Source organism: Rhodococcus sp. NPDC056506, from assembly GCF_042794945.1.
Classification (GTDB): Bacteria; Actinomycetota; Actinomycetes; order Mycobacteriales; family Mycobacteriaceae; genus Rhodococcus_F.
Genome location: NZ_JBHTSW010000028.1, coordinates 1 through 57,671, shown reverse-complemented (window position 1 = coordinate 57,671; position 57,671 = coordinate 1). Strand labels below are relative to the sequence as shown.

The 57,671-nt window shown below is 63.1% G+C and carries 54 protein-coding genes, 2 tRNA genes, 2 rRNA genes and 1 riboswitch (1 of these 59 running past the window's edge); of the genes, 18 read left to right on the top strand and 40 right to left on the bottom strand.

Annotation, left to right across the window (positions count from 1 at the left end):
* Positions 1 to 125, bottom strand: partial view of a hypothetical protein gene (locus tag ACFQ6H_RS20725; RefSeq protein ID WP_378648282.1) — the start only. The gene continues 298 nt to the left of window position 1, outside the view; only the first 125 of its 423 coding nucleotides appear in the window; its start codon is at positions 123 to 125; its stop codon lies off the left edge, out of view.
* Between the two features lie 183 nt (positions 126 to 308).
* On the opposite strand from ACFQ6H_RS20725, the gene ACFQ6H_RS20720 reads away from it, so the two are divergent.
* The 3 genes from ACFQ6H_RS20720 to ACFQ6H_RS20710 all read left to right on the top strand — a co-directional run bounded on the left by ACFQ6H_RS20720 (position 309) and on the right by ACFQ6H_RS20710 (position 2,728).
* Positions 309 to 1,334, top strand: coding sequence for a YncE family protein (locus ACFQ6H_RS20720; RefSeq protein ID WP_378629986.1), 1,026 nt, complete (start codon positions 309 to 311; stop codon positions 1,332 to 1,334).
* Complete coding sequence (locus ACFQ6H_RS20715) at positions 1,334 to 1,582, top strand: DUF5703 family protein (protein ID WP_007733391.1); 249 nt, start codon at positions 1,334 to 1,336, stop codon at positions 1,580 to 1,582. The genes ACFQ6H_RS20720 and ACFQ6H_RS20715 overlap by 1 nt, the downstream gene beginning before the upstream one ends.
* Before the next feature lie 75 nt (positions 1,583 to 1,657).
* A complete protein-coding gene (locus tag ACFQ6H_RS20710; protein ID WP_378648280.1) occupies positions 1,658 to 2,728 on the top strand; it encodes a quinone-dependent dihydroorotate dehydrogenase in 1,071 nt (356 codons plus the stop codon).
* Between the two features lie 58 nt (positions 2,729 to 2,786).
* Here the strand turns inward: ACFQ6H_RS20710 and ACFQ6H_RS20705 are convergent, their stop codons facing one another.
* Together ACFQ6H_RS20705 and ACFQ6H_RS20700 are read right to left on the bottom strand one after the other, a co-directional pair.
* Entirely contained in the window at positions 2,787 to 3,323 is a 537-nt protein-coding gene (locus ACFQ6H_RS20705) for a YbhB/YbcL family Raf kinase inhibitor-like protein (RefSeq protein WP_378648278.1), read from the bottom strand.
* A 65-nt stretch (positions 3,324 to 3,388) separates the two neighbouring features.
* Positions 3,389 to 4,741: a M20/M25/M40 family metallo-hydrolase gene (locus ACFQ6H_RS20700; RefSeq protein ID WP_378648276.1), complete on the bottom strand. Its 1,353-nt coding sequence runs from the start codon at positions 4,739 to 4,741 to the stop codon at positions 3,389 to 3,391.
* A gap of 118 nt (positions 4,742 to 4,859) precedes the next feature.
* Between ACFQ6H_RS20700 and ACFQ6H_RS20695 the strand changes: the two genes are divergently transcribed.
* The 7 genes from ACFQ6H_RS20695 to ACFQ6H_RS20665 all read left to right on the top strand — a co-directional run bounded on the left by ACFQ6H_RS20695 (position 4,860) and on the right by ACFQ6H_RS20665 (position 13,796).
* Positions 4,860 to 4,945, top strand: a tRNA-Leu gene (locus ACFQ6H_RS20695).
* Positions 4,946 to 5,053: 108 nt separating this feature from the next.
* Entirely contained in the window at positions 5,054 to 6,595 is a 1,542-nt protein-coding gene (locus tag ACFQ6H_RS20690; RefSeq protein WP_074447104.1) for an SDR family NAD(P)-dependent oxidoreductase, read from the top strand.
* A 133-nt stretch (positions 6,596 to 6,728) separates the two neighbouring features.
* Positions 6,729 to 7,160, top strand: a complete 432-nt coding sequence (locus tag ACFQ6H_RS20685) for a universal stress protein (RefSeq protein ID WP_378532889.1) — start codon at positions 6,729 to 6,731, stop codon at positions 7,158 to 7,160.
* Between the two features lie 44 nt (positions 7,161 to 7,204).
* Positions 7,205 to 8,455 carry a saccharopine dehydrogenase family protein gene (locus tag ACFQ6H_RS20680; protein WP_378648274.1) on the top strand — a complete coding sequence of 417 codons (1,251 nt, stop codon included), beginning with the start codon at positions 7,205 to 7,207 and terminating at the stop codon, positions 8,453 to 8,455.
* Between the two features lie 152 nt (positions 8,456 to 8,607).
* Positions 8,608 to 10,791: a malate synthase G gene (locus ACFQ6H_RS20675; RefSeq protein WP_378648272.1), complete on the top strand. Its 2,184-nt coding sequence runs from the start codon at positions 8,608 to 8,610 to the stop codon at positions 10,789 to 10,791.
* A gap of 159 nt (positions 10,792 to 10,950) precedes the next feature.
* Positions 10,951 to 12,645, top strand: a complete 1,695-nt coding sequence (locus ACFQ6H_RS20670) for a hypothetical protein (protein ID WP_378648270.1) — start codon at positions 10,951 to 10,953, stop codon at positions 12,643 to 12,645.
* On the top strand, positions 12,645 to 13,796 hold the full coding sequence (locus tag ACFQ6H_RS20665) for a metallophosphoesterase (protein ID WP_378648268.1): 1,152 nt from the start codon (positions 12,645 to 12,647) through the stop codon (positions 13,794 to 13,796). Before ACFQ6H_RS20670 ends, ACFQ6H_RS20665 begins: the two co-directional genes overlap by 1 nt.
* Before the next feature lie 19 nt (positions 13,797 to 13,815).
* On the opposite strand, the gene gcvP is transcribed toward ACFQ6H_RS20665, so the two are convergent.
* The 11 genes from gcvP to ACFQ6H_RS20610 all read right to left on the bottom strand — a co-directional run bounded on the left by gcvP (position 13,816) and on the right by ACFQ6H_RS20610 (position 23,771).
* Positions 13,816 to 16,674 (bottom strand): aminomethyl-transferring glycine dehydrogenase, encoded by a 2,859-nt coding sequence (gcvP, locus tag ACFQ6H_RS20660; protein ID WP_378648266.1) that lies wholly within the window; start codon positions 16,672 to 16,674, stop codon positions 13,816 to 13,818.
* A 53-nt stretch (positions 16,675 to 16,727) separates the two neighbouring features.
* Positions 16,728 to 16,857, bottom strand: a riboswitch (glycine riboswitch).
* A gap of 231 nt (positions 16,858 to 17,088) precedes the next feature.
* On the bottom strand, positions 17,089 to 17,673 hold the full coding sequence (locus tag ACFQ6H_RS20655; RefSeq protein ID WP_378631307.1) for a MerR family transcriptional regulator: 585 nt from the start codon (positions 17,671 to 17,673) through the stop codon (positions 17,089 to 17,091).
* A 305-nt stretch (positions 17,674 to 17,978) separates the two neighbouring features.
* On the bottom strand, positions 17,979 to 18,452 hold the full coding sequence (locus tag ACFQ6H_RS20650; protein ID WP_003946194.1) for a bifunctional nuclease family protein: 474 nt from the start codon (positions 18,450 to 18,452) through the stop codon (positions 17,979 to 17,981).
* A 93-nt stretch (positions 18,453 to 18,545) separates the two neighbouring features.
* A complete protein-coding gene (locus ACFQ6H_RS20645) occupies positions 18,546 to 19,283 on the bottom strand; it encodes a MerR family transcriptional regulator (RefSeq protein ID WP_378648264.1) in 738 nt (245 codons plus the stop codon).
* Positions 19,283 to 19,777 carry a glycogen accumulation regulator GarA gene (garA, locus tag ACFQ6H_RS20640; RefSeq protein WP_003946166.1) on the bottom strand — a complete coding sequence of 165 codons (495 nt, stop codon included), beginning with the start codon at positions 19,775 to 19,777 and terminating at the stop codon, positions 19,283 to 19,285. Before garA ends, ACFQ6H_RS20645 begins: the two co-directional genes overlap by 1 nt.
* Before the next feature lie 211 nt (positions 19,778 to 19,988).
* Entirely contained in the window at positions 19,989 to 20,393 is a 405-nt protein-coding gene (gene gcvH, locus ACFQ6H_RS20635; RefSeq protein WP_317552772.1) for a glycine cleavage system protein GcvH, read from the bottom strand.
* A 44-nt stretch (positions 20,394 to 20,437) separates the two neighbouring features.
* Positions 20,438 to 21,217, bottom strand: coding sequence for a DUF881 domain-containing protein (locus tag ACFQ6H_RS20630; protein WP_378648262.1), 780 nt, complete (start codon positions 21,215 to 21,217; stop codon positions 20,438 to 20,440).
* Between the two features lie 3 nt (positions 21,218 to 21,220).
* Positions 21,221 to 21,571 carry a small basic family protein gene (locus ACFQ6H_RS20625; protein WP_003946178.1) on the bottom strand — a complete coding sequence of 117 codons (351 nt, stop codon included), beginning with the start codon at positions 21,569 to 21,571 and terminating at the stop codon, positions 21,221 to 21,223.
* 13 nt (positions 21,572 to 21,584) lie between these two features.
* Positions 21,585 to 22,451: a DUF881 domain-containing protein gene (locus ACFQ6H_RS20620; RefSeq protein WP_378648260.1), complete on the bottom strand. Its 867-nt coding sequence runs from the start codon at positions 22,449 to 22,451 to the stop codon at positions 21,585 to 21,587.
* Positions 22,448 to 23,047: a CDP-alcohol phosphatidyltransferase family protein gene (locus ACFQ6H_RS20615; RefSeq protein ID WP_378446087.1), complete on the bottom strand. Its 600-nt coding sequence runs from the start codon at positions 23,045 to 23,047 to the stop codon at positions 22,448 to 22,450. The genes ACFQ6H_RS20620 and ACFQ6H_RS20615 overlap by 4 nt, the downstream gene beginning before the upstream one ends.
* A gap of 109 nt (positions 23,048 to 23,156) precedes the next feature.
* Entirely contained in the window at positions 23,157 to 23,771 is a 615-nt protein-coding gene (locus ACFQ6H_RS20610; RefSeq protein ID WP_378648258.1) for an NUDIX hydrolase, read from the bottom strand.
* Between the two features lie 139 nt (positions 23,772 to 23,910).
* Here ACFQ6H_RS20610 and ACFQ6H_RS20605 point away from each other — a divergent pair, with 139 nt between their 5' ends.
* Positions 23,911 to 26,046: a bifunctional lysylphosphatidylglycerol flippase/synthetase MprF gene (locus tag ACFQ6H_RS20605; protein ID WP_378648256.1), complete on the top strand. Its 2,136-nt coding sequence runs from the start codon at positions 23,911 to 23,913 to the stop codon at positions 26,044 to 26,046.
* A gap of 4 nt (positions 26,047 to 26,050) precedes the next feature.
* Positions 26,051 to 28,318 carry a DUF2254 family protein gene (locus ACFQ6H_RS20600; protein WP_378648254.1) on the top strand — a complete coding sequence of 756 codons (2,268 nt, stop codon included), beginning with the start codon at positions 26,051 to 26,053 and terminating at the stop codon, positions 28,316 to 28,318.
* On the opposite strand, the gene ACFQ6H_RS20595 is transcribed toward ACFQ6H_RS20600, so the two are convergent.
* From ACFQ6H_RS20595 to ACFQ6H_RS20575, 5 genes are all read right to left on the bottom strand, one after another.
* Positions 28,280 to 29,569 (bottom strand): alpha/beta hydrolase, encoded by a 1,290-nt coding sequence (locus ACFQ6H_RS20595; protein ID WP_378648252.1) that lies wholly within the window; start codon positions 29,567 to 29,569, stop codon positions 28,280 to 28,282. The genes ACFQ6H_RS20600 and ACFQ6H_RS20595 overlap by 39 nt on opposite strands.
* A 65-nt stretch (positions 29,570 to 29,634) precedes the next feature.
* Positions 29,635 to 32,118, bottom strand: a complete 2,484-nt coding sequence (pepN, locus tag ACFQ6H_RS20590) for an aminopeptidase N (RefSeq protein ID WP_378648250.1) — start codon at positions 32,116 to 32,118, stop codon at positions 29,635 to 29,637.
* A 48-nt stretch (positions 32,119 to 32,166) separates the two neighbouring features.
* The gene (gene thiD, locus ACFQ6H_RS20585) at positions 32,167 to 32,967 is read right to left on the bottom strand and encodes a bifunctional hydroxymethylpyrimidine kinase/phosphomethylpyrimidine kinase (RefSeq protein WP_317829079.1); all 801 of its coding nucleotides are present in this window, start codon (positions 32,965 to 32,967) and stop codon (positions 32,167 to 32,169) included.
* A 93-nt stretch (positions 32,968 to 33,060) separates the two neighbouring features.
* Positions 33,061 to 33,654 (bottom strand): class F sortase, encoded by a 594-nt coding sequence (locus ACFQ6H_RS20580; protein ID WP_378648248.1) that lies wholly within the window; start codon positions 33,652 to 33,654, stop codon positions 33,061 to 33,063.
* Between the two features lie 17 nt (positions 33,655 to 33,671).
* Positions 33,672 to 34,415 (bottom strand): hypothetical protein, encoded by a 744-nt coding sequence (locus ACFQ6H_RS20575; protein ID WP_378648246.1) that lies wholly within the window; start codon positions 34,413 to 34,415, stop codon positions 33,672 to 33,674.
* Positions 34,416 to 34,757: 342 nt separating this feature from the next.
* On the opposite strand from ACFQ6H_RS20575, the gene ACFQ6H_RS20570 reads away from it, so the two are divergent.
* From ACFQ6H_RS20570 to ACFQ6H_RS20555, 4 genes are all read left to right on the top strand, one after another.
* A complete protein-coding gene (locus ACFQ6H_RS20570) occupies positions 34,758 to 35,201 on the top strand; it encodes a hypothetical protein (RefSeq protein ID WP_165639298.1) in 444 nt (147 codons plus the stop codon).
* Positions 35,202 to 35,222: 21 nt separating this feature from the next.
* Positions 35,223 to 36,044, top strand: a complete 822-nt coding sequence (locus ACFQ6H_RS20565) for a class II glutamine amidotransferase (protein ID WP_378648244.1) — start codon at positions 35,223 to 35,225, stop codon at positions 36,042 to 36,044.
* A gap of 63 nt (positions 36,045 to 36,107) precedes the next feature.
* Positions 36,108 to 36,788 carry a hypothetical protein gene (locus ACFQ6H_RS20560; protein WP_378648242.1) on the top strand — a complete coding sequence of 227 codons (681 nt, stop codon included), beginning with the start codon at positions 36,108 to 36,110 and terminating at the stop codon, positions 36,786 to 36,788.
* Between the two features lie 35 nt (positions 36,789 to 36,823).
* Complete coding sequence (locus ACFQ6H_RS20555) at positions 36,824 to 37,165, top strand: hypothetical protein (protein ID WP_378648241.1); 342 nt, start codon at positions 36,824 to 36,826, stop codon at positions 37,163 to 37,165.
* On the opposite strand, the gene ACFQ6H_RS20550 is transcribed toward ACFQ6H_RS20555, so the two are convergent.
* Positions 37,166 to 37,621: a hypothetical protein gene (locus ACFQ6H_RS20550; RefSeq protein ID WP_063316363.1), complete on the bottom strand. Its 456-nt coding sequence runs from the start codon at positions 37,619 to 37,621 to the stop codon at positions 37,166 to 37,168.
* A gap of 338 nt (positions 37,622 to 37,959) precedes the next feature.
* Here ACFQ6H_RS20550 and ACFQ6H_RS20545 point away from each other — a divergent pair, with 338 nt between their 5' ends.
* Both ACFQ6H_RS20545 and ACFQ6H_RS20540 read left to right on the top strand, forming a co-directional pair.
* Entirely contained in the window at positions 37,960 to 38,385 is a 426-nt protein-coding gene (locus ACFQ6H_RS20545) for a hypothetical protein (protein ID WP_378648239.1), read from the top strand.
* 15 nt (positions 38,386 to 38,400) lie between these two features.
* Positions 38,401 to 38,766, top strand: coding sequence for a hypothetical protein (locus ACFQ6H_RS20540; protein ID WP_378648237.1), 366 nt, complete (start codon positions 38,401 to 38,403; stop codon positions 38,764 to 38,766).
* A gap of 61 nt (positions 38,767 to 38,827) precedes the next feature.
* Here ACFQ6H_RS20540 and ACFQ6H_RS20535 read toward each other — a convergent pair.
* From ACFQ6H_RS20535 to ACFQ6H_RS20440, 20 genes are all read right to left on the bottom strand, one after another.
* Positions 38,828 to 38,901: transfer RNA gene (locus ACFQ6H_RS20535), tRNA-Pro, on the bottom strand.
* A gap of 102 nt (positions 38,902 to 39,003) precedes the next feature.
* Positions 39,004 to 40,431, bottom strand: a complete 1,428-nt coding sequence (der, locus tag ACFQ6H_RS20530; RefSeq protein WP_007731884.1) for a ribosome biogenesis GTPase Der — start codon at positions 40,429 to 40,431, stop codon at positions 39,004 to 39,006.
* Positions 40,428 to 41,108: a (d)CMP kinase gene (cmk, locus tag ACFQ6H_RS20525; protein ID WP_322003065.1), complete on the bottom strand. Its 681-nt coding sequence runs from the start codon at positions 41,106 to 41,108 to the stop codon at positions 40,428 to 40,430. Before cmk ends, der begins: the two co-directional genes overlap by 4 nt.
* Positions 41,109 to 41,119: 11 nt before the next feature.
* The gene (locus tag ACFQ6H_RS20520; protein WP_378648235.1) at positions 41,120 to 42,541 is read right to left on the bottom strand and encodes a pseudouridine synthase; all 1,422 of its coding nucleotides are present in this window, start codon (positions 42,539 to 42,541) and stop codon (positions 41,120 to 41,122) included.
* 75 nt (positions 42,542 to 42,616) lie between these two features.
* Positions 42,617 to 43,345, bottom strand: a complete 729-nt coding sequence (gene scpB / locus ACFQ6H_RS20515) for an SMC-Scp complex subunit ScpB (RefSeq protein WP_378648233.1) — start codon at positions 43,343 to 43,345, stop codon at positions 42,617 to 42,619.
* A complete protein-coding gene (locus ACFQ6H_RS20510) occupies positions 43,342 to 44,163 on the bottom strand; it encodes a ScpA family protein (RefSeq protein ID WP_080910961.1) in 822 nt (273 codons plus the stop codon). Before ACFQ6H_RS20510 ends, scpB begins: the two co-directional genes overlap by 4 nt.
* Positions 44,164 to 44,213: 50 nt before the next feature.
* Positions 44,214 to 45,227 (bottom strand): ParA family protein, encoded by a 1,014-nt coding sequence (locus ACFQ6H_RS20505; protein WP_003946138.1) that lies wholly within the window; start codon positions 45,225 to 45,227, stop codon positions 44,214 to 44,216.
* A 143-nt stretch (positions 45,228 to 45,370) separates the two neighbouring features.
* Positions 45,371 to 46,294: a site-specific tyrosine recombinase XerD gene (xerD, locus tag ACFQ6H_RS20500; RefSeq protein ID WP_378648230.1), complete on the bottom strand. Its 924-nt coding sequence runs from the start codon at positions 46,292 to 46,294 to the stop codon at positions 45,371 to 45,373.
* 1 nt (position 46,295) lies between these two features.
* Entirely contained in the window at positions 46,296 to 46,928 is a 633-nt protein-coding gene (locus ACFQ6H_RS20495; RefSeq protein ID WP_378648228.1) for an NUDIX domain-containing protein, read from the bottom strand.
* Positions 46,929 to 46,934: 6 nt separating this feature from the next.
* Positions 46,935 to 48,695, bottom strand: coding sequence for a CTP synthase (locus tag ACFQ6H_RS20490; RefSeq protein ID WP_003946139.1), 1,761 nt, complete (start codon positions 48,693 to 48,695; stop codon positions 46,935 to 46,937).
* Positions 48,696 to 48,851: 156 nt separating this feature from the next.
* A complete protein-coding gene (locus tag ACFQ6H_RS20485; RefSeq protein ID WP_378648226.1) occupies positions 48,852 to 49,805 on the bottom strand; it encodes a copper transporter in 954 nt (317 codons plus the stop codon).
* Entirely contained in the window at positions 49,802 to 50,986 is a 1,185-nt protein-coding gene (gene steA, locus ACFQ6H_RS20480; RefSeq protein ID WP_378446107.1) for a putative cytokinetic ring protein SteA, read from the bottom strand. Before steA ends, ACFQ6H_RS20485 begins: the two co-directional genes overlap by 4 nt.
* 86 nt (positions 50,987 to 51,072) lie before the next feature.
* On the bottom strand, positions 51,073 to 52,851 hold the full coding sequence (recN, locus tag ACFQ6H_RS20475) for a DNA repair protein RecN (RefSeq protein ID WP_378648224.1): 1,779 nt from the start codon (positions 52,849 to 52,851) through the stop codon (positions 51,073 to 51,075).
* A 2-nt stretch (positions 52,852 to 52,853) separates the two neighbouring features.
* Positions 52,854 to 53,801, bottom strand: a complete 948-nt coding sequence (locus tag ACFQ6H_RS20470; RefSeq protein WP_378446109.1) for an NAD kinase — start codon at positions 53,799 to 53,801, stop codon at positions 52,854 to 52,856.
* A complete protein-coding gene (locus ACFQ6H_RS20465) occupies positions 53,798 to 54,637 on the bottom strand; it encodes a TlyA family RNA methyltransferase (RefSeq protein WP_054782208.1) in 840 nt (279 codons plus the stop codon). The genes ACFQ6H_RS20470 and ACFQ6H_RS20465 overlap by 4 nt, the downstream gene beginning before the upstream one ends.
* A 1-nt stretch (position 54,638) precedes the next feature.
* Complete coding sequence (locus tag ACFQ6H_RS20460; RefSeq protein WP_378532829.1) at positions 54,639 to 54,881, bottom strand: hypothetical protein; 243 nt, start codon at positions 54,879 to 54,881, stop codon at positions 54,639 to 54,641.
* Between the two features lie 76 nt (positions 54,882 to 54,957).
* On the bottom strand, positions 54,958 to 55,941 hold the full coding sequence (locus ACFQ6H_RS20455; RefSeq protein ID WP_378648221.1) for an HAD-IIA family hydrolase: 984 nt from the start codon (positions 55,939 to 55,941) through the stop codon (positions 54,958 to 54,960).
* Positions 55,938 to 56,879, bottom strand: a complete 942-nt coding sequence (locus tag ACFQ6H_RS20450; RefSeq protein WP_317552734.1) for a hypothetical protein — start codon at positions 56,877 to 56,879, stop codon at positions 55,938 to 55,940. The genes ACFQ6H_RS20455 and ACFQ6H_RS20450 overlap by 4 nt, the downstream gene beginning before the upstream one ends.
* A gap of 61 nt (positions 56,880 to 56,940) precedes the next feature.
* Positions 56,941 to 57,057, bottom strand: a 5S ribosomal RNA gene (gene rrf / locus ACFQ6H_RS20445).
* A 152-nt stretch (positions 57,058 to 57,209) separates the two neighbouring features.
* Positions 57,210 to 57,671 (bottom strand): 23S ribosomal RNA (locus ACFQ6H_RS20440); the annotation flags it as partial.

Genomic DNA, 57,671 nt, shown 5'->3' with positions numbered 1-57,671 from the left:
GTTCGACCGTCGGACCTGCCGAAACCGTGTGCGTGAGCGCCGACGGTGAGGTCCTCGATCTCGAAGCCCGGCCGCACCGGTTCGGGCGACTGCGCGCCGGAATCGGTGGGTTCTGTGGGAATCACAATGATCTCCTCGGTGATTGCAGCGTTAACCGCAATCGCTGTTCGTACGGTATCGCGTCAAGGGTGTGAGCGGAATGGTCGGTAGATCCTCGACGCGATGAACGGCGCCCGACTGCGATCAGGGATGATCGATGACAGTCGCACTGCGTGAAGAACAGATGACAAGAAAAAGAGGAACTACACATGGCTCGCCTAGGGATCCGCACCACTGCAGCAGCAATGGGAGCGGCGGTTCTGCTGGTCACAGGATGTTCTTCCGGAGATGGCGGTGACGACCTCATCACGATCGATCCCGCAACGGCCGCGGTCTCGCCGGCCACCACCAGCACCCCGGACGGCGTGGTTCACCCGTATTCAGGTCTGATCGATTCCATCACATTCGACCCGATCACGCGCAGCGCTGTCCTGGTCGCCGACAACCCACGCTCGGTGCTGGTCGTTCCTGCGGACGGCCTGTCCGGCGCCGACCCGGCCTCGACAGGTCGTCCGATCACCCTGAATTCGGACGTACGCGACGTCTCGATCGCCGCTGACGGCAACGCACTGCTGTCAATGGATCGCCAGGTAGTGAAGCTGAAACTGACTTCGGGCGAACAGACTTCCATCCCGGTCGACGGCCAGGCGAACTCCGCGGTCGAACTCACCGACGGCCGCATCGCGATCGGTACGGACAATGGTTCAGTTCACATCGTCGACCCTAAGACCGATCAGTCACAGAAGGTTTCGGGATTCGCATCCGTGGACGAACTCGCGGTGACCGGCGACAACCTGAGCGCCCTCGATCACCGTCAGACCTCGCTGACGGCGATCAACCTCGAAGACGGCAAACTCGGCGTTGCACTCCGTGCCGGTGAGGGTGCGACCCACCTGGCCACCGATCGCTTCGGACGCATCCTTGTCACCGACACCACCGGCAACGAACTGCTCGTCTTCACTGCCGATCCGCTCCTGATGCACCAGCGCTACCCCGTCGGCGAGTCGCCGTACGCCGTTGCCTACGACGAGACCGCGGATCGAGTGTGGGTCACGCTGACCGCAACCAACGAGGTAGTCGGCTTCGACCTGTCGTCCGGCATCCCCGTGGAGACCGGACGGTTCAAGACGGTGCGACAGCCGAATTCGTTGGCCGTAGACTCTTCCAACGGCAATCTGATCGTCGGATCGGCAACCGGTGACGGGCTGCAGGTCATCCCGTCACGGGAGAACTGATGGAAAAGCGTGCGCGCGGGATCCCCGCGCAGTGGGAAACGTCGGACGACAAGTTCGACTACGTGCCACTCCGGCTACCGCCGAACGTTTCGCGGGTCACGGCGTCGATGCGCCTGGCGATCTCCGCCGAGTTCGGCGGGTGGGAGCTCTCCCGTGTTCGTCTCTATCCCGACGGCAGCCGACGTGTGCTTCTCAAGCGCAAGAAGACGCCGCTGCACGTGACCGATCCGGACGGCATTCAGCACTGATCGTCCAACAGACGACCAGGGCCCGCCGCTGTCGAAGCCGCTGACAACATCACACCACCGAAGAGCTGGAGAATCGTGTACCAACTGCTGCTGAGCCTGATGTTCCGGGTACCACCGGAACGCATCCACCACATTGCCTTCACCGCGATGAAACTGGTGACACGGTTCGCTCCCCTTCGCTGGCTGGTCGCAAAAGTTCTTGTCGTCGACGACCCGGTATTGCGCAGTCAGGCTTTCGGTCTGACGTTCCCCGCACCTCTCGGTCTGGCGGCCGGATTCGACAAGGACGCCACCGGAGTCGACGCCTGGGGCCCGTTGGGATTCGGTTTCGCCGAGGTCGGAACGGTGACGGCCCAGGCTCAGCCCGGTAACCCCGCGCCGCGTCTGTTCCGTCTTCCGGCCGATCACGCTCTGATCAACCGGATGGGCTTCAACAACCACGGCGCTGGTCACGCGGCGAATTTCCTGCGGCAGCGCCGCGTCACGGTGCCGATCGGCGCCAACATCGGCAAGACCAAGATCGTCGAAGCCGCCGACGCCGCTGCCGACTACACCGCCAGCGCGCAGCTTCTCGGACCGCTGGCCGACTTCATGGTCGTGAATGTCAGCTCGCCGAACACACCCGGACTCCGTGATCTACAGGCCGTCGAATCACTGCGCCCGATCCTGCAGGCCGTGCTCGATACCGTCAGCGTGCCGGTACTGGTGAAGATCGCTCCCGATCTCTCCGACGACGACGTCGACGCCGTCGCCGATCTGGCCGTCGAACTCGGACTTGCCGGAATCGTCGCGACCAACACCACGATCCGACGCGACGGTTTGAAGACCCCGGACGCCGCGGTAGCTGCACTCGGCGCGGGCGGGCTGTCCGGCGCACCGGTTGCCGAGCGCTCGCTCGAGGTACTTCGGCGCCTGTACGCCCGAGTGGGCGACAAGATGACCATCATCTCGGTCGGCGGTATCGAGACAGCCGACCAGGCGTGGGAACGCATCCTCGCCGGCGCGACGCTGGTGCAGGGATACACCGGCTTCATCTACGGCGGACCGTTCTGGGCTCGCAGCATCCACAAAGGCATCGCCAAGCGCGTGCGCGCGGCGGGCTTCTCGTCGATCGCCCAGGCTGTGGGAGCCGAGAACCCTCGCTAGAAACTGCTGTGCGCCTTTATTAACCGCCCGCGGTTAATAAAGGCGCACAGCAAAGTGACTATTCGACCTCGAACGTCCCGGTCAGGGTTGCACGCGCAATCGCGTGATGGAACACGTTGAAACCGAGGAACGCCGGCGACGAGTCAGGGGTGACTCCGTCGAGCGTCTCCACGTCGAGGGCATGCACCGCGACGATGTAGCGATGCGGACCATGTCCGGGAGGCGGGCCTGCACCGATGAAACCGAACCCGCCGCCGTCGTGGCGGAGCGTGACGGTTCCGGCGGGCAGGACACCGCTGTCGGCCGCGCCGGCACCGGCCGGAAGTTCGGTGACGGAAGCCGGAATGTTCGCCACGGCCCAATGCCAGAATCCCGACGCCGTCGGTGCGTCCGGGTCGAACACCGTCACGACGAAACTCTTCGTCTCGGCCGGAAAGCCGGACCACGAGAGCTGCGGTGAGATGTCTTCGCCACCGGGAACACCGAAGGCACCACTGGCCTGAGCAAGCTTCAGCGGCTGGCCGGCAGTGATGTCGTCACTGGTCAGCTCGAAACTCGGCAACTTCGGCAATGGTTCGTACGGATCGTGCGCCATGCGAATCCTTTCTGTGACAAGAGAGCTCGATGTGAGTCGAACTCACGGATCTATCCACGTGCTCGTCAGGAATTGAGCAGGAAATGTTCCAGAACACGTGTCCCGAACAGTAGTGCGTCCACCGGAACTCGCTCGTCGACGCCGTGGAACAGCGCGCTGAAATCCAGCTCGGGCGGCAACTGCAACGGTGCGAAACCGAAGCAGCGAATGCCGAGTTTCGCGAATGCCTTCGCGTCGGTTCCACCGGAGAGCATGTACGGAACTGTGCGAGCCTCCGGATCGTGGGCGAGAATCGCCTCGTTCATGGCGTCGACAAGGTGGCCGTCGAACGTCGTCTCGTACGAGTCCAGCTTGGTGATCCACTCGCGGGTCACGTCGGGACCGATCAGTTGGTCCACCGTTCGCTCGAATTCGGCCTGGCGCCCCGGCAGCACGCGGCAGTCGAAGACCGCCTCGGCCGTCTGCGGAATGACGTTCGCCTTGTATCCGGCCTTGAGCATCGTCGGGTTCGCGGTGTCACGGAACGTCGCGCCGATGATGTTGGCGATCGTGCCCAGCTTCGCGAGGGTCCCGTCGATGTCGGGTGATCCCGGATCGAAATCCAATCCGGTCTCTTCCCCGACGGCGGTCAGGAACTCCGCGACCGAATCGGAGATCACGATCGGGAACTGGTGGGCAGCTAGCCTCGCGACCGCGCCGGCGAGTGTGGCGACCGCGTTGTCGTCGTGGAGGAAGGAGCCGTGTCCGGCGCGTCCCTTGGCGGTCAGACGCATCCACCCGAGACCTTTTTCCGCAGTCTCCACCAGGTAGAGGCGGCGGTCGGTTCCGTCAGGTCGCGGAACCGTCAGCGAGAAGCCGCCGACCTCACCCACGGCCTCGGTCACTCCCTCGAACAGATCCGGGCGATGCTCGACCAGCCACTGGCATCCGTACTTTCCGCCCGCTTCCTCGTCCGCCACGAAGGCGAACACCAGATCACGCGGCGGTACGACGCCTTCCGCCTTGAACTGTCTGGCGAGGGCCAGGATCATCCCGACCATGTCCTTCATGTCCACGGCGCCGCGCCCCCAGACGTAACCGTCCTGGACGGTGCCGGCAAAGGGGTGCACGCTCCAGTCGGCGGGCTCGGCCGGGACGACGTCGAGGTGACCGTGAAGCATCAGCGCGCCGCGACCCGACTCGGCTCCCTTCAAGCGAGCAAAGACATTCCCGCGGCCAGGTGCACCGGACTCGACGTATTCCGTCTCGTAACCGACTTCTTGAAGCTGCGCGGCAACCCACTCCGCGCACGCACGCTCGCCTTTGGTGGTTTCGAGCTCTCCCGTGTTCGAGGTGTCGAAGCGGATGAGGGAACTGACCAGTTCGACTACTTCGGCTTCGGCTCTGCTCGGATTCGGATTATTCGGGGTTGTGGTCATTCCACTTTCCTACCATCGAATCAAACGACGCGGGCGACCGGAATGCCCCGCAACCTGGCGATTTGGGGCAGCTGAGCTAATCGGATACTCTTTCCCAGCACCGAGAAATCGGGGCCGAGTCCGAGTGGCGGAATGGCAGACGCGCTAGCTTGAGGTGCTAGTGTCCTATTAACGGACGTGGGGGTTCAAGTCCCCCCTCGGACACTCTGTGTTGAGACAGACAGGAAAAGCTCCGGTTCATCGAACCGGAGCTTTTCTCGTAATTGGCGAAGTTCCCGAACGAGGGAACAGTCCGCGCGAGCGGCGATCGAGATGGAACAGAAGTTCGAAGTGGATACAGACACCAAGAAGTCGGATGCACTGCAGGCAGATTCGCTGGAAACAGCCGATTCAGAATCTGCTCGAGCCGAACTCACCGGACTCGACCCCGCAGAACTCGAAATCTGCTTGAAGGTCCTTTCCGAAGCCGCCGAACTCGACGACGAGCATCCCGACTCGATCACCATGCAGCGCGCTGTCGGCCATCTGTTCAAGCGACTCAAGAAGAAGCGCCGCCTCGCTTCGCGCGCAGCCGTCAACGAAGCCGACCGCCAAGTGGTCGCCGCGACGGCCACCGGTTCACCCGATCGCATCGACGACGAAACCGCCGGCATTCCGATCAAGTCGAACACCGCAGGCGCTTCCGCCGGCACGCTCATCAAGGCGCGGCCGTGCTACATCTGCAAGCAGCGCTACACCGCAGTCGACGCCTTCTACCACCAACTGTGCCCCGATTGCGCTGCCACCAGCCGCAGCAAACGTGACGCCAGCACTGATCTGACCGGCCGACGCGCACTACTCACCGGCGGCCGGGCGAAGATCGGCATGTACATCGCGTTGCGCCTGTTGCGTGACGGTGCGCATCTGACCATCACGACGCGATTCCCCAACGACGCGATCCGCCGCTTCAAGGCGATGGAAGACAGCAACGACTGGATTCATCGTCTGCGCATCGTCGGCATCGACCTCCGCGACCCCGCCCAAGTTGTTGCACTCGCGGATTCTGTTGCCGCACAGGGCCCGCTCGACATCCTCATCAACAACGCCGCACAAACAGTTCGACGCTCCCCCGGTGCTTACGGCGCTTTGGTGGACGCCGAGTCCGGCGCACTGCCTGCCGGTGAACTGCCCGATGTCCTCACCTTCGGCAAGACGAGCGACGCTCACCCCGCTGCTCTGGCTGGATCGCTGTCGGACGTCGCGAGCATCACCTCCGGAAATCTCTCGGCCGACGCGGTCAGTTCGCTCGCTCTCGTCGCCAAGTCGGCTTCGCCCGATCGCATCGAGCAGGGCATCGCCATCGATGCCGGCGGACTACTGCCCGACCTCGCGCACACCAACAGCTGGGTTCAGACCGTCGAAGAGGTCGATCCGATCGAGCTTCTCGAAGTCCAACTCTGCAACTCGGTGGCGCCCTTCATCCTCGTTTCGCGCCTGCGCCCGTCGATGGCCGCTGCCGCTGCACGACGCAAGTACGTCGTGAACGTTTCCGCCATGGAAGGCCAGTTCAGCCGCGCGTACAAGGGCCCAGGCCACCCGCACACCAACATGGCCAAGGCAGCACTGAACATGCTGACCCGCACCAGCTCCAAGGAAATGCTCGACGACGGCATCCTCATGACCGCCGTCGACACCGGCTGGATCACCGACGAACGCCCGCACTTCACCAAGATGCGTCTGGCCGACGAAGGTTTCCACGCACCACTCGACCTCGTCGACGGTGCAGCCCGCGTCTACGACCCCATCGTTCAGGGCGAGCTGGGCGTCGACCTGCACGGCTGCTTCCTCAAGGACTACAAACCCTCGCCGTGGTGATGGGCGGCACCTAGGCGCCCCGATGTGGCGATCTCGTCACCCCCAAACTCCCGTGTCAAGTAGCTCAATTCAGGTAGAGCACAGCATTGCAGGCGATAATGGAGCCGACACTGCTCACCGACTCGGAGGAACCATGACGATCGCCGTCGTACACAAGGACAGCCCGGAAGGCCGCGCCGCAATAGTGGCCGCTGCACGGGAATCCGTGGGTCGAAGCGAAGAACTGCTGGTTCTGCACGTCCTGGACGACGTCAACATCGGAGACACCGTCAGCATCGGAAACACCGAGGATGATCGGGCCGCTCTTCGCGGCGAGATTCAGGCGGCGCTCGACGCCGGTGGATTCTCGGAGACGAAGTGGGATCTGCGCACCACCGAGCACGACGGCGATCCGGTGACCGCGCTCGTCAACCTGGTGCACGGCGCGGGTGTCGATCTCCTGATCGTCGGAACGCGCCGGATGTCCCCCATCGGCAAGTTCCTGCTCGAACGCCCACTGCAGCGCCTGTTGCTCGAAGTCGAGGCTCCGATCCTCGTCGTCAAGGAACCCCTCCCCGCCGAGTGACCGCGGTCACATCACTTTCCGGTACTCGTTTGTAGGCTGGCTCCATGACTGGAACCTCGCCCGCCCGAGAACTCGACATCATCGTCTACGGAGCGAGCGGCTTCGTCGGAAAGCTACTCGCCGACTACCTGGTCAAACACGCGCCCGAAGGCACGAAGATCGGCCTCGGCGGCCGCTCACTCGAGAAGTTGGCAGCCACCCGCGCGGATCTGGGTACCGCCGCTGCCGACCTCCCCCTGATCATCGCCGACGCCGACGACGCCACAGCACTGAAGGCACTCGCCCAGCGAACCCGGGTCGTCGCCACCACGGTCGGTCCGTACGCCAAGTACGGGCACGCTCTTGTTCACGAATGCGCTGCCGCCGGAACTCATTACGTCGACCTCACCGGCGAGGTGCTGTTCCACCGCGAGAGCATCGACGCCAACCACGTCCTGGCCGTGTCGACCGGTGCCAAGATCGTCCATTCCTGCGGATTCGATTCCATCCCTTCCGATCTCGGAGTTCACGTCCTGCACGAGAAGGTCGTCGCCGACGGCGCCGGCGAACTCACCGACACCACCCTGGTGGTCACTGCGCTGCGCGGAGGCGTGAGCGGTGGCACGATCGATTCGCTTCGCAACCAGATCGACGTGTCGAAAGACGATGCGCGCCTGCGGAAACTCGCCGCCTCGCCGTACTCGCTGAGCCCCGATCGTGATCGGGAGCCCGAACTCGGACGCCAGAGCGACGTGAGCGTGGTCGATGGCACGAAGATCGATCCTTCACTGAAGGGGTGGAAGGCACCGTTCGTGATGGCGTCGTACAACACACGAGTCGTCCGTCGCAGCAATGCGCTCCGAGAGTGGGCGTACGGCAAGAAGTTCAAGTACAGCGAGGTAATGAGCGTCGGCTCTTCCGTCGTGTCTCCGGTGATTGCGGGCGGAGTGGCGGTCGGTCTCGGTGCGCTGGTCGCCGGACTCGCCCTTCCGCCGACGCGCTTCCTTCTGGACAAGGTATTGCCTGCTCCCGGAGAGGGCCCGAGCGAGAGCACCCAGAAGAAGGGTCATTTCACGCTCGACGTGTTCACCACGACCACGACCGGCGCTCGATACACATCACGAGTGAAGGCGAAGGGCGACCCGGGATACAGCGCGACGGCGGTGATGCTCGGCGAATCTGCGTTGTCGTTGGCGAAGGACCACAAGGACCTCCCACAGGCCACCGGCGTCCTGACCCCCGCGACAGCGCTCGGCGACGTCCTGGTCGAGCGTCTGCGCAAAGCCGGTTTCGAGATTTCCGCGCGCAAACTCTAGACAGAACGAATTTCACTTGATCGTTTCAGCTCTTCGCGCCCGATTATCGCAGCTCAGGGCGCGGACAGCGGTGGGAATACTCCCAGGTAACATTGATGTTGGTTCATGGCATCCATATGTGGTGCTCCGCTTTCGGAAAAGTGAGGCTATTCATGACTGAGCGCGTTCAGGTCGGCAGTCTTCAGGTTGCCAAGGTTCTCTACGACTTCGTGGTCGAGGAGGCTCTTCCCGGCACCGGTGTAGACGCCGAAACGTTCTGGGCCGGCGCCGACAAGGTCATCACCGAGCTCGCACCGAAGAACCGCGACTTGCTTGCCAAGCGTGACGATCTGCAGGCTCAGATCGATCAGTGGCATCGCGATCACGCCGGCGCTCCCATCGACGCCGCCGCGTACAAGGCGTTCCTGCAGGAAATCGGCTACCTCCTGCCGACGCCTGCCGAATTCTCGGTCACCACCGCGAACGTCGACACGGAGATCACCTCGACGGCCGGCCCGCAGTTGGTCGTCCCGATCCTCAACGCGCGCTTCGCACTCAACGCGTCCAACGCCCGCTGGGGTTCGTTGTACGACGCGCTGTACGGCACCAACGCCATCTCGGAGGAGAACGGCGCCGAGAAGGGTTCCGGCTACAACAAGGTCCGCGGCGACAAGGTCATCGCCTGGGCGCGTGAATTCCTCGACGCTGCAGCACCTCTCGCGTCGGGATCGCACGCAGATTCAACCAAGTACATTGTCGACGGCAGCGAACTGAAGATCACGTTGGCAGACGGCAGCGTCACGACGCTCGCCCAGCCGGAGAAGTTCGTCGGCTACCTCGGCGAGAAGGACGCACCGACGAGCATCCTGCTGCTCAACAACGGATTGCACGCCGAGATCCAGATCGACGCGTCCTCCCCGATCGGCAGCACCGACGCCGCCGGTGTCAAGGACGTCGTTCTCGAATCGGCCGTCACCACGATCATGGACTTCGAGGACTCGGTCGCCGCTGTCGACGCCGACGACAAGGTTGTCGGTTACCGAAACTGGTTGGGCCTCAACCGCGGTGACCTCTCCGAGGAGATCAAGAAGGGCGCCAAGTCCTTCACTCGTACGCTCAACGGCGACCGTAAGTACACCGCCGTCGACGGCAGCGAACTCAGCCTGCACGGTCGTTCACTTCTGTTCGTCCGCAACGTCGGTCACCTCATGACCAACCCCGCGATCCTCGACGCCGACGGCAACGAGGTTCCCGAGGGCATTCTCGACGCTTTGATCACCAGCACCTGTGCAGTCCACGGCCTCTCGATCAGTGACGCCAACGGCCCGCTCGACAACAGCCGCACCGGCTCGATCTACATCGTCAAGCCCAAGCAGCACGGTCCCGAGGAAGTTGCCTTCACCACCGAACTGTTCGGCCGCGTCGAGCAGGTCCTCGGGCTTCCGGAGAACACGCTCAAGGTCGGCATCATGGACGAGGAGCGTCGTACGACGGTCAACCTCGCGGCCTGCATCAAGGAAGCCGTCGACCGCGTGGTGTTCATCAACACCGGCTTCCTCGACCGCACCGGCGACGAGATCCACACCTCCATGGAAGCCGGCGCGATGGTGCGCAAGGCCGAGATGAAGAAGCAGAAGTGGATCGGCGCCTACGAGGACTGGAACGTCGACACCGGACTGGCCTGCGGCCTGCAGGGCAAGGCGCAGATCGGTAAGGGCATGTGGGCCATGACCGAGCTGATGGCGGACATGCTCGAGCAGAAGATCGGCCACCCCAAGGCCGGCGCAAACACCGCGTGGGTTCCTTCGCCGACCGGCGCAACGCTGCACGCGACGCACTACCACCGCGTCGACGTGTTCGCTGTTCAGGACGGACTGAAGGGCAAGCCGCGCGCGAGCGTCGACGACATCCTGACCATCCCGCTCGCTCCCAGCACCGACTGGACGGACGCGGAGAAGAAGGAAGAGCTCGACAACAACTGCCAGTCCATCCTCGGTTACGTCGTCCGCTGGATCGACGCCGGCGTCGGCTGCTCCAAGGTTCCCGACATCCACGATGTCGCGCTCATGGAGGACCGCGCCACCCTGCGCATCTCGAGCCAGCTGCTCGCCAACTGGCTGCGTCACGGCATCGTCAGCGAAACCGACGTCGTGACTGCGCTCGAGCGCATGGCCCCGGTTGTCGACCGTCAGAACGAGGGCGACGCCGAGTACCGCAACATGGCACCTGATTTCGATTCCAACATCGCTTTCCAGGCTGCCAAGGAACTCATCCTGGAAGGTGCGAAGCAGCCCAGCGGATACACGGAGCCGATCCTGCATCGCCGCCGCCGCGAGTACAAGGCTGCCAACGCCTGATTTCACCTTCTTCGAACTCGAAGCTGAACCCGAACAGCCTCGGCACCGCTCCCGGTGTCGAGGCTGTTCGCGTAGGCCGCGAAGTTTCGTCACTAGACTGGCCGAGGACACAGTCCGTTCAACAGACATTCTTCGAGTGACCAAGGTAGGGCAAGGTACGTGGGCGAACATCGCGGCGGGTCAGGCGCCAGAGGTATCAGTAAGGGGCCGATTCTCGTCGTCGTGCTGATCGTGTTGATCGTGGCAGGCTTCTTCGGATGGAAGGCCCTCAGCAACCGGATCGACGATCAGGGACAGCAGGCAGCCGGTACGTGCGTCGAGGGCAACAAGACACTCGACGTCACCGCGGATCCGTCCATCGCCCCACAGGTCGAGGAACTGGCGAAGCGGTACACCCAGACCTCGCCGGTGGTGCGTGATCACTGCATCGCCGTCGTGGTGCACGGTGCGCCGTCCGCGTCGGTCTCGACGGCACTCGAAGCCGGTCCGGCGGCCCCCTGGGACGACGCAGCATTGGGACCGCGTCCCTCCCTGTGGATCCCGACGAGTTCGTTCGAACTCGCGCCGTTGGCCGGCAAGGCCGTGATCAACGGTGATCCTCGCTCGCTTGCGAGTTCCCCGATCGTTCTGGCAGCCGGTCCCGAGACCGCGGCAGCATTGGCCGGCGCAGCATCGAGTTGGAAGTCTTTGCCTTCCGATCTGACGGTCGCCCTGCCGGTCGGAAGTACCGAAACCTCGATGGCTGCACAGGCAATCGCTGCCGACGTCGACGATGCGGGTGCCGGTCCGGTCACGACGGATCAGGCGAAGTCCGCTCAGGTCAACGCCGCACTCAGTGCGCGGGCGTTGCAGTTCCAATCCTTGCCGACTCCCCCCTCGTCCACCGCCGAAGCCCTCGGAGCACTGAGCGCCGGAACTCCGGATTCGGTGAAAGCCGTTCCGGCCACGGAACAGTCGATAGCGCAGAGCGCGAACGCGGCGATGACGACGTACTCCCCCGCCGGCGCAACGCCAGTCGCGGACTATCCGGCGGTAATCGTCTCGGGCAGCGGGATCGACGAAACCGCGTCGCGCGCAGCGGCACAGTTTGCCGATTTCATGCGTGAGCCGAATCAGTCACAGTTGTTCGTCGGCGCCGGTTTCCGGGTCGAGGGCCAAGGCCTTCCCGATCTCGGGGCGGTGTCCCCGGCCAAGATCTCGTCCACGTTGAAACCGGCTTCGGCCGAAACCGCAGCGATGCTCGGTGACATCGTCGCCAACCCGGTCTCTCCGCGTAGTGCCACCATCCTGATGGACACGTCGGCGTCGATGGGTACCGACGACGGTGGCAATACCCGCTTGGCGAACATTGCTGCGGCATTGAATACTCAATTAGGTCGCAGCCCTGACGCGTCCGACATCGGCCTTCGCGAGTTCAGCACCAACACGGACGGAAGACCGTCCGAGCGCATCCTGGTTCCGGGTGGTTCACTGTCCGAACCGAATCGGCGCGCCACGATCACCGATTTCCTCAACGGGCTTCGCTCCGGCGGAAAGACCTCCAGGTATCCGGCGCTTGCCAGTTCGTACAAGGCTGCGGTGGACGGTTTCGACGCGGGACGGGTCAACTCGGTGTTGCTGATCACCTCGAGTACACCTGACGAATCCACTACGACGCGAAGCGAATTGCTCAGTGCGATCGCCGCTGCGGGCAATCCGTCGCGTCCGGTACAGGTCGACGTGATCGTCGTCGGTGCGGGCAACGACGTCTCCACGCTCCAAGACGTGTCGGACAGGACGGGCGGAACATTGGTTCGCGTCGATTCGACGTCCGACCCGGCACTCGCCGCCGCCGTGACGAAGATGCTGTCCTGATGGGGCGCGTTGCGGTTTTCGCGGTTCTCCTCGCTCTTCTGACGTGGTTCCTGCACCGCAGGCTCGTTCGTGCCACGGGCATGCCGAGACGATGGGCTCGCCTGGCAGACACTGTGCTCGTCGTCTTGGCGGTCTCGACGCTCATCGGGGTCGGCAGCGGCGAAGTCTTTCCGACGTCGTGGGCGCGACCGATCGGGTTTCTCGGATGGATGTGGCTGGCCTCGTGGCTGTACCTGATTCCAGGACTGCTCGTGATCGGGCTGTTCGCCGGGATCAGTCGTCTGCGTGCACGCCGCACGGACACGACCGCCGAGGTCGACCCGTCCAAGCGTCGTACGTTGCAGTTGGCCACAGCGGCAGTCACTCTCGCGGCGTTGGGCACCGCCGGGTACGGCGTCTACGAGGCGTCGAACCCGAAGGTCTCCCGAATTCGGGTGCGCCTGGCACGACTGCCCGAGGGCTTCAACGGATACCGGATCGCCCTGATCACCGACCTGCACGTGGGTCCGGCCCGCGGGGTCGACTTCACTCGTAAGGTGGTCGAGATCGTCAACGCGCAGAACGTCGATCTGATTGCGATCGGCGGGGACCTCGTGGACGGCACCGTCGCGAAAGTTGCACCCGATCTTGCTCCGCTCGCCGATCTTCGGACGCCGGACGGAATCTTCGGAGTCAGCGGCAACCACGAGTTCTACGCCGACGACGGCGGCAAATGGCTCGACGTGTGGGAGACATTGGGGATCACCACACTTCGCAACAGCCGCACCTCGATCCAGCATGGCGGCGATACCATCGACATCGTGGGCATCCACGACTACACGTCGCCGGCCCCGTACGAGCCGAATCTGACAGCCGCCCTCGCGGGCCGCGATCCGAATACGTTCGCCTTGCTTCTCGCGCACGAACCGCGCCAGGCGATCGAAGCGTCCGAGATGGGTATCGATCTGCAATTGTCCGGGCACACCCACGGCGGGCAGATGTGGCCGCTGCGCTATCTCGTTCCGTTGCAGCAGCCGTCAGTGCAGGGTTTGGACAAGGTCGGCAGCACCGTGCTGTACACGACGCGTGGCGCCGGGGCCTGGGGCCCTCCGGTACGCGTCGGCGCACCGCCGGAGATCACCGTTCTCGAACTCGTACGCGAGAGGGGATGATCTCCGGCGGGCACACGCCTTAGTTGCCCGCGAACGCTTCGATCGGCGGGCAGGAGCAGACCAGGTTGCGGTCGCCGTGTGCACCGTCGATACGACGCACGGACGGCCACACCTTGGGGCGAGCCTTGCCACGCGGGAAGACTGCGATCTCACGCGAGTACGGGTGATCCCACTGCGCTGCAATGCTTCCGGCGGTGTGGGGAGCACCGCGAAGCGGGTTGTCCTCCACCGTCCACTCGCCGGCACCGACGCGATCGATCTCGCCGCGTATGGCGATCATCGCTTCGCAGAACTCGTCGATCTCTTCGAGGTTCTCGCTCTCGGTGGGCTCGACCATCAGTGTGCCGACCACGGGGAAGCTCATGGTCGGGGCATGGAATCCGTAGTCGGCCAGACGCTTTGCCACGTCGTCGACGGTGACGCCGGTGTCCTTGGTCAACCCGCGCAGATCGAGGATGCACTCGTGCGCGACCATGCCGTTCTCACCGGTGTAGAGAACCGGGAAGTACTCGTCGAGTCGACGCGCGATGTAGTTTGCCGACGCGATGGCGGTCAGGCTGGCGCGGCGCAGGCCCGCAGCTCCCATCATCCGGATGTAGGTCCAGGTGATGGGCAGGATGGACGCACTGCCGTACGGCGCTGCCGAGATCGTGCCTCTACCACCGAGTTCGGGGGCCATCGGGTGTCCGGGCAGGAACGGCGTCAGGTGTGAGCGCACACCGATCGGGCCGACGCCGGGTCCGCCGCCGCCGTGCGGGATGCAGAAGGTCTTGTGCAGGTTCAGGTGGCTGACGTCGCCGCCGAAGCGTCCCGGACGAGCAAGGCCGACAAGCGCGTTGAGGTTCGCGCCGTCGACGTACACCTGGCCGCCGGCGTCGTGTACCGCTGCGCAGATGTCGGAGATCTCGTGTTCGTAGACACCGTGGGTGGACGGGTAGGTGATCATGATCGCAGCGAGGCGCTCGGCGTGATCGGCGATCTTCGCACGCAGATCGTCGACGTCGACGTCACCGTTGGGACGGCACGCGACAACCTCGACGCGCATCCCGGCCATGACAGCCGAAGCCGCGTTGGTGCCGTGAGCACTGGAGGGAATCAGGCAGGTGTCGCGGTGATTGTCGCCGCGACTGAGGTGGTAGTTGCGGATGGCGAGCAAGCCCGCGTACTCCCCCTGGCTGCCGGCGTTGGGCTGGAGGCTCACGCTGTCATAGCCGGTGACCGCGACCAGCCAGTCTTCGAGATCCTTGATGATCTTCAGCAGACCGGGCGCATCCGACGTCGGCGCGAACGGGTGAATCGCGTTGAACGCGGGCCAGGTGATGGATTCCATCTCGGCTGTCGCGTTGAGCTTCATGGTGCACGAACCCAGCGGGATCATGCTGCGATCGAGCGCAATGTCCTTGTCGGACAGCGCGCGCAGGTAGCGGAGCATAGCCGTTTCCGTACGGTAACGGGTGAAGGCTTCGTGCTGCAGGTAGTCGGAGGTGCGCTCCTGAGCAGCGGGAACCGAGTTGCCCTCTGCTTCGATGGCAACAACAGCGTCTTCGATGCCGAAGGCGTCGAGCACTGCGAGGACGTGATCGGCGGTGGTGGCCTCATCGCAGGAGATGCCGACATGATCGGCGTCGACCAGGCGCAGGTTGATCCCGGATTCCTTGGCCGCAGCGACAACGTCGGCCGCCTTGCCCGGAACCTGCGCCAGCACGGTGTCGAAGAACGAATCGTGGACAACGGTCACGCCGCCTTCGCGCAGGCCGTTTGCCAACGCGTGTGCGCGAGCAGCGACGCGCAACGCAATCGCCTTGAGCCCCTCGGCGCCGTGGTAGCTCGCGTACATCGCAGCGAGGATGGCGAGGAGCACCTGAGCGGTACAGATGTTGGACGTCGCCTTCTCGCGGCGAATGTGCTGCTCACGAGTCTGCAGTGCGAGGCGGTATGCCTTGTCTCCGTCGGCGTCGATCGAGACACCGACCAAGCGGCCGGGTAGCTGACGCGCATGCTTGGAGTGCACGGCCAGGTAACCGGCGTGCGGTCCGCCGTACCCCATGGGAACACCGAAACGCTGGGTGGTGCCGAAGCACGCGTCCGCACCGAGTTCGCCCGGCGAGGTGATGAGCGTCATCGCAAGGAGGTCGGCGCCGACGGCAACCAGTGCGCCGCGCTCGTGAGCCTGCGCGATGATCGAGGTGTAGTCGACGACCCGTCCCGAGGCTCCGGGAATCTGGGCGATGACGCCGAAGAAGTCACCTTCGGGAAGACCAGCGGTGAGGTCTGCGGAGACGATCTCGATGCCGAGCGGCTCGGCGCGAGTCTCGATGACGGCGAGGGTCTGCGGGTACAGATCGGCGTCGACGACGAATCGCGGGGACTTGCTGCGGTTCGCGCGGCGCAGGAGCGTCATGGCTTCGGCGGCTGCGGTGGCCTCGTCGAGCATCGACGAGTTGGCCAATTCCATGCCGGAGAGATCGGCGACCATGGTCTGGAAGTTGAGGAGGGCTTCGAGGCGGCCCTGGCTGATCTCCGGCTGGTACGGGGTGTACGCGGTGTACCAGGCCGGGTTCTCGATGATGTTGCGCAACAACACAGGCGGCGTCAACGTGTCGAAGTATCCGAGGCCGATCATCGACGTCGCGACGGTGTTCTGGGCGGCGAGAGCGGTCAGTTCGGCGAGTGCCTCGTGCTCTCCGACCGGCAGCGGAAGAGCGTCGAGGCCGGCAGCGATGCCGTCCGGTGCAGCGTCGAGGATGGCGGAAGGAACGGCCTTGGTTGCCAGTTCGTCGAGTGAATCGACCCCGACAAGTTCGAGGATGCGCGCGAGTTCCGCGGCGTTCGGACCGACATGGCGGTCGGCAAATATACGGCTTGCAGCGTCGATCACGACAACTCCCAGACAGATCGGAGGATCAGGACACACACCGACCTGCGGTGTGTTCCTCCCCCTCTGTCGCATGCTCGATTCCCGAGCGCCTGAGAGATTCGGTAGTGACCCGCCAATCGACGGAAGCCACAGCCTTTCCCCGTCGGCGGGTGGGTTTTCCCACCGCTTTCCAGAGGCGTCGGAGCCCGTACGGTCCTTGGTGCCTGAGAGATTGACGGGGAGGTATTGCTCCTTCGGCGCCCTGATCCCGCTCACACTGGCCTTTGAAACAAACGCTGCAACAAACACTGCAACAAAGACAAGTTCGGTGAATCGGTATCCGAGGCTCTCCCGTACGCCGGCGACGCAGGCCCAGTCTAGTAGACCGAGGCGCCTACCTGCACCGTGGCATCCTCCAAAGAGATGTGACGTACGTTATCCGGTTTTGCGGCTGGCGCGATTCTTGCGTCGTGAGGCCAACTCGTCCTCCGGGTTGGGATCACTTTCACCGCCGTCGGCGCGCTCGGCCGGGAAGTCGGCGATGGTTCCGGTGAGTTCACGCATGGCGCCGCTGACCGCGATGCCGAACACGCCCTGCCCACCTTGAAGAAGGTCGACGACCTCTTCGGGAGACGTGCATTCGTAGACGGTGGTGCCGTCGGAGAAGAGCGTGATGTTGGCAAGATCGCGCACGCCGCGCTTACGCAGGTGATCGACGGCAACGCGGATGTTCTGCAGCGAGATTCCGGTGTCGAGCAGACGCTTCACGATCTTCAGGACGAGGATGTCCTTGAAGGAGTACAGACGCTGGCTACCGGATCCGGCAGCGCCGCGGATGGACGGCACGACCAACGACGTCCGTGCCCAGTAGTCCAGCTGGCGATAGGTGATCCCGGCAATCTGGCAAGCACTGGGTACTCGGTATCCGACCAGATCGTCAGGAATGGAGTCGTCCGGGAACAAGCCGGGCTGCAGCTCTTCGGAAGACAACTCTGCAGTCGGATCGGCACTACCGGTTATGCCCGTTCCGCGCTCATTCGACTGTTCTTCCACTGCCGTCTCCCTCTCGCTTCGCCATCATGTAACCAACCTGTGCTATCAGCAGTCACGAGAATCCCGTGCCGACCGAACTTTCAGATGTGAATCCAAGGCAGGTAATTCCATGAGTGGACTTACCCAGAGTACGCCTCGATCGACAAGGCGAGAAGATCTCCACCGCACGCAACGGTAGGACCAGGAGGGTGCGCGGTCAACGCAACACGCCGACCGAGACTCAACCTCTACTTGAGAGTTGAAGACTAAAGTCCGCAACCAGTCAAAACAGGCTAGCCATCAGTGGCTTTGAAATCGTCCGGCGAGATGGTGTCGAGGAATTCCTTGAACTTCTCGACCTCGTCTTCGCGCTCGTCGGGAATGACGAGACCGGCTTCGGCGAGAACGGCCTCCGACGCGAAGATCGGAACGCCGATTCGCAAGGCCAACGCAATCGAATCCGACGGACGTGCCGACACTGTGGTCTGCTCGTCGAAGACCAGATCCGCGTAGAACGTGCCCTCTTGCAGGTCCACGATCCGCACTTCCTTGAGACTCCGACCGAAGGATTCGATCAGAATCTTGATCAGGTCGTGAGTCAGCGGACGCGCCGGCTCAACTCCCTGTTGTTCGAGAACAATCGCGGTAGCTTCGGTTTGCCCGATCCAGATCGGCAGGTACCGATCGCCGTCGGACTCCCGCAGCAACAGGACCGGCTGATTCTGAGGCTGCTCGACACGAACTCCGATCACACGCATTTCGCCCATCGAGCTTGCCTCCAACCTGACGTGATCCAGTCGACCGACTCCGATGCGGTCGTACTGAAATTCTATTCGAGTGAGCCCCGCTGATCGAGGAACTCAGCGATCGAGACTTCCCCGAACCGCCGATTTGACCAGACACGTGTGCAAAGTCAGTGACAGGGCAGCCAGTTCCCGGACCATTTCCTCGGCGCGATCACGCGCTCCAGCATCACGACCCTTGGCAACCGGTCCGGCGATTTGTGTCACCAGTCCCGCTTCGCGGTCAGCAGCCAACTTGAACGCCCGCAGATGGCGGACCTCCAAGCCGTACTCGGACATCGCTTTCGCGGTACGCGCCAATGTCACGGCGTCCTCGTCGAAGAATCCCGCCGCGCCGGGAACGACCAAGCCGGTGCGGATCAGATCGGTCAGAAACCGATCGTCGATGTCGGCGCGCGCGAGAAGATCCTGACGACCGACTCGAACCTCGCGGTCGACACGGAAAGCTTCCGGCGAGACATCGCCCGTAGCGATCGACAGGACGCGCGCACGACGAGGCGGAGGAACTTCCGCACTCACCGTCGCCGCGCCGCTGTCGATCGCTTCGAGCTGTTCTTTGATCACTTTGAGCGGCAGGTACTGATCGCGTTGAGCGGTCAGCACGAAGCGAAGACGCTCGCAGTCCTCCACGGAGAATCTGCGGTATCCCGACGGTGTCCGTTGTGGGCTGATCAAGCCCTCGGACTCGAGGAAACGGATCTTCGAAATCGTCACGTCGGGAAAATCTGGACGCAACCGATCCAGCACGGAACCAATCGACATTCCGGGCTGGCTCTGCTGCCGCACTGCCGTCATTAGCTACCCGCACCTGCTGACGACTCGCCGACCTGCGAACCGCCGGCACGAGGGCCGGTGAGGAAAACCAGGCGGAACTTGCCGATCTGAACCTCGTCACCGTTCGCGAGAACTGCCGAATCGACAGGCTCACGGTTGACGTAGGTGCCGTTGAGGCTTCCGACGTCGACGACGTGGAAATCTGCATCTTCCTGACGGAACTCGGCGTGACGACGGCTGACGGTCACGTCGTCGAGGAAGATGTCGCTGTCCGGGTGCCGACCTGCCGACGTCGTCGGCTGATCGAGCAAGAAGCGGGATCCTGCATTCGGTCCCCGCTTGACCACCAGAAGTGCGGCTCCGGCGGGAAGACCTTCCACGCCCGAAACCGGCTGCTCGGCGGCCGGTGCTGCAGAGGAGGTGTTGTCGAGCTCATTGAGGAAGTCCGCACGGAAAACCGAAGTGGTCTCCGCCGGCGACTCCCCATAGCCCGCGTCGTTACCGTTCTCGCTCACTGTTTCTCCTCCTGGGTCAATCATCCAGATCATGAATCACTGGACTACGCAGTGCACTTTCTTCACGAGCATCTTTCACAGTCACGTTCGATACGGCCCTGCGCCCCGACTCGGCACATGCGTACCTAACGACCGTACCCTGCGCAGACCGCCGTGTGCAGCGAGACAGGCCGCGACACAACACGAGTTGGCCGGTCCACGCGTAGGTTTTCTACTCGGACGTCAGTCCGTTGTACGCCTCCGCGTCCAGAGTTGCCGCGAGTGCGGCATCGAGTGTGGCTTCGTCGGCAACCTCGAGCTCGACCAACCAACCCTTGTCGTACGGATCGGTGTTGACGAGGTCAGGCTGTCCGTCCAATTCACCGTTGGCTGCAAGAACTTTCGCAGTGAACGGAGCAAAGATGTCGGAGACGCTCTTGGTCGACTCGACCTCACCGAGCGATTCACCGGCGGTCACGTCTTCGTCGACAGCGGGAAGCTGGACGAACACGACGTCACCGAGCTGCGACTGAGCAAAGTCGGTGATACCGACTCGAACTGAGGTCGGGCCGGTCCGCTTCACCCACTCGTGCTCCGCGGTGTAGCGCAGATCGGTAGGTGTATCGAGCTCACTCACAGTGGCTTCCTTTCACAGGCCGTCCGAAAGTCGGACGCAAAAGATCAATTTCCAGGTTGAGCGTATTGGCGCGGATTCAATTGTCGCAAGACGGAGATCGTGACCTGCTGCGATTGCTCGACCGAGGAAGTTCCGCCGTTGCGTGCGACGTTGTCGAAGACGCCTCCGGGGATGTTCAACGCTGCTGCCAACGTCGGCGGATCCCCGATCGCGGTCACAGTGTACGGCTGCTCGATCCGGGTTCCGTCCAATTCGATTTCGCCGCCGCGCCCACTCACCCACGAGTTCACGCCGATACGAATGGGTTCGCCGCTAGCACCTGCGATCGAGATGGCTTCGGCACCGGCAGCACGCAATTCCTGGATGAGATCGAGAATCACTTCGGAGCCGACGCCGCCCGCCGGATCTGTCAGGGTCATCGTCACACCCGGTCCGGTAGCAGGAGCGGTCCCCACTTGAATGGAGAGCGAGGTCAGCCGCGCCCGCGCCTCGTCCAACGCTGCTCCGGTGTTGCCGCCGGCTTCCAAAGTGGCAAGCGATTCCTGAAGATTGGCAACTTCCTGCCTCAGCGCGGCTTCGCGCCGATTCAAGTTGTCGAGAACGACAAGGAGGTCGGCAGGGCGCGCGGCGTCGAGTGAATCTCCGGCCACGGTGCTACGTACCTGTGTGGCAATCGCGACACCGAGCACACCCAGGAGCACGGCCGCGAGGATGGCGAAGACGACGTTGGTGCGGTGTTTCGACGGTGAACGCAGTTCGTGCCGACCTTCACTCGCGGTGGTGACGGGTGGTTCTTCGGGTTCGGTCGTGGAGTGTTCCGCCATGACTCACGCTCCGAACAGTCGGCGTCGCAATGCCGCTGCGTTGCCGAAGATCCGGATACCCAACACGACGACGATCGCCGTCGAGAGTTGAGTACCCACACCCAACTGATCACCGAGCCAGACGATCAACGACGCGACAAGCACGTTGAAGACGAAGGAGACCACAAACACCTTCGCGTCGAAGATCTCGTCGAGATACGCGCGGAGTCCGCCGAAGACGGCGTCGAGCGCCGCAACGACCGCGATCGGAAGATACGGCTGGATGACGTCGGGCACCTGCGGGCTGAAAACGACGCCCAGGACGATGCCGACGACCAGTGCTGCGAGTCCGTACAGGGCGGAACCGGCCTTCATCGAACTCCTTCTGTCACTTGGGTTCTGTGGGTTCTGTTGCCACCCGGACGGCGCGCGGCGTCGCGGGTGGCAGTGTCAACGAATCGTCCTCGGCCACCGCGAAACCGACTCCGTACAGTTGCGAGACGCTCGACATTCTCACGTAGGCGTCGCTGACGACGAACTCTCGCTGCAGTGCGCGCGTGTCGCCGATCGCCTCGACGCGGTAGGGCGAGAAGACAGGTTGGTTGTCGACGAGCATCGCGCCGCCGGCCTGACGGATGGTCACCGTCGGCCCGATTCGCACGCCGCCGACGGCGATTGCCTCCGCGCCTCCCGCCCACAGCGCGTTGACGACGGTTTGCAGATCTCGATCGAGGACGACGGTCTTGCCGCCGACGCTCCGCTGCGACGCGTCCGAGAGGTTCGGGCGTCCGGCCGGGTCCGTCAGCGTCACCACCAGTCCCTCACCGTGGACAGCGTCCGCCCCGGCACCGGATTCGACCGCGCGCAGTTGGTCGAGGACGGCGCTGCCGCGTGCATCGCCTTCGAGCGCCACGCCGCGGGCCGCGTCGACGTCGCCGCCGAGCGAATCACGGGAGGCAGCCAGCGAATCGATTCGATCCTCCGCGTCACGGACCTTGGCCACTAGTTCGCTTCGAACTTCTTCGGTGCCGGTCACCTGCTTTGTCGCCTGAACTGCGGAGACCGTGACGATGAACCCGATCAACAGTGCGCCGAGGGCCAGCCACGGCCCGGTCTTCGAGGACGTGTTCTTGGTGTGCTCGTGTTGGCGTTCGAATGCAGTTGCTTCGTAGCCCGGGTCGAGATGTTCGGTCATGAGCGACCGAAGCAGCGACGGTACCGGGTTACGACGGACGTCCTCCCCGGTCGACTTCATCGGGGCACGACCTCGTGCGTTCGCGCCACGTCGACGGCCTTGAGCACGTAGATCGCTGCAGTCCACACGTACAGGACGGTTCCCCAGATCAGGAAAGCGAAACCGAAGGCATGGGTGAACGGTCCGATGGCCCAGTCTCCGTGCCCGGCAAGGATCAGCGGCAGCGCGAACATCAGCAGGAAGGTCGCGGCTTTACCGAGATAGATGACCTCGGGTGGCGGCAGTCCACGTCTGCGGTAGATCGGCAGCGTCAACGCGAGCAGAAGGTCTCGGCCGATGAGTATCGCCGCAACCCACCAGGGAATGAAATCGCGGGCGACGAAGGTGACCAGCGTCGTCACGACGTAGAGGCGATCGACCAGCGGGTCGAGTAGCGCTCCCAGACGCGAGGTCTGTCCGAGCACCCTGGCCAGCTTGCCGTCGAGCCAGTCGGTGAACCCGCTGAGCATCAGCAGCGCTAACGCCCACCCGTCCGAGTGTGTGACGAGCAGCAGGTAGGCGAACAGCGGAAGGGCGAGTAGACGCACGATACTGAGCACGTTGGGAACAGTGAGAATCCGATCCGTGGGGATCGGTTCTTGTTCGCCAGAGTTCACTGCACACACCTCGCGTCGTTCGATTGCCGTGCGGTCAGCTTTCCACAGCGGGGCGCACTATTCGCCGAGGCACCGAAGCCCGAACGACCCCGAGCGTGTCGAGCTGCTCTCATCGCCAGGCGAACACCGGCTGTTCGAGGTTGTCGATGCGGGTGTGCCGGCCGTTCAACACCTCGCGGAACTGATAGATGACAGCTCCGGTCGGCGCATGGATCAGGCTCGTTCGGAACGGCCACTGGATCACCGGGTTGGGTGATTCCTCGATGGTGACGAATCGCGAGTCCACGTCGAGCTCCTCCGCCGTCACGGCGTACACCTGTGCCACCTCCTCCGGATTGGGTACCAGTCCCCCGACGTCCTCGCCGGACCAGACGACAAAAGGACGGATCACGAATCCCGAACGGGTGACGTAGTCGTCGAGTCGGCCGATGATGTCCGACTCAGGAACTTCGACGCCCAACTCCTCGGACAGTTCCCGAAGCGCTGCTTGTTCGGACGTCTCACCCGGATCGACGCTTCCGCCTGGCAACGCGAACTGACCGGGGTGAGCTCGCATCTTGCTGGGCCGCTTGGTTACCGGAAACACCGGTGTCCCGTCCGCGTTCCGCATGACGACGATGACCACCGACGCAGAACGCCTTCCGTCCAATTCGACCGATCGAGGTTCGAAAGCGGCAAGCGAAGTGACAACGTGGTCCCGATTCAGTAAATCTCCGTTCACCATGGCTCGACAGTAGCGCCACGAGTCCGAGACCCCCAGTCAGTCTGGTCCATTTTGACCGCTTCGCCTGATTATCGGTCGGTATTCCTGTCATGCTGAACAGGCAGAATCCACCGTGCGGCATGGCGAGAAGAGAACCTCGATGGCTGAGCAGTCCCAGACCCCCACCCCGCAGACCGAGGAGAGCGCACCGGGTGCGCCGAATCGGGCCTCTCGCTTTGCTTCCGACGCACTGAGCGTCCTGCGGCGCGTGCCGTTCACTTCGATCGTCGTCCTCACCATCACCGTCGTCGGGATTGCGACCGGCGCTTTGTGGAATCACGTCCGCACCTACTCGTGGTTCGACGACATCGCCTACGGAGTCCCTGCCTTGCAGGAAGGCAAGTGGTGGACACTAGTCACGGGGTGGTTCTTCGGATTGACGCCAGGTCAGTATGTTTCGATCATCATCGTTTTCGCCTTCGCGGTCGGTTGGTGCGAATGGCGCCTGGGAACCAAGAACGCGGCCATCGTCACGATCAGCGGTCAGTTGGCGGGTGAACTGGGTGCATCGCTCCTCCTCTGGGCGGGCAGCCACACCGACTGGGATTGGGCCCGCAACCTCGCCACCCACCGCGACGTCGGTGTGACCACCGCAATCATCGCCGCTCTCGCCGCAACCACGGCAACACTCCGCTCGCCCTGGCGAATGCGAGTGCGCGCCATTCTGTGTGCGTACATTGCGATCGCGTTCCTCTTCGAAGGCCGCCTCGCCGACGTGCAGCACCTCATCGCGGTCGCGATATTCCTGCCGGTGGGCGAGAAGTTCTTCGGCGACGGAGAGCGCGGGTTCATCCCCCGAACGCGACGCGAGATCCGCCTGCTCGGATTCATCGGTCTGCTCCTGATCGGCGTGGTCGAGATCGCCGTCTGGCTGTTCCCCGGAAGCGGACCGTTCGGGCCGACGGAAGCCGAAACAGGTTCGGGCTGGACCGCATTGATCGACGTGATCATCGTTGCACTGATCGCGGATCAGTTGCGACGAGGACGCCGCTGGGCCTGGTGGGTCGCCGTCGTGTTCGGTTCACTGACGGTTTTGGCCACCGCCCTCGTCCTCAGTTCGGTCATCTTCTTCGACTACGAAAGCGCCGGCGCCGTCACGGTCGGAACCGCGCTGCTCTGGCTTCTCGAACTCATCTTGTTGATCAAGGGTCGTCACGCTTTTCACGTACCGATGCGGCGCAAGATTCGAGGCGGGCCGTTGTCCGGGAACGATCCGCGCGCCGCCGCTCGGGAACTGCTCAAACAGCACGGCGGCGGAACCATGTCGTGGATGACGACGTGGGACGGCAACAATTACTTCTTCGGCGAGTCCGGTGACAGCGTCGTTGCATTCCAACGGCACGTCGGCGTCGTCGTAGTCCTGGCCGATCCGATCGCGAGCCCCGACCGACTTGCCGCAGCGGTCGACGAATTCACGACGATGTCCGAAGCCAACGGCCTCACTCCCTGCTTGTTCTCCGTGGGGAAGGAGACAGCCGATGCCGCCGCCCGGCGCGGCTGGCGCACCGTTCAGGTCGCCGAGGACACGATCGTCGACCTGCCGGAATTGCAGTTCACCGGCAAGTCTTGGCAGGACATCCGCTCGGCGCTCAACAAGGCCAAGAAGGACGAGATCACCTTTCGGATGACAACACTGGCCGACGAGCCGTTCTCCGTGCTGGCTCAGGTGCGCGCCATCTCCGAGGAATGGGTGGGCGACAAGGGACTACCCGAGATGGGGTTCACCCTCGGAAGCGTCGAGGAGGCGCTCGATCGCGACGTCCGGGTCGGTTTGGCCGTCGACCCGACCGGCAGCATTCACGGCGTCACCTCGTGGTTGCCGGTGTACGGCGAAGGCGGAGTGGTCCAGGGTTGGACGCTCGACGTCATGCGTCGACGCCCCGACGGGTTCCGTCCGGTGGTCGAGTTCCTCATCGCATCGTCGGCCCTCGAATTCAAAGAACAAGGTGCCCAATTCGTCTCACTGTCCGGAGCACCACTCGCCCGCAGCGACGACGGCGCCGACGCCGCATCCATGGACCGCCTGCTGGACATGCTCGGAGCCGCGATGGAACCGCTCTACGGCTTCCGGTCTCTTCACGCGTTCAAGAAGAAGTTCAAGCCGAGATACGAACCCGTCTTCCTGTGCTTCCGCGACGAGGCCGATCTGCCTCGGATCGGAATCGCGCTGACGCGTGCATACCTTCCCGATGCGACGGCTCCCCAGCTGATCAAGCTCGCTACCAGCAAGAGCTGACGCCGTGCGGTCCTGGTTCGAGCACACGGTCGTCGACACCGGCAGGCTCCCGCTGTTCTTCCTCCTACTCGCCTTTGTCCTGACGTTCCTGTTCATCCGCTTCAGCGTCCGGATGATCCGGGCGGAGGTCTCGTGGTGGCCAGGCAATGTCACACCCGGTGGAATGCACATCCACCACATGGTTTTCGGTTTGATGATGATGCTCGTGTCAGGCTTTGCCTTCATCGCTTTGGCCGACTATCACACCCCGATCGCCAATTGTGTTCTCGCGTCGGTGTTCGGTATCGGCAGCGCGTTGGTCCTCGACGAGTACGCGCTCGTGTTGCATCTGCGCGATGTCTACTGGGCCGAGGAAGGTCGCTCGTCCATCGACGCGGTATTCGTTGCCATCGCGATCTCGTTCCTTTTCCTTCTCGGAGTCCACCCGATCGGATTCGCGGGAGAGTTCGACCCGTACGAGCAGGACCGTAGCCTGGCGACGTTGATCAGCGTTGTCGTCGCAATCGTGATCCAACTCGGACTCGCCGTGATCACGTTGATGAAGGGCAAACTCTGGACCGGCCTGATCGGGCTGTTCTTCACCCCGCTTCTGTTGGTCGGAGCAATTCGGTTGAGTCGCCCGGGTGCGCCGTGGGCGCGCTCGCGTTACCGCGACAAGCCGGCAAAGATGAGCCGGGCAGTCGCCCGTGAGCAGCGCTATCGCGAGCCGATGATTCACGCGAAGATCTACGTTCAGGAAACGGTGTCGGGAAGTTTCGGTTCCACTCCCCCGCCCCCACCGCCGCTCCCCGTCGTCGACACCACAACCCCCACGTCGAAGGTCGGATTGTCGCGGCGGCTCTCGGACAGAATTCGCTGGCGCCGAACTCGCCGACGACTACGAACAGTCCCCGTCTGGCGCCTCCCCGTGATCCTCGTCATCCTGTCCGTCGTCACCGCCAACATCCTCGTCGGGATCGACGGAGATCTCGTCAGCGACGGCGACGTCGGTACCATTTCCGAGGGCGTGGACGCCGGGGCCACTGCGACGTTGCTCAGCGTCATCGCCGGCGGGATGATCACTCTCACCGGCCTGGTGTTCACCGCCATCACTCTCGCCATGCAGTTCGGTGCCTCGCAGATTTCGGTGCGGGTCGTCCCGATGCTCGCACAGCAGCGAGTGATGCGGTGGTCGATCGGCATGTTTCTGGCGACGTTCGTATTCTCCCTGATCATCGCGCTCGATCTGGCGCTCGATTCGGAAAATTCCTCTCCGACCATCTCCACGGCGATCGCACTGCTTCTGGCGTTGGCCAGTGCGATCCTGTTCATCGCGTTGGTGGCGAAGGTCGGGTCGATTCTCAATTCCAGTCGGTTACTGCGGTGGATAGCGGCCCAAGGTCGCAGCGCGACAATCCGCGCCTATCCGTTGTACGAGGACTTACCCTCCGGCGCACCGAAACCCAGCCGGCCACTCCCCTTGATCCAGCCGAACGAGTCCGCAAACTCCGAGAACACCGACGCACTGGTGATTCGGCTGCGCCATCTTTCTCCCAACGGCCGGATTCTGCTGGCGATCGATCTCGCACGATTGCAGCGGTTGGCCGGTCGCTGGGGCGTCGCTGTCGAGGTGGTGCCCAGCATCGGCGAGTTCGTCGCCCAGAACGCGCCCCTCTTCGAGGTTCGCGGGCCGTCGCTGAAGGTTCGTCCGGACACATTGATGTCGTGCCTGATCTTCGGCGACACGCACAGCCCGGTCGTCAGCCCCGGTGCAGCGCTGCAGTCGATCGTGGACATCGCGCTCAAGGCGCTCTCACCCGCCATCAACGATCCGGGGCGAGCCGTCCAGGCGCTCGATCACATCGAGGATCTTCTGGTGCTGCTAGCTCCGAGAGTCCGCTTCGACACGGCCACCTCGGATCTCACGCTGATCCGGGGGCAGCAACGCACGTGGGCTGACTACGTGTCGGTCGCCACCGACGAGATCCGCCACTTCAGTACCAATTCCGCACAGGTGCAGCGGCGTCTACGCGCGGTATTCGCTACCTTGCTCGAGGCCTGCCCGCCGGACCAGCACCCGCCGCTACTCGAGCGCGTCGACGCTCTCGATGCGCAGTTGACCCGAGAATGGACCGGTGCGCTCGACCTTCGGCTCGCGAGTGTGGCAGATCCACAGGGGCTGGGTTCCGAAGCCGGGGCGACCGGACGAATTCACCCGCTGATCATCGGATCCACGAAACTTCCGGACGATCGTTCACCCGGGCAGACCGAGTCGAGTTCCCAGCCAACCTAATTGACTCGCCAAACCGGCGGACCATACCTGGAAGCTGTGTCCACCGTCGACCTCGGCGTATTGGACGTCCATCCCCGCAGCCTTCGCCGCTTCGTAGAGCGTCTGAAGACCTGGGCGGTAGTCGTTGTCCTGCTTACCGACGACAAACACTCCGGCGCTGTCGGGGAACTTCTTCTCCCGGAGCAGATCCTGCGGATTCACTGCCACGAACGCGGCTTCGTTGCCGCCGAACGCGGCATCGACCGTCTGCTTCCGGTCACCGAGGGTGGGCTCGATCTGACCGGAGAGGTCCAGGAAAGTCGGATACACGGCGGGGAAGTTCGTCGCCATCTGGAATGCGCAGGTACCGCCGTAGGAAAGGCCCCCGATAGCCCACCTTCTCGGATCGGGATCCACCTGAAGGTTCCCGCGGACCCAGTCGGGAACATCACGCGAAAGGTACGTCGCGACGTTCCCGAGTTGGGAATCGACGCAGAGCGGATTCGCCAGTTCCGATCCGGTCCCGTCAGCTACGACGACGACGGGAGCCAAGCCCGAATGCGCAGCGGCGTAGGCGTCCATCGTCTGGACGAGGCGGCCGCCCTGTAGCCAGTCCTCGGGCGCGCCTGGTTGACCGGCAAGCAGTACCAACACCGGCAACTCCGGTCGCGGGTTGGTGAAATACGCGGGCGGTAGGTAGATCTCGGCGTCGCGGGCGCTGAATCCGGAGACCGTCCCCGCAATCGTGACCGTGCTGACCTTGCCGGCCGACGGCATGTCCGCTGGAGCCTTCCATTGCGAAACCGGTACCGCCCCGTCCTTACCGTCGTCCAGGTCGGCGAGCGAAACCTTCTCCGCGTCCGAGAGTCCCAGCGCTGTTCCCAACGTCGGATACGACTGGAACTGCAGATTCACGTGAGCCGCGCTCGACACGACCACCAGCAGCACGGAGACCACGGTGAGCACGCGGCCGTCGATTCGCGTCGCCGCGAAGATCCTCGAAACACCCAGCAGCACGGCCAGAATGCCCAGCCCGATCCACACGTAGACCGGACGGGCAATCGGATCCGGGAACGGATGCCACACCTTCTCGATCAGCCAGTACAGCACCAGGGTTATCCCGATTGCCGCGACGATGCAGACGGGAATCGAAATCAGGACGTGACGCCTCGACCTCGAAAACATGAGCCACAGTAGTGCCAGAATTCCGAGCACCGTCACCACGGGTGGGACGGGGCCCGTGACCAGCGACAGATCCGTGATCTTGTGCACGTCGTCTCCCGTCGCAGCCCTGCCTAGACAATATCCAAGAACAGGACATTTCGGAGCTGATGGCCTCAGATCACCGCGTTCGACGCCTGTGCACGCAGATCCCGGGCCAGGTGATCTCGCCGCTCGAGAACCAGCCTCCGCAGCGACGCGGGCGCACCTTCATTGGCCTGGATCCAGGCATCGACCGCAGAAGTATCTTCGGCTGCCGGAAAGAGCCCGTTCACCAACCGTCGCGCAATCTCGATGCTGCGTTCCGACCACCACTTCCCCAGAGACGAGAAGTACTCGTCCGCATATCCCTCGATCAATGACGCGTCCGTGCCCGAACGGAATCCGGCAATCGTCGCATCCAGGCGGTCGTTGGAGAGTGAGCCGTCAGTGGTCGCCGACGCCCAGGCAGCCGCCTTGGTCGCGGCATCGGGAATCGACGCCACAGCGCGGACGTACGCCGTTCGACCCGCCGACGTGCTGTCCTTGCTCAGCTCACCGTCGAAGTCGCTCACACTCGCATGGCCGATCGCCGACAGGGCGATCCACAATGCCCACCGCAGATCAGGATCGAGAGCCAGTCCGACCGGCCCCGGGCAGTTGCCGTCGAGTATCGACCGCAACTCGTCGGCGCGAGCATCGTTGACCGCTGCAGCGGCCGACAGAGCCCGTGCCCATGCCAGCTGTCTTCCGGACTCCGGTTCGGCTTCGAACACCGCCTTCCAGGTCGTTTCCAACCAGCCTGCACTTACATTGGGCCGCAAGCTTTTCGGAACGTAGTGAAGAACCGCGTAGTGGGCATCGGTCAGGATCGAGCTGAGAATTGCAAGATCTGTCTCAGCGGGAGCGAATCGTTCCACCATGTCGAGGTACCGGAACACCGAGAGCTGCGCATCACGCACCGAGTTCCACAGCGACGACCAGATCACCCCGCGCGCAAGCGGATCGCTCACGCGGTCCAGTGATGTCTCGACCGTGGACAGAGATTCCGCGTCCAATCGCACCTTCGCGTACGTGAGGTCTTCGTCGTTGAGCAGTGTGAGCGCTCCGGGCGGAAGATTGACAGACGTCCGGGATTCGGTGATGTCGAGTTCGACGCGTTCGGTGCGAACAAGATCTCCGGACTCGTTGTAGTCGTAGATTCCGACTGCGAGCCGATGCGGCCTCGGGTCCGTCTGGACCACATCGGTTCCGTCGAGCGACAGCGTGGACACCCCGGTGGTCTGCAACCAGATTCGGGCCCATTCGCGCACATCGCGCCCGGAAGTCTCCGCGAGCACATCGAGCAGATCGACCAGCGTGGTGTTCCCGTACGCGTGAGCCTTGAAGTACCGGCGTGCCGCTTCGAAGAACGCGTCACGCCCGACGAACGCCACAAGTTGTTTGAGGACACTGGCACCCTTGGCATAGGTGATTCCGTCGAAGTTCAGCTTCGCGGCTTCGAGATCGACGATGTCGGCGACGATGGGATGCGTGGTCGGCAGCTGATCTTGGAGGTACGCCCACGCCTTCCGCTTGATGGCAAAGGCGACCCAGGCATCGGTGAAGCGAGTGGCTTCGGCGCTGACCAGCGATCCCATGAAATCGGCGAAAGATTCCTTGAGCCACAGGTCGTCCCACCAGACCATGGTCACGAGATCGCCGAACCACATGTGCGCCATTTCGTGCAGGATCGTGTTTGCGCGACGCTGATGCTGCTCGTCGGTTGCGGTGCCGCGGAACACGTATGCCTCGGTGAAGGTCACCAGGCCCGGGTTCTCCATGGCGCCGAGGTTGTACTCGGGGACAAAGATCTGGTCGTACTTACCGAACGGATACGGATAGTCGAAGTGCTCGGCGTAGAAGTCCAGCCCCTGACGGGTGATGTCGAAAACGTTGTCTGCATCGAGATGAGGAGCCAACGACGCCCGGCACAAAGCGCCCAACTCGACAGTGAGTTCGCCGCGACTCCACGACGAGGCCACGCGGTGATACGGCCCGGCCGCGATCGCGGTGATGTAAGTCGAGATCGGCAGCGTCGGTGCGAAAATGACGCGTTGCGCACCGTCGACGGAGAGAGTCTGTGTCGCGGGCTGATTCGACAGGACTTCCCAGCCGTCAGGTGCTGTCACCTCGAATGTGAAGGGCGCCTTGAGGTCCGGCTGCTCGAAGCAGGCGAAAACACGTCTGGCATCGGCGGGCTCGTATTGCGTGTACAGATACGTCTGATCGTCGGCGTCGTCGACAAATCGGTGCAGCCCTTCGCCGGAACGGCTGTAGTGGCCGTGTGCTGCCACCCGAACGACGTTCGATCCGCCGAGTCCGCGCAGCACAATCCGGGATCCGTCGTACTCCACCGGAATCGACGCACCGTCGACCTCTACGGAATCGACTGCAGCACCGATGAAGTCGAGCCACGTGGACTCCGCCGACGACGTCAGATCAATTGTCGTGACGGTCGAAAAGGTCTTCGAGGCGGGGTCCGCCGCCGATCGCAGATCCAACTCCACCCGGTACCCGGTGACGTCGATGGTTCGAGATCGTTCGGCGACTTCGCTTCGATTCAGGTTCGCAGTACTCACGCACTCGATCCTGCCAGGCCGCGCGCGGCGATGTGAGCCGCAGTGTGCCTATCCCTTGAAAGCGCCCTGCCAGACGGTGTCGAACGGCGTGTGTGCCGAGACGCGGCCTTCGATGCCCGCAGTGACGAACTTCTTGGCCAGAGCGACGGCTTCTCCCACGTCGGCGCCCTTTGCCAGTTCGGCGGTCACCGCGGCGGCCAGCGTGCAACCGGCGCCCGAGACGCGCTCTTCGCCGACCTTGGGGGCGGAGAGAACCGTCACGTCGGTCCCGTCGAACAACACGTCGACAGCGTCGCCACCGGCAAGTTCGACCCCGCCCTTTGCGAGCACGTACTTGGGTCCCAGGTCGTGGATACGACGTGCGGCTTCGATGAGCTCGTCGACGCTCTCGATGCTGTCCATTCCGGCGAGGGTGCGTGCCTCGAACAGGTTGGGTGTGACGACAGTGGCAAGCGGCAGGATCGAATCACGAAGTGCCGTATCGGTATCGAGAGCCGCACCGGGCTCCTGGCCCTTGCAGATCAGGACCGGGTCGAGGACGACGTGGCGCCAGGACTGCCGACGCAATCCCTCTGCCACAACCTCGATGGTGGCGGGCGTGCCCAACATACCGATCTTGACGACGTCCAGATCGTGAGCCGCAGTGGCAGCCTCGATCTGATCAGCGATCACGTCAGGAGCGATGGGCACGAAGCGATGACCCCAGTTGTTCTTGGGATCGAACGAGACGATGCACGTGGTGGTCGCTACGCCGTAGACGTCCAATGCCTGGAACGTCTTCAGGTCGACCTGCAGGCCGGCACCGCCAGTCGCTTCGGACCCAGCGATGACATAGGCGAGGTCAACCACAGCACAATCTCCTTCTTCGGACTTTCGAAACGCGCGTGGATGGCCACGAACGCGGGGCCCAGTTTATCAACCGGCCCGACGTCGAGTTTTCGCCTATGCGGCCACCGGGGTCCCCCACGCGACGTCGTTGTCCTCGTACCCGAACGGCGGACCGACGAATTCGCCACCACAGGTGATCAGAGCGATGGTCTCGGGTCCGTCGAGAGTGTTCAATCGCTCGACCGGCAGCTCGCCGTCCTTGCCGTAGTGATCGACCGTATCGATGCGGTAGTTCCAGACTTGTCCCCCGGCGCCCGTAACGGTCACGATCGAGCCGATGTCCAAGGTGGAGAACTTCTTCCCGAAACCGTCGCCTTGATAGATGTCGTTGATGTGGCCGGTGATCACCACGGTGCCCGCGCCGGAGCCGGGAAAGGCCGAGTCCGCCCACCACCCGATCTCGTTGACGTCCTCTGGCGGAACGAGCGAGCCGTCCGTCGTCGTTTTGATCGGCAGGATGTCAGCGGTGCTGTCGCCTATGCGCAGCGTGCTCGGGACATCCGGACTGTCGACTGCGGCGCGAACTGCCGGCGGCAAATCTTCCTGGCCGGTCGCGAGGACTCGAGTCGGCGAGTTCCCGTCGTCGGAACATCCGCCGACCAGAAACATCGTTGCCACTGCCGCAGCGACGCATATCCGACGGATCACAGATCCGTGTGTCGCTGTCACGGACGAGAAATCGGGCCGGACGGGACCTGGGAAATCGGAACGCGGTTTCCGACGTCGCGACCGGGAAGCGCGCCTCCGTTGTCCCCGACGCCCCCGCCGGAACCGTTGTCGCCGTCACCACCGCCGTTCCCGCCACCGCCGTTCCCGCCACCGCCTGGGCCTGGGCCTGGGCCGGGACCAGGGCATTCACCTTCCGGATCGGTAGTGTCGCCGCTCAAAACAATCTTGACCGCAGAGAGGTTGACTGTCCGATTCTGGGCTACCTGGCCCGGAGTGGCGACATCGAAGGCGAGCTTGGCACGTACGGGGATGACCGAACCGTCGTCAGCGTCGGTGACCGTTGATCCTGACCGGCCGAGATCTTGGGTCAACGTCATTCTGGAGATCAAATCCTGATCTCCGGTCAAGCCGGCGCCGTCGATCCGAAGCGTGCCTCGGACGGGGCTACCGTGGGCTCTGATCGTCACCGACGCGCGAAACTCGAGGATGTCTCCGGGCACGGTTCTCCATGCCTCGATCGAGTTGATTTTCGTTCCCGGTGAACCAGTCGAGATGTCGTACCAACCGTCGATCACGGCCGGATCGAGTGACATCGAATTTTCGTTGATTTCCGAGTTGCACGCGCGGGTGAGCGCGACGGGGGCAGCCGATCCCACCGCGGGGAGTGCTGTCGGCACAACGGTCGCCAAGACGAAGGCCGTCGCGGTGATGCCCGCGGTACGCCTGCCGAAGATCGTCATTCTCTCGCTACTCTTTTCCGCGGACCGTAGCTTCCGGTCAATACAGTCAAAATACCAGTACAGCTGGACAAATAGGTCGAATTCCGTGCCGAATTCTTCTTGTTTTCTGTGAACTTCGGTTACGAGCAATTCCTCCGCACACGCGTTCCGGCAAGGGATACATCGCATCCACAGGGGCCAGAAGTTACATTTCACCCGCACATCGGAGCAGGACGCACTGATTTCTCACCGCATTGGACAGGTATTTCCGTTTCATAGCGGTCAGCCGGTGGAACAACGATCACTACAACGAGCGTGCCGGGCACGTGTCCGGTCGCCCCCACCGAATCAAGGGAAACCGTCATGTCGGATACAACGTCAGTCAAGCAGGGTTTCGCGGTAGGAACATCGATCGGGGCAGCCGTCATCTTGGTGACGGTCGGCATCGTGCAGTTCTTCCAGGGACTCGCTGCCGTCGCCGAAAACGAAGTGTTCGTAGTCGGGATCGACTACGTCTATCAATTCGACCTGACGACGTGGGGTTGGATCCATCTCGTGCTGGGCGCGCTCGTCGCTCTCGTCGGGCTCGCACTGTTCACCGGAGCGGCCTGGGCGCGAGTGTCGGCCGTCGTGATCTGCGCGATCTCGATCATCGCGAACTTTTTGTGGCTGCCGTACTACCCCTGGTGGTCGACTCTCATCATCGCGCTGAACATCGTCGTGATCTGGGCGGTGTCGACATGGAAGCCCACCCAGACGACGAACGCCACGGCGCACGCATCGTCAACGCCGACTCGATCTGCTTGAGTTGAAAGTATGTGTAGGTGGATGGCGTATTCGGGAGAACCGATACTCGCCCATGACCTGCTGTTCAGGCCACAGCACTCGCTGATCGACCAGAGCCTGCATTCTCAACTCGGGGCCACGACGACAAATGGCGACGGCTTCGGAATCGGCTGGTACGGGGAAGGCCCACAACCGGCAGTGTTCAAGAGCATCGAACCCGCGTGGAACGACTCGAACCTGCGCGAGGTCACCTCCCAATTGCGTACCCCTCTGCTGTTCGCCCACATACGCGCCTCGACGGGAACTGCAGTGCAGCGCAGCAACTGCCACCCGTTCCGGCACCGGCGGTGGTTGTGGATGCACAACGGTTCACTACACGGATTCCACGACATGAAACGGGAATTGGTGACTGCCATTGATCCGTCGCTCTTTCCGGATCTCGAAGGATCGACGGACTCGGAAACTCTGTTCTTCCTCGCGCTGACGTTCGGCCTGACCGACGATCCGTTCGAAGGTGTCGCGAGGGCCGTCGGATTCGTCGAGCACACGGCTCGCTCTCAGGGAATCGACAATCCGGTTCAGATGACCGTCGCCACGTCGGATGGCATCTCCACCTGGATCTTTCGCTATTCCAGCGAGCACCAGTCGAGGTCGTTGTTCTTCTCCACCGAGATTTCCACGCTGCGCAAGCTCCATCCAGAGGTAGAAGCCCTGCACCATCTGAGCGAGGAGACCCGAATCGTCGTCTCCGAGCCTCTGCGCGACCTTCCTGGCGCCTGGAACGAGGTTCCCGAATCCGCCGCAGGCGTCATCCGGCCCGGACGGGACGAGATGCGGACCTTTGTGCCGATCCCACCCAGATAGGTAAAGCGGGTAAAGACCTGCTGTTGCGCCGCATTCTCGAGTCGGATGGGTCAAGATGGCGTAATGTGGAAACAGGCACTCGGGTTTGCTTTGTTCGGGGCGACCGTCGCCTTGGTCGCCGCGTCGCTGACACAGGGGTCTTTACAGGCGTCGGCCACGATCACACTTTTTTCGGGTGGCACGACAATCTCGGGCTTCGCCGGTGAATCACAATGGAACTGGTCGATAGACGCTGCGGTGATCGGCGCCCTTCTGGGCGCGCTGACCGGGTTCGTGCTCCGCCTCGCGGGCGTGCGAATCTCCGGAGGCCAAGACAATCGACTGGTTCGAACTGTGGTGGCAGGCCTCGCAGGCGTCACGCTTGGGCTGACGCCCCTGTTGGTCTTGATCGGCATGGCATTCACCGGGTCGGTTGATATGGGATGGTCCCCGCTCCTGGTCTACGCCGTCAGCGGTCTTCTGGCCTATGGCCTTTCGGTCGCCGCCGTGTTCGGAGTTCTTCGCGCTGCCGGGGATCGACTTACTGTTCGCACCACACGAGCGGTGGCGGTGATACTTCCGGTAGGGGCGTTGGCGGCGACTGCTGCAGGCGTCGGTACTGCGTGGAAGCTGGGCTTCTCCACCGCCGCTCCCACCTGGATTGCAGTCATACTGCTGGTGGTGCTCGTATTGGCCGTGACGTTCGTTGCGGCCCGGGCGTGGGCTCTACGGATGCAGCCTCACGACTTACCAGAAGTCGTATAAGCAGTGGACCGGTTGATTCCGACGGGCGCATCGAGATGAGGGGCGAGCGAATCTTCGCGGGACTCGTCGTCGGCCTTCTGCTCGGGCTGTTCGGCTATCTGCCGTTGGTACTCCTGTGGCAACACGTCGCAGATGTCCCGCAGCCGCAGCTTTATCCGAACCGTTCGTTCACGTCGTTCGGCCCCAACCCCCCACCGCTCACCTACTGGATAAGTTGGGCGGCGCCTGCCGCCGTGTTCGTCATTCTCGGACTTATGACTATTCCCAGCCGCATCGGCAGGCAATTCGCGTTGCCATTGGTGCTCGCGTTCCTTTCTGTGGCGGCAATGGTGGCGTGGTTCTGGATCTCGATGGAACTGTTCTTCAGCCCCGACTGATCACTCACTCGGCTGCGTATCGCGAACCCCACTGCGCGCACGCGCAATGGCGCCCTTGTTGCGCAATGCGATCCCCTGATGCACCGCAGCAAGTACCAATGCCAGCACTGCAGCAGGGAGGCTCCCCACCATCGACAGCAGAGAAGGCATATCAGAGCTGAAAGCTGCAAAGAAACCCAATACTGCAGCGCAAAGCATTGTCGCCGAGACGATCCAGGAAACTAATGGTCGTGGGATCACGGCTGGAATAACGCACAGAGCCACCGGCAACGCCAGCACCAAGAAGAGCTCCCGCCCGAAATAGTCGTGAATCGAGCGGTAACAATCGGCAGAACTGAGCGGGCCGAGGCCTATTTCGCAATCGGTGATCTCGTACAGCGGCCACTGTGCCGTCGCGGATCCCAGAATCCCGGTGGCGACCGCCAATACAACCCACGCGATCCGAATCCCAATCATACGAAGAGATCATGCCAGTAGGCGAAATTGCGCTCCGGAGAAGAAAGCGATTACAACTCGAAAGGGGCGGAGATTACCTCTCGCGGTGGGACCGTTCCCAACGCGAGCGGCACACCATGTTCGGCGTGCTCAACTCGCGGGTTGGGTATCGAGCCTGATCGGGACACTCCGCGTCGTCGACCACTTATGGGGGGCAGCACCTCTTCTGAGCCCGGGTATCTCCGTCGCTAAACTCGCAGCAGTCAACGGCCTGCCGAGTTTGATTGTCACCCTTATGCACAATCGACGTTCGCAAAAGGCTTGAAGTTTTCGACCACGTTTTGTGGAAGGGTGCTTGCATGGCAACACAACCGCATGGCCAGTCGATAACCCCCGCGTGGAAAGTATTCACGGCCATCGTTTTTGCAGGTGTTGTGGGCGGTGCCGTGACGTACTTCCGAGACGGGTCCACTTTGGCGATTATTGGCGGGATGGTCATCCTCGCGATTGGTCTGCCGCTTACTGTCTGGTCCATCCTGCGAATGCTGCGTGAGAATCGAGGACATCGCCTTCATTGGTGGAGAACACCGCCGGTCAATCCAAGGAACGTCGACCTGTCTCGTGCCGTCGGCATTCCGACTACAATTTTCGGTGCATTGACCATCTGGCTGAATACAGCAGGTTCGGCGCCCTGGTGGGTGGCAGCAATCTTTAGCGCCATTCTGATCGCGCTCTTCGGAGCAATCGTTGCCGTCCACAATATTCGCCTCAGTCAGCGAACCTGAGCTAGCCTTCCGCCCATGCCGGTTTCTGCGGATGTTCGCGAACACCTTCGGTCTTACCTGGGTCCAGACGACGAGATCCGGTACGTATTTCCAGCGGACGTTCTGATGAGCGCGAAACCGAGTGTGTTTGTCGTGGTAAGCCGAAAGGCGATCACCGTGTTCTCGACGAGCTTTCGGTCCAGAAAAGTGCCGAGGTCGATCCTCACCCAGTTTCCGAGAATGACCGTCCTCGGCCCGGTCGATACTGCGTCCACGCCGCACTTCACTGCGGCGGGCATAACGTACGAGATCGACGAAGAATATGTTGCAGTCGTGAACGCTGCCGACGCGGAGATCACGTCACCGCAGGACTTCCCGCATGATCCGTTGCCGAACCTTTGAAGGCACAAACAAAAAGGCAGTTTCTCATCTCTGAGAAACTGCCTTTTTGATCTAACTTCGGTCGGGCTGACAGGATTTGAACCTGCGACCACTTGACCCCCAGTCAAGTGCGCTACCAAGCTGCGCCACAGCCCGTCCCACGCCCTTGTTTCGGGCGCTTGGAAAGATTACATCAGGGACGGGCCGAAGTACCAATCGGCTGGTCAGAGCCGTTTCAGTACCAAATTGGACGCAGAATCAGCGGCCCTTACGGTCACGCTTCTCGCGCACTCGCACGGATACGCGGATCGGGCTGCCATCGAAGTTGAACTCTTCACGCAGACGCCGCTCGATGAAGCGGCGGTAGCCGGCCTCGAGGAAGCCCGTGGTGAAGAGAACGAATGTCGGCGGGCGCGTGCTTGCCTGCGTCGCGAACATGATGCGAGGAAGGCGACCACCACGCATCGGAGGCGGCGTTGCTGCCACAACTTCCTTGAGCCAGGTGTTCAGGCGACCCGTGGGGATGCGCTTGTCCCAGGACTCCAGAGCCGTGTCGAGAGCCGGCACGAGCTTCGCCACGGCGCGACCGGTGTGGGCGGAGATGTTGACTCGCTGAGCCCACGGAACGCGGACCAGATCGCGGTCCACTTCCTTGTCCAGCATGAGTCGACGGTCCTCGTCCACGAGGTCCCACTTGTTGAATGCGATCACCAATGCACGACCCGTGTCGGCCACCATGCTCAGAACACGCAGGTCCTGCTCGGTGATCGGCTCGTGCGCGTCGATCAGCAGGATCGCAACCTCAGCGGCCTCGATCGCGCTCTTCGTACGCAGCGACGCATAGAACTCCGCGCCGCTGGCATGGCTGACGCGCTTGCGCAGACCAGCCGTGTCGACGAAACGCCAAGGGCGCCCGCCGAGTTCGACGATGGAGTCGACCGGGTCGACGGTGGTGCCGGCAACATTGTGCACGACGGACCGCTCGTCACCGGACAGCTTGTTGAGCAAGCTGGACTTTCCGACGTTCGGCTTTCCGACGAGAGCAACACGACGCGGGCCGCCGCCGGGGATACCTTCACGCGGGGTTTCCGGCAGCTTCTCGAGAACCTCGTCGAGCAGGTCGCCGGTACCGCGTCCGTGCGTCGCACTCACGGAGTACGGCTGACCGAGGCCCAAGGACCACAGTGCTGCAACCTCGGACTCGGTGCGTCCGTCGTCCACCTTGTTGGCAACGAGGATGACCGGAGTCTTCGAGCGGCGAAGCACTCGAGCGACCGCTTCGTCCGTCGCCGTAGCGCCGACAACGGCGTCGACGACCAGGAGAATGGCGTCAGCCGTTCCCATGGCCAACTCGGCCTGACGGGCAACGGCCTGCTGAAGGCCCTTTGCGTCGGGTTCCCATCCGCCGGTGTCCTGGACGAGGAAGCGTCGTCCGGCCCAGTTCGCCTCATACGAGACGCGGTCACGAGTGACGCCGGGGATGTCCTCGACTACCGCTTCACGACGGCCGATGATGCGGTTGACGAGCGTCGACTTGCCGACGTTCGGTCGACCGACAACAGCCAAGGTCGGGACGGCAATGTGCGCTTCGCCTTCGCCTTCCGCTTCGAGATCGGCGTAGTCCCACTCCGATTCCTCGGACCAAGTTCCGTCACCGGCATATTCGGTTACCAGATCGTCGCTCACTGCACTGCTCCAGTTCTGTCGCTGACCACCAACAGCAACTTGGCGATCACATCTTCAATTCCCAATTCGCTCGTATCCACCAGAATGGAATCCTCGGCAGGGCGCAACGGCGACACTGCCCGAGTCGAATCGAGATGGTCACGGCGCTGCACATCAGCCAGCACCGCTTCGTAATTGTCTTCACGGCCTTGGCCGATATTCTGCGTATTGCGCCGTGCCGCACGGGTTTCCGCCGATGCGGTCAAGAAGATCTTGACGTCTGCATCGGGGAGTACGACGGTTCCGATGTCGCGACCTTCCACGACGATCCGCTCCGCACTGGCCGCCAACTCACGCTGAGTGGCGACCAGCAGGTCGCGAACCTCGGGTACGGCCGACACCGCGGAGACAGCCTTGGTTACCGCGTCGCCGCGGATCTCCTCGCTGACGTCCGCGCCGTCGAGATGCACCTGCTCGCTGCTCGGATCGGTACCGATGGACCACGGCAACGCCGCAACGGCGGCCGTGATCGCGGCGGAATCCGCCAGATCGATTCCCTGACGCAGCACGTGCAGGGTCGCGATCCGGTAGATGGCTCCGGTGTCGAGGTAGCGAGCGCCCAAACGCTGCGCCAACGCGCGAGAGACGCTGGACTTGCCGGTTCCGGACGGTCCGTCCATAGCGACTACCAGCGGCATGGACGAATCGGTCACAGGCCGACCGCCTCGTACAGTCCACCGACCTCGCTACGTCCGAGGACGCGCTGCGTTCCCGGACGCTGATCACCGAGAGCGACAACTCCGACGTTGGTGCGAACCAGACGGACAACGGGGTGACCGACGGCATCGAGGAGGCGACGCACGATGTGCTTGCGGCCCTCGTGCAGAACGAGCTTGACGAGCGTCTTGCCCTCGTTGATCTCGAGCACGGTGAACGCGTCCACCTTGGCCGGACCGTCGTCGAGGGTGACGCCGTCGCGCAACTGCTTGCCGGTGCTGCGCTCGACAACGCCGTGAACCGTGGCGAGGTACGTCTTCGGAACCTCGAACGACGGGTGCATCAGGCGGTGAGCCAAGTCGCCGTCGTTGGTGAAGAGGAGCAAGCCTTCGGTGTCGGCGTCGAGACGGCCGACGTGGAAGAGCCGCTGACCCGACTGAACGCGCTCGGAGACGATGTCACCGACGCACGGACGACCGAGATCGTCGGACATGGTGCACTGCCAGCCACGCGGCTTGTTCATCGCGAGGTAGACGAGGTCCTTCTGCACGACGACACGGACGCCGTCGACACGAACCACTGCGTTCTCGGGGTCGACACGCAGACCCTGTTCGACCACGATGCGGCCGTCGACCTCGACGCGACCCTGATCGATCAGCTCTTCAGCTGCACGGCGTGATGCGACGCCGGCCTGAGCCAGCACCTTCTGCAAACGGACGCCGTCGCCCTTCGGCGGGCCGTCGTGCTTGGTGATCTCGGCGTGCTGATGACGCGCCGGCTTGGCGTTGGACACCAATGGGTTCTGAGAGACGACGCGCTGCGGCTTCTCGGTCTTCGGCTTGCCACGCTTGTTGGTTGCAGCCGGTGTCGGGGCTGCCGGACGCTTGCGCGGAGGTCCGTCGAACTTGGATCCGCGAGGAGCGTTTGCCCAGGCAGTGCCGCGAGGAGCCTCGGGGCGTGCGCCGCGCTGATCGTCACTACGACGGTCAGCGCCGCCACGCGGTGCGCGGCGGGCGTCGACGTGGGGAGTACGACGGTCGTCGCTGCGCGGTCCGCGGCGATCGTCCGTGCGCGGGCCGCGCCGATCGTCGTTGTAACCGCCACGGCGGTCGTCCGTGCGTGCGGGGCGACGGTCATCGCTGCGCGGCGGGCGACGGTCATCACTGCGCGGCGGGCGACGGTCATCATTGAATCCACCGCGACGGTCGTCCGTGCGGGGACGGTCGGATCCGGCGTTGCGGTCGTATCCGGAGGTACTGCGGGAAGTGTTGCTGCGTCCACCACGGGGCGCTTCGCTACGTGCGCCGCGGGGGGCGTCACTGCGACCACCACGAGGTGCATCGCTGCGTGCGCCGCGGTTGTCGCGGGAGTTGTTACGGTCCGGTGTGCCATCTCGGCGAGCGGGATTGTTCACTTTTTTCCTGTCAGTTTTCTACTGTTTCCCGAGCGTGGTCGGGTCTTTCGGTGCTGACGACCGCCGGAATTCCGGTCAGTCGTCGACTTCGGTGTCCACTACGTCAGCGGGCACGTCTGCCTTGTTCATTCTCGCAAATCGCGGATCGGATTCCAGGCTTTCGCTGATGTCGTCGATGAGATCGACATCAGGCAAGAGCGGGGCCAACTCCGGGAGCTCGCTCAGCGAGGCCAGGCCGAGCCGTTCGAGGAACAGTTCGGTCGTGGAGTACCGTGTCGCGTTGGTGTCCGGGTCAGGCCCGGCTTCCGCGATCAGTCCGCGGGCAAGGAGGGTGCGTACCACCCCGTCCACGTTGACGCCTCGTACCGCACTGATCCGCGCACGAGTCAACGGTTGACGGTATGCGACTACGGCCAAAGTTTCCAATGCCGCCCTGGTCAATTTGGTGCGTGCGCCGTCCAATAGCAGCTTTTCCACATACGGGGCAAACTCTTGTCGCGTGTACAGACGCCATCCGTCGCCCGCGTAGCGAAGGTCCATTCCGCTGCCGCGCGCGGTCAATGCGGCCGACATCAACGTCAGGCGTTGCTCGACGCGCTCCGGTGCGGTACCGGTGACAGATGCGAGTTGGTTAACTTCGGCCGGTGAGTCCACGACGAGCAGAAGCGACTCCAGCACCGCGTCGAGTTGATCGTCGTCGAGATCGAAATCAGGGGCAGAATCTTCGGAAACCGCGGCGTCGTCAGCAGGCTCGATCATCTCGTCTAGCTGCGAAGATTCCGATTCCGTCGGCTCGGCGTTCATCCGTAGTCCTCCTCTGTGACCGGCGCGGCCGGGTCGTCTCCGGTCCAACTCACCATCAGCGGTCCGAGGGCTTCGGGTTGCTCGAACACGATCACCCGCCGCCGATACAGCTCGAGCAACGCGAGGAACCTTGCGACTATCTCGACAGTGATCTCACACTCGGCAACAAGGTCTCCGAAGGGTGTCCACTCCCCTATGCCTCGCTCGCGCAGCAACTCGAGAATTCGCTCGGCCTGCTCGGGTATCGAGATATTGGACACATGGAGGTGATCGAGGCCCACTGTCGGCACCGGACGCGGCGTGAACACCGTCGCCGCTATCTCCGCAAAACGCTGAGGGTCGACGCCCAACAACACCTCGGGCAGGAGCTCGGTGAACTGATCCTCGACGGCGACCGAACGCGGATAGCGCCGCAGCGCTGCTTCCTCCAACTCACCGAACAGCGCCGCAACTTGCTTGTACGCCCGGTACTGCAGCAGTCGCGCGAAGAGAAGGTCGCGGGCTTCGAGAAGCGCCAGATCCTCCGCGTCCTCGACCTGCCCGGCGGGCAACAGCCTGGCCGCTTTCAGGTCCAGAAGCGTGGCCGCGACGACCAGAAACTCTGTCGTCTGATCGAGGCCCATCGCACTGCCGAGTTCCTTGGTGTACGCGATGAAATCGTCCGTGACGGTGTGCAGGGCGACTTCGGTGACATCGAGTTGCCGTTGATTGATCAGGTTCAACAGCAGATCGAACGGGCCTTCGAAGTTCCTGAGTGTGACTCGGAAACCGGCAGCCTTGGCTGCGGTCTGAGCGTCGGTCGGCACGTTCGGGTCGATCGAATCCGGCTCGACTTCGACCGAATCTTCTTGCGATGCAATCAGTTCCACTAACGACCAGACCGGTGAATGACCTCGCGGGCCAATGCTCGATATGCCTCGGCCCCAGCCGATTTCGGCGCCCACGTCGTGATCGGCTCACCGGCGACGCTGGTTTCGGGGAATCGAACGGTGCGGTTGATCACCGTGTCGTAGACGACGTCGCCGAACACCTCGACGACGCGCGCCATCACCTCACGGGCGTGCAGGGTCCGAGCGTCGAACATCGTGACGACGATGCCGGCCAACTCGAGCTTCGGATTGAGACGGTCGTGCACCTTTTCGACGGTGTCGTTGAGCAGTGCCAGGCCGCGCAGGCTGAAGTACTCGCATTCCATCGGAATGATGACCGAATCGGCGCAGGCCAGCGCATTCACGGTGAGCAGGCCAAGCGACGGCTGGCAGTCGATGAGCACGTAGTCGTACCGATCGAGAACCGGGTGCAACACGCGCCCCAAGGTCTGCTCACGCCCGACCTCGGTGACCAATTGGATCTCGGCGGCCGAAAGGTCGATGTTGCTGGGGAGCAGGTCGAGGCCGTCTACCCGAGTGCGCATCAACACATCGTCGATGGACACACGTGGTTCGACCAAAAGGTTATGGACGGTCAGTTCCAGGTCATGATGCTGAACGCCCAGTCCGGCAGACAACGCGCCTTGGGGATCGAGATCCACCAGGAGCACTCGACGACCGTATTCAGCCAACGATGCACCCAGATTGATGGTCGACGTCGTCTTGCCGACGCCGCCCTTCTGGTTGCACATCGCGATGATCATCGCGGGTCCGTGGTGCGCCAACGGTGTCGGTTGCGGCACCTCGCGGACCGGTCGGCCTGTCGGGCCGAGTTCTTCCGCGGAAACGGTCAGGGTTTCCGCAGGTGGAGAGGCTACTGGCGTCGTATCTATTTCGAACATCGCCTCTGGTTCGGAGGGTACAGCTGGTGCTGATTCGTTCACGCGCTCGAAGAGTTGGGCATTGACATGCGGCGGCGCGGACTCCGCCGCTGGTGGCTGCGATGTCGACACGGTCCGATGCTCCCCTACTCTTTCGGCGGTTGCTCTCGGCGCCGGCAAACCCCCGAAACTGCGGTGGAGGCCGCTCGCGCTCCTTGAACGCTACCGCTTACATCACCGAATGGTCTCGCAGACACGCATGAGCCAACCAACCCCTAACGGGCACGCGGGTGTGCCTGAGCCCACACTTCGCGCAACGCGGTGACGGTGACCAGTGTGTAGATCTGCGTGGTGGTTACCGAAGCGTGGCCAAGAAGTTCCTGCACGACACGTACGTCCGCGCCGCCGTCCAGCAGGTGTGTGGCAAACGAGTGCCTGAGCGTGTGGGGTGAGACGTCCGCCCTGATTCCGGCCGACGCCGCCGCATCCTGAAGAATCTGCCACGCGCTTTGACGCGACAGACGGCCCCCGCGAGCGTTGAGAAACAGGGCAGGAACACCGCGCGTCGCCAGGCTGGGGCGCCCACGGACGAGATACGCGTCTACGGCGGCGATCGCAGGCCTGCCGACGGGGACGATCCGTTGCTTTCCGCCCTTGCCTTTGAGGAGCACGGAACGGGTTTCGGTATCGATGTCGTCGACGTCCAGATCGATCGCCTCGGTGATTCGCGCTCCGGTCGAGTACAGGAGCTCGAGCAGAGCGCGATCCCGCAGGTCGCGGGGCCCGTCACCGGCCGCACCGCCACCCGAAGCGTCCAGCAGGGCGATCACGTCGTCGAGAGGCAGGGCCTTGGGCAGCTTGCGTCCGGGCGTCGGCGGCTTGACCGTTCGGGCCACGTCAACGCTGACCAGACCCTCGGCGGCGGAAAACTTGTGGAATCCGCGAACCGCGATCAGGGTGCGTGCTGCCGAACTGGCCGCCAACGGTACGACGCCGGCCTCGGAGTCACCGAGCCGCAGATGTGTCACGAATTCGGTGACGTCGTTTTCCGTCACGCCCGCGACGTCGTCGATGCCGCGTCCGTTCAGGTACTCCGCGTACCGATTCAGGTCACGGCGATACGAAAGTAGAGTGTTGCGCGCCGATCCTCGCTCGACCGCTAGATGGTCGAGATACGAGTCCACCTGTCGGGCAAGCACTTCAGGCTCGCGACTTGCGTTCTCCGAATGCGCGCGGACGATCGGGCCACGGTGCGTCGGCGGGGCGCAGCGGCTTTCCCGTCGCACGTGCGGTGGCGATCGCAAGAATGCCCGATACCGCTGTGGCATTGACGATGTCGCCGCGTAGCGCCATGTCGACGGCGTCGGCGAGCGGAACCCGCGAAATCTCGAGATCGGCTTCTTCGTGTTCGGGATCGTCGCGCTTCACCTCGTGCAGCCCCTCGGCGAGGAAGACGCGAACCGCCTCGTCCGTGAACCCGGGTGAGAGAGCGACATCGACCAGCACCGACCATCGATCGGCGCCGAGTCCGGTTTCTTCGCCCAACTCGCGCGCTGCCGCCTCGACCGGGCTCTCCCCCGGAGCGTCGAGCAGACCGGCAGGGATTTCCCACAACCGGTGCCTGAGCGGGTGACGGTACTGGTGAATCAGCACAAGATGGTCACGCTCGTCCAGTGCCACGACGGCAACGGCGCCGTGATGCTCGACGACTTCCCGATCGGCACGCTGACCACCAGGCATCGCAACGGTGTCGACACGCAACGCGATGATCGCGCCCGTGTAGACCGTCTTGGAGCCGAGGGTGTCGAATTCGTGCCGACCGGGATCGCTCATGTGTGGCTAGACCTTTTCCACGTTCTCGACCGCAGCGTCTAGCGCCGTCTCGGTGGCAGCGGTGTCGATCTTCTCGTCACCGTGGACGTCGACGGGCAGGCGCTCTTCGAGCTTGTACGTCAACGCTGCTTCGACGAAGGCAGCGAACAGCGGGTGCGGGCGCGTCGGGCGGCTCTTGAGCTCCGGATGTGCCTGGGTGGCAACGAAGAACGGATGCTGCTCACGCGGGTACTCGACGAACTCGACCAGGTGGCCGTCCGGTGAGGTTCCGCTGAACTGCAAGCCGGACTTGGCAATCCGATCGCGGTAGGTGTTGTTGACCTCGTAGCGGTGACGGTGACGCTCGGAGACGTCCTCGGTTCCGTAGGCCTGAGCGACGACGGAACCCTTGGTCAGCACGGCCGGGTAAGCACCCAGACGCATGGTGCCACCGAGGTCGGCGTCGCCGGCGATGACATCTTCCTGATCAGCCATCGTCGAGATGACCGGGTGCTTGGTGTCCGGCTCGAACTCGGCCGAGTTGGCATCGTCGAGACCGACGCTACGAGCAGCTTCGATGACGACGCACTGCAGACCCAGACACAGACCCAGCAGCGGCAGCTTGCGCGAACGTGCGAAACGGATCGCGCCGAGCTTGCCTTCGATGCCGCGGATGCCGAAGCCGCCCGGGATCAGAACACCGTCGACGTCACCGAGAGCGGCCTGCGCTCCGGCTTCGGTCTCACAGGCATCCGACGGGACCCAGGAGATCTCGACCTTGGACCGGTTCGCGAATCCACCGGCGCGCAGTGCCTCGGTGACGGAGAGGTATGCGTCGGGCAGGTCGACGTACTTGCCGACCAATGCGACGCGCACGGTCTCACGCGGCTGGTGAACACGATCGAGGAGGTTGCCCCACACGGTCCAGTCGACGTCGCGGAACGGGAGACCGAGCTGGCGAACGACGTAAGCGTCGAGGCCCTCACGGTGCAGAACCTTCGGGATGTCGTAGATCGAGGGAGCATCGGGCGTCGAGATGCAGGCGTCGACGTCCACGTCGCACATCAGGGCGATCTTGTTCTTGAGGCCCTGCGGAACGTCACGATCGCAACGAAGGATCAGCGCGTCGGGCTGAATGCCGATGCTGCGCAACGACGCAACCGAGTGCTGCGTGGGCTTGGTCTTGAGTTCTCCGGAGGGGCCGAGGTACGGCACGAGGGAGACGTGCAGGAAGAAGACGTTGTCGCGGCCGACGTCGTGGCGGACCTGGCGAGCGGCTTCGAGGAAGGGCTGCGATTCGATGTCGCCGACGGTTCCACCGATTTCGGTGATCACGACGTCCGGGCGGTGTCCCTGCAGATCCGGACCACTCATCTCGAGGATGCGACGCTTGATCTCGTCGGTGATGTGCGGGATGACCTGAACGGTGTCACCGAGGTACTCGCCGCGGCGTTCCTTGGCGATGACCGTCGAGTAAACCTGGCCGGTGGTGACGTTCGCCTGGCCGGAGAGGTCACGGTCGAGGAACCGCTCGTAGTGTCCGACGTCGAGGTCGGTCTCGGCACCGTCTTCGGTGACGAAGACCTCGCCATGCTGGAAGGGGTTCATTGTGCCCGGATCCACATTGAGATAGGGATCGAGCTTCTGCATGGTCACGCGCATTCCCCGCGCGGTCAACAACTGTCCCAGGCTCGAGGCGGTCAAACCTTTGCCGAGCGAGGAAGCTACACCTCCGCTGACGAAGATGTGCTTGGTGGCGGTACGCGTGTTAGTGCGTGACTGTGGCAAAGGGGCTCCCGTGACGACTGTGCAGGGCTTGGTCTGATGAAGCATGCTGGGGCCTGCCGACCCACGGGATTTCACGGTAACACCTATCGGGGGTCGGTGCCTACAACGCGCCGACTTTCCGCCCCCGATGTGACCGGCGTATCAATACCGGGGTGTTCAGTTGGTGGGTGCGCCGACGGTGACCGCCGCCGCTCCCGGTCCCGTGCCGTAGCGGCCGGCGCCGCCGTTCAACTGTTCCTGCAGCGCCAACGGCGTGGTGATCTTGCCCGATTCCCGGTCGATGTTGTCGATGGTCGTCAAGCCCGCTGAGAGCGCCGCGTCCGCACGTGCGACGGCAACCGGACCACTGCCCTCGGCCGAGCCCGGCCGGCCAGCGAGAATCGTTCCTGCGCCGCGTCCGTCGAGAGCACCGGCGAACCGGGCGATGACGGCGCCGCGGTTACCCGTGGCCGCGTCGGATTCGCTCTTGTTGTCGCCGGTGAGAACGACCGCGAGCTGAGCCGGCTTGACCGCGCCGTCGTCGTAGCTGATGAAGCCGGCGCTGCGCAGAGAGTCGAGCGCGAGATTCATCTCGTCCGGAGTGCTCTGCGGCTCGCTGTTCTGCCCGTTGAGAAGCAGAACCGAACCGAGCAGATCGCCCGCGAGACTGCCCTGATCGACCGCACCGGTCTTGAGGGTGATGCCTGCAGGAATGACGTTGGTGACGACGGTCCGCAAGCGGTCACCGCCTGTGGCGTCGACAAACGAATCGGTGAGCGAGACACGTCCGGTCACGGCGCCGCCGGAGGCGGTGACGAGTCGGTTGACACCGTCGAGATCACCGGGATCGGCATCCGGCGTCGTGATGACGACGACGGTGCGACCAGCGAGACTGTCACGCACGACGCGACCACCGACAGCGGCATCGAAGCCGTCCGCGGAATTGAGTTGCTGCTGAAGCTGATTGGACTGTTGATTGAGGTCTTCGATCTCGTTCTGCAGGTCTGCCTTGTCGTCACGCAGACCCGAAAGCAATCCACTGGAGAGCATTCCGGAACCCAGCACCACGCCGATCGCGAGTGCCAGGAAGATTGCCGCTATGGAAATTGCATGTTGACGCATCGAAATCACTTGAAGAGCCCCTGAACCCACAGCGCGAAGCTGTTCCACGTTGCGACTGCCCAGTCGAGAACTTCACTACCGGCATTGGACACGACCAGGGCGACGATCACTGCCACCAGGGCGGCAAGCACCAGGAGCGCGATCGCGCCGCCGGACACTCGACTTCGATACAGCGTGGCGACGGCCTTGGCGTCGACCAGTTTTGGTCCCACCTTGAGCCGCGTCATGAAAGCCGACGGATTGCTTTCACGGCGTCCGCGGTCGAAGAATTCGTCCAAGGACACCACGTTGCCGACCGTCACGATCAGCGAAGCCCCGTGATGATCGGCAAGGAGCAAAGCTAGGTCGGTCGGTGAGCAGGTCGCGGGGAACGTCATCGCCCCGATACCGAGATCCTGGATTCGGGAAAGTCCTGCAGCATGACCGTCCTGGTCTGCAGGCAGAACAACTTCGGCTCCGGACTTGAGGGTGGAACTGGTGATTTCTTCCGGGTCGCCCACGATCAGATCGGGGCGGTATCCGGCCTTGCTCAACACGTCCGCACCTGCACCGACACCAATCAGAATCGGCGAGTACTCCTTGATGAAGGGCTTGAGGTTTTTCAGATCGGCCTCGTGTTCGGGGCCATCTGAGACGACCACCACGTGGCGATCCTTCAAATCGATGTCGATGTCCGGGACACCGATTCCGTCGATGAGCAACGGGCTTTCGGTGCGGATGAACTCGATGGTGTTGCCCGAGAACGCTTCGAGGTGATCGACCAGGCCGGTCTTGGCCTCGATCATCCGGTCGGAGATCTCAGCCTCGGTCTGCTCTTCCCCCTTGACGAGACTCTTCTCGCCGTTGAAGACCTCGCCCTCGTGCAGGCGGATCTTGCTGCCGTCCTTGACGTTCTTGAAGACGTCACCGTCGACGGCATCGATCAGAACGATGTCGTTGGCGACGATCACTTCCGGTCCGAGGTTGGGGTACCGCCCCGAAATCGACGGTGACGCGTTGACCACGGCCATGACTCCGGCTTTCACCAGAGCATCGGCGGTCCGGCGATCGATGTCGACTTCGTCGAGGATCACGATGTCTCCAGGACCGACACGGCGTAAAAGCTTCGCCGTGTTCCGATCGGCCCTGGCGATGCCACTGATCCCAGGCAAGGATTCGGTGTTACGTGAGAGCAATCCGGGCATCTTCATGGCTTCGATGATGAACCTGAAACCGCCTTGACCGGTGGAGGCGCGCCGACAACTACCACATCAGTCACACCAACACCACAGAACCTTCAATCTGTGACGCGGGCCGCATTCGCGATCTCGAGCAGTTCTTCGGCGTGTGCACGCCCGGTCTCGGTGTCGTCCAATCCTGCCAACATACGGGCCAACTCGACCACACGATCAGAATCCGACAAGGTCCGCACACCACTACTGACCACTCCGCCCTTGTCGTCCACCTTGTCCACCACGAGGTGGGTGTCGGCAAACGCAGCGACCTGCGGAAGGTGAGTGACGACGATAACCTGATGCGTCCGAGCGAGTTTCGCCAATCGGCGGCCGATCTCGACGGCAGCGCGGCCACCGACCCCAGCGTCCACCTCGTCGAAAACCATCGTCGCGCCGGTGTCGCTACCGGCGAGAACAACCTCGAGCGCAAGCATGACGCGCGAAAGCTCGCCGCCGGAAGCGCTCTTACTGATGGGCAACGAGGGCGCCCCACTGTGCGCGGACAGACGAAATTCCACCTCGTCGACGCCGGCAGATCCGGCATGCAGGTCTACTCCCCCGACACTGAGCGGCGCCGAATCCTGCGGGCCCGCAGGCTGCGAACGAACCGTCACCTCGAGGCCCGCACGCCCCATCGCCAGACCGGCGAGTTCCGCGCTGACAGCCTTGGCGAGCTTTGCCGCCGCCTTGACTCTGGCGGCGCTCAGCTTGGTAGCTGCCTCCGCGGTCAGTCCAGCCGTTTCCTCGACCTGCTTGGCCAACAGCGACAACGCATCCGAGGACACGTCGAGTTTGGACAGACGAGCGCGAGCGGTCTCCGCCCATTCGAGAACACCGTCGACATCGGCGGCGTATTTGCGAGTCAAAGTCTTGAGTTCGGACTGCCGCGACAGCAGCGAGTCCAGAGCCCCCGGATCGGCGGGTAGCCCGGAGAGATAGGTGTTGAGGTCTCCGGCAACATCGGTGACGACGGCAATAGCGTCGGCCAAGCGGGAACCGAGACCGTCCAGATCGGCGTCGGTGACCGACTCGATACGCGCCCGCGCTTCTGACATCAGGTCGAGCGCCGGCATGACCCCGACGTCACCGCTGGCCATGTCGTCACTACCGGCGAGCGCAGCGTGCGCTTCTTCGGCAGCGGAGCGGAGCGAGTCCAGTTCGCTGAGTCGACGCACTTCGGCAACGATCGCCGTATCCTCACCCGACTCGGGTGCCACGCCGTCGATTTCGTTGAGCGCGAAGGTCAACTGGTCTGCCTCTTGCGCCAGTTCACGAGCTTTCGACGTGCGCTCGATCAACTCCGAACGAGCATCCAACCACTCACGACGGTGTTTGCGGTACCGCGTCAGGAGTGTCCCGATTGCCTTGTCCCCGAAGCGGTCCAGTGCATTGCGTTGCTGGTCGGGACGAAGCAATCGCAGCTGATCGTTCTGTCCGTGAACCGTCAGAAGTGGATCTGTGAATTCGGAGAGGACGCCCGCCGGCACGCTTCGACCGCCGAGATGTGCACGTGAACGCCCGTCGCTGCCAACAGTGCGTACGGCGATGATGGTCCCGTCCTCGTCGCGCTCGGCGCCGGACGATTCCAGGATTCGGACGATCTCACGCTCGGTGGCCGGTGAAACGTCGTCGGCGATGAATCGTCCCTCGACGACGGCTCGCGACGCACCCAACCGCACGCGACCGGCATCTGCTCGCGCACCGCTGAGGAGGTGCAAGCTCGTGACGACCATGGTTTTACCCGCGCCGGTTTCACCGGTCAGGACGGTCAGGCCCTCGTGAAACTGGGCGCTGGCCTCGGAGATCACACCAAGACTGTCGATACGGATCTCTGCGAGCACGATTAAGGCTTCCTTCCTCGCCATCCGGTAACCGGAAGCTCGAACTTGCGAACCATCCGATCAGCGAAAGGCGCAGAGTCCAACCGGACCCACTTGACGGGCGTGGCGCCGCGAACGACCTCGACACGGGCGCCGGCAGGCAGTTCCAACGTACGACGGCCGTCACAGAAGACCAGGCCGTCGTGGCTACCGGCGACGGTCTCCACCGCGATGATCGAATTCGGGCTCGTGACCAACGGCCGCGCGAACAGCGCATGCGCGTTGCTGGGTACGACGAGCAATGCTTCGAGTTCAGGCCACACGACGGGGCCGCCTGCGGAAAATGCATAGGCGGTCGAGCCGGTCGGAGTGGACACGAGAACGCCGTCGCAACCGAAGGCAGAAACGGGTCGGCCGTCGACTTCGAGAACAACTTCGAGAACACCGAGACGCGAACGGTTCTCGATACTGGCTTCGTTGAGCGCCCACCCGCGGTCGATGATTTCGTCATCCACCCGAATCACGACGTCGAGTGTCATGCGGGACTCGACGCGATACTCCTTCCGAACTACCTGTGCGAGCGCCTCGTCGAGATGCTCGGCCTCGGTCTCTGCCAGAAATCCGATGCGTCCGAGATTGATGCCCAATACCGGGATGGACGCTTCTTGCGCGAGTTCGGCGGCGCGCAGAAATGTGCCGTCGCCACCGAGAACCAGTACCAACTCGCATCCGACAGCAGCATCAGGGCTGGGATGAACAACCGTGACGTCGAGACCCGGCGCAGAGAATCCCGCGGGCTCCGTCATTGCTTCGATGCGCGAACTGTCGGCTTCGTCGACGAGGACTCGCAGTCCGATTCCCGCGCGCTCGAAGATCTTTCCGACTCGCTTGGCGGTTTCCGTGATGTCGCGTCGGCCGGGATGCGCCACAAGAAGGATCTCGCGCGACTCGCCGTTCGTGACCGCGTTCACTGGGGCCCTTCCTCTACAGCCTTGCGAATCATGTCCTCCACCGAAGGAATTCCCTCGGTGTCCGGCTCGTGATCACCGGGCGAACCTGTCTTTCGAAGCCACAGGAAATACTCGACATTTCCCGACGGACCGGGCAATGGGCTGGCCACCACACCTAACGTCCGCAGGCCTACCTTTGCAGCAGCCTCCGACACGTCGAGCACCGCGGAGATTCGCAATTCCGGATCGCGTACGACGCCACCGGCACCGACGCGGTCCTTGCCCACCTCGAACTGAGGCTTGACCATCGGAACCAGGTCCGCACCATCAGCAGTACAGGCGACAAACGCACCGAGCACGAGCTTGAGAGATATGAACGACAGATCCGCCACAACCAGATCGACCGTTCCGCCGATGGTCTCCGCATCAATTGCACGAACATTGGTTCGGTCGATGACGTGCACCCGGTCGTCGGACTGCAGCCGCCACACCAGTTGTCCGTAACCGACGTCGACTGCGACAACTTCCTTCGCACCACGCGTCAGCAGAACATCGGTGAACCCACCGGTGGATGCGCCGGCGTCGAGGCAGCGTCGGCCTTCGACCGTCAATCCTTCGGACCCGAAAGCGTCTAGGGCGCCGATCAATTTATGCGCCCCTCGCGAAGCCCATGAGACTTCCTGCTCCACCTCGACGACCCGAAGCGGAGTACCGGCTTCGATCGCCGTCGCAGGCTTGGTAGCAACCGCTCCCGAGATGAGAACTCGGCCGGCGGAAATCAGTTCTTGCGCATGATCTCGCGACCGTGCGAGTCCGCGACGGACCAGTTCGGCGTCCACCCGTGCTCTACGTGCCACGTCAAGCCCTGTCCACAGAGGCGAGTGCCTGGACGAGCACCTCGTGTGCCTGTTCCAAAATATGTGCCTGCTGCGGGATCACACCTGCTCCGTGCTGATCGTTCGGATCATGTTCGATGCCGCCGAGGCGCGCCAGCAAACCGTCGACGTCAGAACGTATGCGTTCCGGATCGACGGTAGGGCGTGGCCCGGGCAACGGAGATCCGTTACTCGTGTTTCCGGGGTGCGGTGTCGGCGTGCTCATCGGGCACAACGTTAGTGCATGACTCTCGGTTACGCATACACCCGCACCCCCGCGAGTCGAACACATTTGCGAGGAATCAAGCGAGCCAGGATGCAAACAGATCCGCTACGCCGGCATCGGACGCTTCCAGGGTCTGGAACGACGGATTCGCCCATGCGAGAGGCGCAACCGCACGTAGAAGTGACATCTCGTCCCCGACAACCGGGCCGTCGACTACCAACGCCGACCCGTTCACCGAGACGGACCACTTGGAGTCCGCACCAACCAGCGATTCTACGGCCGGCTGATTGAGCGAATCCAGAGTTGCTGCAATGTAGGTGGGACGTTGCTGAATCGGAGCCCGCAAGACGTCACCCGGCGTGCTCACACCGGTGAGAACCAACAGCGAGTCGATCGAAACAGCATGTGCGCCTTCGATATCGGTGTCCAAACGATCGCCGACCACCAGAGGATGCGAACACCCGCTGCGAGCTAGTGCATCCTCCATCAGAGGTGCAGCAGGCTTACCGGCAACCAGGGGCTCCTGCCTCGTCGCAGCGCGCAGAGCCGCCACCATCGAGCCGTTGCCGAGAACCAAACCCCGTTCCGACGGCAGTGTGGTGTCCAGGTTCGCAGCCACCCACAGCGCGCCGGCCCTGATCGCCAGGCATGCTTCGGCAAGGATCGACCAGTTGGTCTCCGTCGAATGTCCTTGAACGACAGCAACCGGGGAATCCGCGAACTCACGAACCGGCATCAATCCGACGCGCGTCACCTCGTCCGCAAGCGCGTCGGTGCCGACGACCAGAACAGCGGCACCCGGTTCGAGGCGCTCCGCCAACAGACGTACGGCCGTCTGGGAACTGGTGACCACACGATCGTCTTCGGAATCGAAACCGAGTTCGGTCAGGTGCGCCGACACTGCCGAAGGTGAGCGACTTGCGTTGTTGGTCACGTAGTACAAAGCCTGCGAACCTTGACCCAAAGCAGCCTGGGTACCGGGAATCGCATGAGCTCCGGCGTACAGCGTGCCGTCGAGATCGAGCAAAAGTACGTCGTACTGGGTACGAAGCACGGTCACTGATCTTCTCCGGTCAACTCGGCCACCCGTTCTTCAGCATCCGTGTCACCCTCGAGGTCTGCAGCTGCAGCGTTGAGGAACCACTTCAGTCCGTCTTCGATACGACCGGCTGCAACGAGGGCATCGGCGTACGCGTAGAACAAGCGAGCCGCAGCTTCACCGGTACGCGCTGCATCAAGATCCTTGGTCTGCAGTGTGACAACTGCCTGATCGAACTGACCGAGATCCATCCGAGCACCGGCGACGACGATCCGCAACTCCGAAGCCTCGTCGCCCGAAAGCAGGGCAGCCTCGTCACTGCGACCCAGTTCGATTGCGCGTTCGGGTCGACCCAATCCGCGTTCGCAGTCGGCCATGACAGCGATCAGACCCGGTCCACCAGCCATTCGACGGGCAGCACGGAGCTCGGAGAGAGCTTCGGCCCATTCACCCGCGTGGTAAGCAGTGATTCCCGCAGCTTCACGAACGACAGCAATGCGGCCGGCACGCTGACGAGCAGCGCGAGCGTGGAGCAATGCAAGTTCCGGGTCTTCGTCGACGAGCTTGCCCGCCATGACGAGGTGACGCGCAACTGTGTTGGCGTTGTCCTTGTCGAGGCTGAGCAGATCCCGACGAACAGCCGGATCCAACTCGGTGGGCTCTACGTTGTCGGGCAAATCTGGTTCGTCAGGTCGTGCTTGCTGACGGTTGCGGTCGCCGTCGCGCCCACGAGGGGTGAACCCACCCTCGCCGCCGCGGCGCTGTCCGCCACTGAATCCGCCGCCGCGATTGCTGTTTCCAGCCCCGCCACGGTTGTTGTCTCCGGCACCACCGCGGCGGTCTCCGCCTGCAGCGCCGCGTGATCCACGCCCGTCGTTGTCACGACGGGGGCCACCTGATCGAGGCGCTCCTCCCCCACGGAAGGACCGACGCTCGTCGCCATTCTCCGACACAGTCATTCCTCTCATACAACGCACGAAAGGGGACCCAATATGTTGGGTCCCCTTTCGGTTAACGGGTGTTCGGCGGTGTCCTACTCTCCCACACCCTGTCGAGTGCAGTACCATCGGCGCTGAAGGGCTTAGCTTCCGGGTTCGGAATGGGACCGGGCGTTTCCCCTTCGCTATGACCGCCGTAACTCTATGAAACTGTCACAGTAACCAACCTATGATCCAGATCCTCCACACACCCACCACCCGTGAATATCAGGGGTGATCGATGATGGGGGAATCAAAATCAAGGTATCTGTGTGTTGTTTCAGATACCGCACAGTGGACGCGTAGCTTCTTTGTGGTAAGTCCTCGGCCTATTAGTACCAGTCACCTGCATGCATTACTGCACTTCCAGTTCTGGCCTATCAACCCGGTGGTCTGCCGGGGGCCTTACCCCCTCGAGGGGGTGAGAAACCTCATCTTGGAACAGGCTTCCCGCTTAGATGCTTTCAGCGGTTATCCCTTCCGAACGTAGCTAACCAGCGGTGCTCCTGGCGGAACAACTGGCACACCAGAGGTTCGTCCGTCCCGGTCCTCTCGTACTAGGGACAGCCTTCCTCAAGTTTCTAACGCGCGCGGCGGATAGAGACCGAACTGTCTCACGACGTTCTAAACCCAGCTCGCGTGCCGCTTTAATGGGCGAACAGCCCAACCCTTGGGACCTACTCCAGCCCCAGGATGCGACGAGCCGACATCGAGGTGCCAAACCATCCCGTCGATATGGACTCTTGGGGAAGATCAGCCTGTTATCCCCGGGGT

Excerpts from the sequence above, each read along its gene's own strand:
- ACFQ6H_RS20720 (WP_378629986.1), top strand. The coding sequence starts at position 309 with ATGGCTCGCCTAGGGATCCGCACCACTGCAGCAGCAATGGGAGCGGCG.
- ACFQ6H_RS20715 (WP_007733391.1), top strand. The coding sequence starts at position 1,334 with ATGGAAAAGCGTGCGCGCGGGATCCCCGCGCAGTGGGAAACGTCGGAC.
- ACFQ6H_RS20705 (WP_378648278.1), bottom strand. The coding sequence starts at position 3,323 with ATGGCGCACGATCCGTACGAACCATTGCCGAAGTTGCCGAGTTTCGAG.
- ACFQ6H_RS20700 (WP_378648276.1), bottom strand. The coding sequence starts at position 4,741 with ATGACCACAACCCCGAATAATCCGAATCCGAGCAGAGCCGAAGCCGAA.
- ACFQ6H_RS20690 (WP_074447104.1), top strand. The coding sequence starts at position 5,054 with ATGGAACAGAAGTTCGAAGTGGATACAGACACCAAGAAGTCGGATGCA.
- ACFQ6H_RS20685 (WP_378532889.1), top strand. The coding sequence starts at position 6,729 with ATGACGATCGCCGTCGTACACAAGGACAGCCCGGAAGGCCGCGCCGCA.
- ACFQ6H_RS20680 (WP_378648274.1), top strand. The coding sequence starts at position 7,205 with ATGACTGGAACCTCGCCCGCCCGAGAACTCGACATCATCGTCTACGGA.
- ACFQ6H_RS20675 (WP_378648272.1), top strand. The coding sequence starts at position 8,608 with ATGACTGAGCGCGTTCAGGTCGGCAGTCTTCAGGTTGCCAAGGTTCTC.
- ACFQ6H_RS20665 (WP_378648268.1), top strand. The coding sequence starts at position 12,645 with ATGGGGCGCGTTGCGGTTTTCGCGGTTCTCCTCGCTCTTCTGACGTGG.
- ACFQ6H_RS20650 (WP_003946194.1), bottom strand. The coding sequence starts at position 18,452 with ATGGGCGAAATGCGTGTGATCGGAGTTCGTGTCGAGCAGCCTCAGAAT.
- ACFQ6H_RS20645 (WP_378648264.1), bottom strand. The coding sequence starts at position 19,283 with ATGACGGCAGTGCGGCAGCAGAGCCAGCCCGGAATGTCGATTGGTTCC.
- ACFQ6H_RS20630 (WP_378648262.1), bottom strand. The coding sequence starts at position 21,217 with ATGGCGGAACACTCCACGACCGAACCCGAAGAACCACCCGTCACCACC.
- ACFQ6H_RS20625 (WP_003946178.1), bottom strand. The coding sequence starts at position 21,571 with ATGAAGGCCGGTTCCGCCCTGTACGGACTCGCAGCACTGGTCGTCGGC.
- ACFQ6H_RS20620 (WP_378648260.1), bottom strand. The coding sequence starts at position 22,451 with ATGAAGTCGACCGGGGAGGACGTCCGTCGTAACCCGGTACCGTCGCTG.
- ACFQ6H_RS20610 (WP_378648258.1), bottom strand. The coding sequence starts at position 23,771 with ATGGTGAACGGAGATTTACTGAATCGGGACCACGTTGTCACTTCGCTT.
- ACFQ6H_RS20605 (WP_378648256.1), top strand. The coding sequence starts at position 23,911 with ATGGCTGAGCAGTCCCAGACCCCCACCCCGCAGACCGAGGAGAGCGCA.
- ACFQ6H_RS20575 (WP_378648246.1), bottom strand. The coding sequence starts at position 34,415 with ATGACGATCTTCGGCAGGCGTACCGCGGGCATCACCGCGACGGCCTTC.
- ACFQ6H_RS20570 (WP_165639298.1), top strand. The coding sequence starts at position 34,758 with ATGTCGGATACAACGTCAGTCAAGCAGGGTTTCGCGGTAGGAACATCG.
- ACFQ6H_RS20565 (WP_378648244.1), top strand. The coding sequence starts at position 35,223 with ATGGCGTATTCGGGAGAACCGATACTCGCCCATGACCTGCTGTTCAGG.
- ACFQ6H_RS20560 (WP_378648242.1), top strand. The coding sequence starts at position 36,108 with ATGTGGAAACAGGCACTCGGGTTTGCTTTGTTCGGGGCGACCGTCGCC.
- ACFQ6H_RS20555 (WP_378648241.1), top strand. The coding sequence starts at position 36,824 with ATGAGGGGCGAGCGAATCTTCGCGGGACTCGTCGTCGGCCTTCTGCTC.
- ACFQ6H_RS20550 (WP_063316363.1), bottom strand. The coding sequence starts at position 37,621 with ATGATTGGGATTCGGATCGCGTGGGTTGTATTGGCGGTCGCCACCGGG.
- ACFQ6H_RS20545 (WP_378648239.1), top strand. The coding sequence starts at position 37,960 with ATGGCAACACAACCGCATGGCCAGTCGATAACCCCCGCGTGGAAAGTA.
- ACFQ6H_RS20540 (WP_378648237.1), top strand. The coding sequence starts at position 38,401 with ATGCCGGTTTCTGCGGATGTTCGCGAACACCTTCGGTCTTACCTGGGT.
- cmk (WP_322003065.1), bottom strand. The coding sequence starts at position 41,108 with ATGCCGCTGGTAGTCGCTATGGACGGACCGTCCGGAACCGGCAAGTCC.
- scpB (WP_378648233.1), bottom strand. The coding sequence starts at position 43,345 with ATGAACGCCGAGCCGACGGAATCGGAATCTTCGCAGCTAGACGAGATG.
- ACFQ6H_RS20495 (WP_378648228.1), bottom strand. The coding sequence starts at position 46,928 with ATGAGCGATCCCGGTCGGCACGAATTCGACACCCTCGGCTCCAAGACG.
- steA (WP_378446107.1), bottom strand. The coding sequence starts at position 50,986 with ATGAAGATGCCCGGATTGCTCTCACGTAACACCGAATCCTTGCCTGGG.
- ACFQ6H_RS20460 (WP_378532829.1), bottom strand. The coding sequence starts at position 54,881 with ATGAGCACGCCGACACCGCACCCCGGAAACACGAGTAACGGATCTCCG.
- ACFQ6H_RS20450 (WP_317552734.1), bottom strand. The coding sequence starts at position 56,879 with ATGACTGTGTCGGAGAATGGCGACGAGCGTCGGTCCTTCCGTGGGGGA.